Below are 57,671 nucleotides of genomic sequence, written 5' to 3' on the forward strand. Positions count from 1 at the left end.
GCTCGGCGCGGCTGCTGTGTGCGCGCCGAACACACCCTGGTGCAGGGTGGAGAACCAGCAATGTGCGGCTGGTGAGCGCTCCGGGTGTTTCCCGGTCTGTGCAAGCTATTCGGCGCCCTCCGCTGAACGGATGGGGATCCCGTACCCCGTTACCGCATCGTAATATTTGTTGTGGGAAATGTAACCTGTTCGAGGGTCGTGTATTTTGTCGGAGCCCGTCTCGATTGAGGATCGTTCTCCGGACGCGGGCCGCCAACTCGGTGAACCGGGCCAACAGGTTGGTCCCAGAGTTCCCCGATTTGACCCTCACGCCGCGTGAGGGCAGAACGTGGACCCATGAGCAGCTACTACAACGCCTTTGAGATGAGCCCGGTCCCCGCCCCCGGCCCTGACGTGGTCGCGCCTGAGCCGTTCCACGGGATCTACGGGATGCCGTCGTTCGTGACGATCCCGACAACCGACCTGGCCGCTTCCGTCGACTTCTGGACCCGCGGCCTGGGCTTCTTCGACCTGTTCAGCGTGCCGGGCCAGCTCGTGCACCTGCGCCGGTGGGCCTTTCAGGACGTCCTGCTGGTCCCAACCGCGTCCGCTCCGGATCAGGCGCCGGCGGTGAGCTTCAGCTTCGCGTGCGTCCTGAACCAGATCGACACCCTCGTCACCGCGTGCCGAGCCCACGACGCGGGCGTGGTGAGCGAGCCGCGGGACACGCCCTGGGGCACCCGCGATGTCGAGGTGATCACGCCGGAGAAGGTGCGAGTCGTCTTCACTGCCGCGAAACCCTTCGAGCCGACCAGCCAGACCGCCAAGAACCTCGAAGCGATCGGCATCACCGCACCTGACGCCGACGGCGAGAAGAATGGAGCGCATGCCTGATGACAGCGACGCCGTGGACCTGACTGTTGGTCAGGCCGCGGCGCGCCTAGGCGTGACGGTCCGGACGTTGCATCACTGGGACGAGATCGCCCTTGCGAGGCCGTCGTCACGGTCAGCTGCCGGGTACCGGCTCTATGCCGAAGACGACCTCGAGCGGCTGCGGCGCATCGTCGTCTACCGCGAGCTGGGGCTCGACCTGGAAGCCATTCGGAACGTTCTCGACGATCCGAGTGCGGCCGTTGTCATTGCGCTGCGCGCCCAGCAGTCCCAGCTTGCGGCGCGGATCGAGCATCTCAGCGCGCTGGGCGATGACCTGGCCCGGATGGCCGACGCCCACGAGCACGGGCTGCTCATGACCAATGAGGAGCAGACCGCGACGTTCGGGCCTGGATGGAATCCGCAGTGGCCGGCTGAGGCGCGGCAACTCTACGGCGATACGCCGGAGTGGCGGCACTACGCCGAACGCTCGGCGTCACGCACCGTGGACGACTGGCAGGCCGTCGCCGATGCGTCTGCGGCGCTTGATCAGGCCCTTGCCGACGCCATGGATGCTGGTGTCGAACCCGGCAGCCCGGCCGCGGACGCTCTCGTTGAACAGCACCGCGAGGTGTTCTCCGCCTACTTCCCGATCACCCGGCAGATGCAGGTCGTCCTCGGCCGCATGCACGAAGCCGATCCGGGGTACGCCGCACACTACGACGGCATCCGAGCCGGGCTCGCCTCATGGTTGCGTCGCATCATCGACGCCGGCGCACGCGCCCGCGGCATCGACCCCGACACCGCCACCTGGCAGTAGGACTCGCAGCTCACGGTCGCGCGCGGAGCGGCCGACGTCGACGTGGGAGCGAACGCTGCCCTGAGCCAACGTCTCGTGCGGATCGCCGGCCTTCGAGTGGTCACCGCTCGTTGGCGGCTCGGCGGATCCAGGTGCGGAACTCGACGGCGAAGTGCTCGAGGTGCTGCTCGATCACCGCCGGGGCGCAGGTCGCCGGCAAGGTGACGGACAGACGTGCGGTGAAGCCGTCCTGCTCCTCGTCGAAGGAGTTCGCGATCGAGCCGATCACCGTCCCGTCCGCCAACAGCATGTGCGACCGGCGACCGGCAGTCGCTTCTGCGGCGGGCAGCTCCTGCTCGACGACGGCACTGTCGTCCCAGGGGCGCATGAAGAACGAGCAGACGTACTCGTCGAGGGTCTCGACGATGTTCACGTTGCGCCCCGGCTCGGCGTGGATCCCGTAGTGCTCCGGGTGTCCGGCGAGCATGACGTCCTCGCGGGCGAACGCGGCGCCGAGCCACGCACCGAACTGCGCGGCACTGATGCCCCGTGCACGGAGCGTGGTCGTGCCGGTTGCCTGCTCGCCGCCGGAGCGTCCGAGGTGGGCGCGGAGGAACGCGTCACCCGCAGCGATCTCGTCCTCGAGCAGCTCGAGCAGCTGGACCCGGCCGAGCTTCCGTTTCAGGAGCGCGAGCGCCCGGCGGGCGGAGAACAGCTCGAACCCGTCGATGGTCGAGTCGGTGTCCTCGCCGGCCAGGCGGACGGTCGCGCCGGTCACCGTGCGGCCCGGACGGGGAGCTGGAGGTACGAGGCCTGGTCGCCGCCGGTGTGCACGACGTGCCGCCCGGTGTTCGCGCCGACGTACTCGCGGATCGCCGGCATGAGCGTGCCGAGCAGGTTGCGGGAGCTCACGATGAACCGCAGCTGCTCGCCCGCGTGGAAGCGCAGGCCGACCGGGAACAGGTCGATCTCGATCTCGGCGACCTGCCCGGCAGCGAGCTTCTCGACGCGGTCGAACGAGTGCGCGGGGACGTCGTCGGTCGACAGCGCCTCGTCGAGGTGCCGGGCGGACACGCGGAGGCGTCCGTCGGAGCCCTTGTAACGCAGGATCGTCGCGCCGTGGTCGGTGAGGTCGTGCGCCATCGCCGACTGGTTCGGCACGGTGAACGCCTGCAGCGGCGTTCCCCAGCGGTCGAGCTTCTGGACGAGGACGAACAGGTCCATGTCGTCGGCGCCCCGGGCCTCGACGAACAGGTGCGCCTTCGGGTACCCGACCAGGACGGTCTCCTCGTCGAAGCGGGTCAGGAACGAGACGGCGTCCGGGTTCGCGTCGACGGCGTAGGACGCTTCTGCAGGTGCCTCGGGCGCGGCCGTGGTCAGTGTTCGCGTCCGGGCGTCGAGGAAGTACTTCGTCGAAGCGGCGTCCTGCGGCGGGAACGACTCAGCCGGCACGGCGACCTCGTCTCCGCCCTGCAGGTCGAGGACCGAGTACCGGACGGTCGGAGTGGTCTCCCACCCGTTGTCGGCGCCCTTGAGGAAGTGGTCGAAGAACCGGCGGAGGTCCTCGACGTTCGCCGGGTCGTAGTAGTCCGGCCACTCCTGGGTGTTGTGGATCCGGAGCCACTTCTCGTCGCTGGCGATCCGACGCCAGGCGCGGAAGGTCCCGGCGGTGTGCAGGGTGTTCGAGTAGCTCGCGACGACGTACGCCGGCACCTCGATCTGCGAGAAGTCAGGGATCTTCTGCTCCCACAGGTCGGTCATCAGCGGGTGGGCGTCGACCTCGGCGAGGATGTCCTCCTTCTGGCCCTTCCCGAAGAAGCTGCCGTCCTGCAGCTGCTGCGCGAACCCGGTGTCGGGCATGCCGCCGCGCTTCACGAGGTCGCGGTAGACGTCGCTGACGCCCTCCCACGGGTTGATCGCGACGAGGTGCGGGGGCTGCTCGGCGGCGGTGAACCACTGCGACACGGCGAGGTAGCTCGTGCCGCTCATGCCGACCTTGCCGTCGCACCACTCTTGCTCGGCCAGCCACTCGATGACGTCGTACGCGTCGCGGCCCTCCTGCCGGTCCCAGAGCACGCTGTCGCCCTCGGAGTCGACCACGCCGCGGATGTCGACGTTGCAGATCGCGTAGCCGTGCTCGACCCAGTACGCCGGGTCCGGTGCCTCGAACTTCTCGAGTCCGGACACCGTGCTGTTCGGCAGCCCGACGAGCCCGAACACCCCCATCACGCTGAGCGACGTGCCCTGCGCCTTGCCGTACGGGCTCCATGCCACGATCACCGGCACCGGCTCGGTACCGACCGGGCGGAACACGTCGACGTGGATGGTCGTGCCGTCGCGCAGCTGCATCGCGACGTCCTTGTCGAACACCGTGTCGACGGGCAGCGGCTTGAACTGCGGCGCGATCCGGAACCCGGCCTCGAGGGTTCGGGTGCCGGGCTCGAAGGGGGTGAGCACACCCGTGCGCGGCGCGGGCAGCGGGGTGGAGGGGACGGTCATCCTCTGGTCGGTCATCGTGTTCTCCTTCCTGCGGGAGTCCTCCGTGGGCTCGTCGTCGAGGCGAGCGTACGTCCGATCCGGCAAGAACTCAACGTGTGTTGAGAAACCCGTCAGCGGAGTAGATTGCGGGCATGGACGGAACGACGGAAGCAGCGACGACCTCCCGCGTGGGTCGCCGTCCCGGGGCGGCCAGCACCCGCACGACGGTCCTCGCGGCGGCGAGTGCGCGGTTCGCCAGCGACGGATTCGCCGGCACGACGATCCGGGCCGTGGCGGCGGACGCCGGCGTCGACCCTTCGCAGGTGATGCAGTTCTTCGGGTCGAAGGCCGACCTGTTCGCAGCGGTGATGGCCGTTTCCCCGTCCGCGCTCCGGCGCTTCGACACGGCCTTCGAGGGTCCGGACGAGCATCTCGGCGAGCGTGTCGTCCGGGCGTTCCTGCAGGCCTGGGAAGGCGCCCCGGAGGAGTCGGAACCGCTGATGGCGATGCTGCGAGGTGCGATGGTCAACGAGGACGCGACGGCGCAGCTGCGGGACTTCATCCAGGCCCGCCTCGTGCACGGAGCCTCCGGCGCCGATCACGAGGACCGTACGCTCCGGGCCGGGCTCGCCGCGGCCATGCTCGTCGGGATCATCACGAGCCGGCAGGTCTTCGGGGTCCCTGCCGTGCTCGCAGCCGACCACGACACCGTCGTCGCGATCGCCGGACCCGCGATCCAGAGCGTCCTCGCCGGAGTCAGTCGAGCAGACGCCGAGCGTTCCGGGTCGTGAGTTCCCGCCAACTCGTCGCGTCGTGCGGCGGCTCGGCATCGTCGAGCGCGGCGATCTGCGCGTCCACGCCCTGCGTCGGCGTCCAGCACGAGTCGCTGCGTAGAGCAGCCGGTCCGTCCCGGCGACCTCGGCGAGTACTGGCACGTCCAGCGGGAACGGCGTGCCTGCCGTGTCGAACCAGAGCCGCCGCATCGCGTCCTTCCAGGGCATCGTGCCGGCGGTGGCGCCGAACAACTGCTGGAACAGGGCGATCCGGTCAGAGAGGACCGGCAGGGTCGCGCCCGAGTGCGGCACGATGACGCGCACGTCCGGGTACCGGTCGAGGACGCCGGCGAACACCAGGTCGACGATGCTCCTGGTGCTGTCGAACATGAACTCCAGCATCGGGCGAGGACGCCCGAGGGCGGTGTGCTCCCACCCGACGGGCGAGGTCGGGTGAACGAAGACGGCCGCGCCGCGGGCGTCGAGCTCGGCCCAGAGCGGCTCCAACGCGGGATCTCCCAGGTACTGGCCGTGCGCATTGGACTCGAGGACGACGCCGACCGCACCCGGTCCCTGCAACGTGCGCCGGGCCTCCAGGACCGCACTGTCGACATCCGGCACCGGGAGGGACGCGAAGTACGAGAACCGGTCCGGGTGCGCGGCCGCGATCGCGGCGGCTTCGTCGTTGAGCGTCCGCGCGAGCTCCGCGGCTCGGTCGTCGTCCCCGAAGTGCACTCCGGGCGACGAGACGGACAGGACCGCTCGGGCGATCCCGCGGCGGTCCATGTCACCGAGCTGGCCGGCGAGCGACCAGCTCGGCCAGGCGGGCATGCCGTCCGGCTGTTCGTACCCGGCTGCTCGGGCCGCTGCGACGTAGTCCGCGGTGACGAAGTGTGCGTGGACGTCGATCAGTTCGGACATCGATGGCTCCTCGTTGCGTGTAGTGAACGATTCTGTATCGTAGACCGCATGACCACGACCATTCGCAACGTCCGCACCAGCTCCGGCGGGGTGACCACAACCGAGGCTGTCGACGTCGAGTTCGACGAGCACATCAGCACGGTCCGTCCCGCGGGGACCGTCGCTCCAGCCGGCGGTCCGGTCGTCGACGGAACGGGGCAGTTCCTCGTTCCGGGCCTGATCGACACGCACGTCCACCTGGGCTCCCCGGCGGCGCTGTCGTCCGCAGTCCGAGCCGGCGTCACGACGATGGTCGACCTCGGGACACACCCGGACTCCCTCGTCGACGAGCAGCGACGAGCACCAGGGGCCCCGGGGCTCCTCAGCGCGGGCTCGGCCGCCTCGGCACCGGGCAGCACCCAGATCGCTCGGATGGGCTTCCCGGACGCGAGCGGCGTGAGCAGCGCAGCCGATGCCGAGCGGTACCTGGACTGGCGGGCCGCGAACGGGTCGGACCTGGTGAAGATCATCATCGAGGACCCCGACGCCACCGACGTCCCCGCGCTCGTCGTCGCAACGATCACGGCCCTGGTCGACGGTGCTCGCAGCCGGGGGCTCCGGACCGTGGCCCACGTCGTGACCGCCGCGTCGTTCGTCCGCGGGCTCGACGCCGGGGTCGACATCCTCACGCACGCACCGCTCGACCGGCCGCTGCCGGGCGAGACCGTCCGTCGGATGGTCGACCAGGGCACCATCGCGTCACCGACCCTCGTCATGATGCGCGCGATGGCCCGCGCGCGGCTCGGGGACCGTGCCGACGCCGCATTCGAGAACGCCGTCGAGAGTGTGCGCCGGATGCACACCGCCGGTGTGCCAGTCGTCGCCGGCACGGACGCGAACGAGACCCCGTTCGCGCCGGTTCGCCACGGCGAGGCCCTCCACGAGGAGATGCTCCTCTTGCGGGACACCGGGATGACGAACGGCGCGGTACTGACCGCTGCCACGGACGGGGCAGCGGCGGCATTCGGTCTGCACGACCGCGGGCGTGTGGAAGTGGGGCTGCGTGCGGACCTCCTGCTCACGACCGGCGATCCCCTCGTCGACCCAGCCGTCCTCGCTCAGCCGGGCGCTGTGTGGGTCGGTGGGACACTCATCTCGTGAACGCTCCCGTCCGGCGGCGCGGTGCTGACCTCGAGCACGCGATCTTCGCCGCCACACTCGAACAGCTGGCTGACCACGGCATGGCGGGCCTCACCTTCGAGAACGTCGCCGCGGCAGCCGGTGCGGGCAAGGCCTCGCTCTACCGGCGCTGGACCGATCCGGAGCAGCTCGTCCTCGCTGCCCTCGCCTGGACCGAAGACACCGCGGAGCGGAGCGATCACCCCGGGGGGACCCGACTCCAGCCGGTCGGTGACCTCCGCGACGAACTCATCGCGTTCCTGTCCGATCTCGCGGACGGGCTCACCACCCCCGTCGGACGGGTCCTCGCACCACTTCTCCTGGAGCGAGAGCGACGACCCGAGATGTGGCAGCGCATCGTCGCACTGCTCATCGAGCCGCGCCAACGCCTCGTGACCGAAGCATTCGGACGCGCCGCGGCCCGTGGCGAGATCCCCTCGAGCGCTGTCAGCCCATCACGCGTCAGCGCTGGCGCCGCACTCGTGCTCGCCCGTCACCTCACCACTGGCCCGCTGTCCCGCGACGACATCGTCGAGGTCGTCGATGACGTCGTACTTCCCGCCCGGTCGCGGTGACCGTCGCGAGGTCGCGCTGACCGACTCGTAGGGGTGTGGCGGAATCCGGACGGGTGGGATCAGCGCACAGCCGGCGGCGGCCCCGTCGTGTCCCCCACGCGCAACTCCGAGACGAACGACGCCGGCTGCGGCTCCGCCCCCTCGAGCATCGCCAGCGCAGCACGAGCGGCAGCCTGGCCCTTCTGCACGAACGGCTGCACGAGCGTGGTCAGGTGCCGGATCGGGGTCCGGTGCAACAGGCTGTCGTCCACCGTGATGCCGTCGAACCCGACGACACTGACGTCCTCGGGCACCCGCAGCCCGGCGTCGAGGGCAGCCGAGATCACCCCGACGGCGATCAGGTCGCTCTGGGCGATGACGGCGGTGGGGCGAGGGCCATCGGCAGCGAAGAGCTCCACGCCGGCCAGGCGTCCTTCTTCCACCGAGCTCCCCGCCGTCTCGACCGCCACGACGGAGGGGTAGACCTCGCGCACGCCCCGGAGCCGTTCGAGCGTCGTGAACGCGATGCCCGAGGCGAACCGGTCGTCGTCGATCGGCCCCCGCCGACGAGCAGCGTCGAGCGGCAGCGTCACCACCGTGACCGCAGTGTGCCCGAGGTCCTGCAGGTACGCAGCAGCACGGCGCGAGGCATCCCGGTTGTCGAGCTGGACGGGCACGGCACCCTCGATCTCGTCCGCCTCGATCGCGACGACGGGGATCTGCCGGCGCCGCAGCACCGCCACGGCCGGGTCGATCCGGACGTTGCACCCGACGAGCACGACGGCGTCCATCGGGGCATCGACGAGTGGGCCGGCCCCCTGTTCGTCATCGAGCGGACTCCGGACCAGCAAGAGCGAAGCGCCCGCAGCCCCGGCGACCTCGGCGATGCCGTCGAGCGTCAGGACGTTGACGGGGTCCCGGAAGGCATCGCTCAAGCGTTCGTCCATCACGACGCCGATGACGCCGGAACGGCCTCGGCGGAGCGAACGCGCACGGGGGTCGGGGCCGCCGTAGCCGAGCTCGGCAGCGGCGGCGAGGACTCGGGCCTTGGCGTCCTCGGACACCGGGCCGCTGCCGCTGAACGCGAGCGAGGCCGTCGACGGCGCGACACCGGCGGCACGGGCGACCGCGGCCAGCGTCGGGCGCGACGGACGGGTGCCTCCGCCGCGGGAAGGCGACGCGCCGAGTGCTGTTGCCGGTTCGTCCATCGCCGGTTAGCGTAGCGGGAACAAGCGGTCGAATCGATTCGATAACGACCGACACCGAACAAAACGCGCAGCGCGACCCGCACCACGACCACCAGCAACGAAGCACGATGGGACCACCATGACGACGCCGTCCACCCGCACCGTTCCGACCACCAGGGCCTGGATCATCGCGGTGTTCGTGGTGTTCACCCTGTCCGGGCTCGACATCGCGACGTGGCTCGGCCGGATCCCGAGCGTCCGCGACTCATTGGGCGCGAGCACGTTCGAGATGGGGCTGCTCGTGCTCGGCATGGCCGTCGGTTCGATCGGCGGCCTGACCTTCGCCGGCCACATCGTCGCCAAGCTCGGCGCACGCCGCGGGATCCAGATCGCCGCCGCCTGTCTGGCACTCGGCATGGTCTTCGCCGGCATCGCGGTCACGCTCGGGTGGGGCTTCGCCGCCATCTGGATCGCCCTGATCGCCTTCGGGTTCGGCAACGGCCTGTGCGACGTGTCGATGAACGTCTCGGGCGCCGCAGCCGAGAAGGCCGGTGGGCGCACGATCATGCCCCTGTTCCACGCCGCGTTCAGCCTCGGCACGCTGGCGGGCGCCGGGCTCGGTGCCCTGGCCGAGCGGCTCGAGATCCCCGTCTCCGTGCACTTCATCGTGCTGGTCGTCATCACGAGCGCCGCGATGCTCGTCGCCGTCACGAAGTTCCAGGACGAGCACCGCTTCGCCGAGCAGGTCTCCACCGACACCAGCCCGGTCGCGACGCCGCTCACCCGCATGCAGGTCTGGGCACAGCCGTCCACGATCCTGATCGGCGTGATCGTGCTCGGCATGGCCCTGGCCGAGGGATCCGCGAACGACTGGCTGCCGCTCGCGATGATCGACGGCCACGGGCTCGACAACGCCGCCGGTGCCGGCGTGCTCACCGTGTTCCTCGCGGCGATGACCGTCGGTCGCGTCGCCGGCAGCCCCCTCATCGACAAGTTCGGGCGCGTCCCGATCCTGCGCATCAGCGCCGCCGTCGCGGTGGTCGGCCTCGGCATGCTCATCTTCATCGACAACGTGCCGCTCGCGATCGTGGGCGTCGTGCTCTGGGGCCTCGGTGCCAGCCTCGGCTTCCCGATGGGCATGTCGGCCGCTGCCGACGACCCCCGCACGGCCGCCGCCAAGGTCAGCGCCGTCGCGACCATCGGGTACGTGGCGTTCCTGGCCGGTCCTCCGCTCATCGGGTTCCTCGGCGAGCACGTCGGACTGCTCGGTGCGCTCCTGGTCGTCTTCGTGTTCATCATCGCGGCGGGACTCGCGTCGGGTGCCGCCCGTGAGACCGGCGCCGCCGCCAGGCCGACCCGTGGGGGCGGCGACGGACACGGCGGGGGCGAGCCGCGCCTCCCGGCCGACAGTGTCGACAACGCCGACAACGCGACGAGCGCTGCCAACACGACGAACGCTGCCGACGCAACCAGCACTGCTGACGCGACGAGCGCGCCGTCCGGGTCGGGACGCGACGCCCGTTAGGCTTCCCGGGTGCGTCTCGTCATCGCCCGGTGCTCCGTCGACTACGCGGGCCGGCTCTCCGCCCACCTGCCGCTCGCGACCCGTCTGCTCATGCTCAAGGCGGACGGCTCACTGCTCGTGCACTCCGACGGTGGCAGCTACAAGCCGCTGAACTGGATGAGCCCGCCGTGCTCGATCGAGATGAGCGAGCCGGACGAGGAGCAGACCGTCGGTGGCATCACCGAGGTCTGGACGGTGACGCAGAAGAAGACCCAGGACCGCCTGATCGTGTCCATCCACGAGGTCATCGCGGACCAGACCCACGACCTCGGCGTCGACCCGGGCCTGGTGAAGGACGGGGTCGAGGCGCACCTGCAGCAGCTCCTCGCGGAGCAGATCGAACTGCTCGGCGACGGCCACACGCTGGTCCGCCGCGAGTACATGACCGCCATCGGGCCGGTCGACATCCTCGCGCGCGACGACGCCGGAGCGAGCGTCGCGGTCGAGATGAAGCGCAACGCCAACATCGACGCGGTCGAGCAGCTCACGCGATACCTCGAGCTCATGAACCGCGATCCGCACCTGCGGCCGGTGCAGGGCGTGCTGGCGGCGCAGACGGTGGCGCCGCAGGCGCGCACCCTCGCCGAGGACCGCGGCATCCGCGTCCTCGTGCTCGACTACGACGCGATGCGCGGCATCGAGGGCGGGCACACCCGCCTGTTCTGAGCGCGGTCGCGTTGGTGGGTCTCCCGCCGGAACCAGGTTCCGGACACGGAACCGCGGAATCGCGTGGTGCTGTGTCCGGAACCTGGTTCCGCCCGACGGCCGCCGCCCGACCGGGAGGCCCGGTGCACGTCCGCCCCGTCGCGCGCGGCACCAGGGTGGTCCCGTCGACCGCCGCCGGTAGGGTGGGCAGGACATGACCAGCCCGTTCTCCGCCATCCTGTTCGACCTCGACGGCACCATCAGCGACTCCGCGCCGGGCATCCTCGAGAGCCTGACGCACACCTTCCGCACCGTGGGCGTCCCGGTGCCCGACCACGACACCCTGATGTCGTTCGTCGGCCCGCCGATCATGGACACGTTCCGGGTCGCGATGGGCATGGACGAGGCGCAGGCGGAGCACACCCTCGCCGTGTACCGCGAGCACTACTTCTCGCACGGGGCCCTCGACTCGACGATGTTCCCCGGCATCGACGTCGTGCTCCGCACGCTGCACGACGCGGGGCTGCCGATCTCGACCGCGACGAGCAAGCCCGAGACGCCGGCGACGTACATCCTCGAGCACTACGGGCTCACCGGGGACATCGACATCATCACGGGCGCCAGCGACGACGAGGTCCGGTCGAGCAAGGCCGACGTCGTCGAGGAAGCCCTGCGCCGCCTCGACGCCCGCGGGTTCGACATCAGCCGCCCGGTGCTCATCGGTGACCGGGTGCACGACGTCGAGGGCGCCACGGTGCACGGTGTCCCGGTGGTCTTCGCCGAGTGGGGGTACGGCTCCCCCGCCGAGGCCGAGGGCACCATCGCCACGGCCGCCACCCCGCTGGACCTGCTCCCGATCCTGCTGCCGTGACGGGCGGGACCGACGCGACCGGCGCGACCGACGCGACCGACGCGACCGGCGGGACCGACGCGACGAGCGGGCACGGCCGGACCGGCGCGACGCGGCAGGGGCTGCGTGCCGCCGCGTGGGTACTGCCCGCCGCCATCGTCCTCATCGCACTGAACTTCCGCGGGCCGATCGTCGCGACGGCCCCGGTCATCGGCGACGTCCGGCTCGACCTCGGCCTGACGTCCACGATCGCCGGGCTGCTGACGACGATCCCCGTGCTCTGCTTCGCCCTGGCGACGCCGTTCGCCAGCTGGGTCATCGCGAAGGCCGACCCCGAGCGTGCGGTGTCCCTGTCGCTCGTCATCGTGCTCGCCGGCACCGTGGTGCGCTCGATGCCGTCGTCCGCCGCACTGCTCATCGGCACCGCGGTGATCGGCATCGGCATCACGATCGGCAACGTGGTGATTCCCGTCGTCATCCGGCGGGACACCTCGCCGGAGCGTGTCGGCCTGGTCACCGGCGTCTACACGTCGGCGCTCAACGTCGGGTCGATGATCACCTCACTCGCGACCGCTCCCCTGGCGGCGCTGTGGGGTTGGCCCGTCGCGATCGCCGTGTGGGCGGTCTTCGCGGTCATCGCCGGGTTCGCCTGGACGTACGCAGTGGGTGCCCGGGCCGCGTGGCGCCGCCCCGTGCGCTCCGACGACGACGAGCCCCTGCCGATCACCGGTCCGATCGACCAGGTGCTCGACACCGGGGCGATCCGGACGATCCGCGCCGACCGGGCCGCGGCGGCCGCTGCTGCCACCGCCGCCGAGCCGGTCCGTCCCGCACGACGACTCATCACGTGGGGGCTCACGCTGGCCTTCGGTGGCCAGGCGTTCTCGTACTACGCCCTGACCGCCTGGATCCCGACCCTGCTGCACGACGAGATCGGGTTCTCGAAGGCGTCGTCCGGGGCGAGCTCGTCGGTGTTCCAGATCCTGGCCGTGGTCGGTGCGCTCGGGGTCCCGCTGCTCGCGGCGAAGTGGCGGCCGCGGGCGATCATCGCGCTCGTCGCGTTCCTGTGGCTGGCGATGCCCCTCGGGCTGCTGTTCGCCCCGCAGCTCTGGTTGCTGTGGTCGGTGCTCGGCGGCGCGGCCCAGGGCGGCGGCATCACCGTGATCTTCATCGTGATCGTGCGGATCGTGTCGAGCGACGCCGATGCCCGTCGGATGTCCGCGTTCGTGCAGGGCGGCGGGTACCTGATCGGCTCGGCCGGGCCGCTCGTCGCCGGCGCGCTGCACGGTGCGACCGGGGACTGGACGGCACCACTGCTCGTCGTGCTCGTGTCGGTGCTGACGCTCGGGGTCGTCGGCACGCTCGCCGCGCGCCGCGTGTCCTGAGCGGCGCTGCTTGTTCGCCCGCTGCGCTGCGCTGCGCTTCGTGAGCAGAAATGGTCGGGTCGCCGCACCTGACCCGACCATTTCTGCTCACGAAGTCCCGCCCGCGCCCCGCCCGCGCCCACTACCGCGCGGCGAGCACCTCGCGCAGCGACATCGGGCGCCGCCCCGTGATCCGCTCGACGTCGCCGGACACGTGCGCGAGAGCCCCCTCGGCGATGGCCGTGTAGGTGCTCACCCACGCATCGGCCTGCCACGGCTCGGGGTTCCACTGCGCACGAGACGCGTACGCCTCGTCCAACGTTTCCGGGTGGTACGTCACCGTGCGGCCACGCACCTCGGTCACCACCGCGGCGGCTTCGGCGAGCGTGAACGCCGCCGGCCCGGTCAGCTCGTACGTGCGGTCCACGTGCGCACCCGGGTCCCGCAGCACGGCCGTCGCGACCCGTGCGACGTCCGCACGGGCGACCGCCGCCATGGCGCCGTCGCCTGCCGGCCCGCGGATCACGCCGTCCTCGCCGACCAGGTCCTCGACGAAGTCCAGGTAGAAGCTGTCCCGCAGGAACGTGTACGCCGTGTCGGTCGCGCGGATCGCCTGCTCGGTCGCCCAGTGGTCGCGCCCGAGGGTGAAGGTCGCGTCCTCGGCCGCGCCGAGGAACGACGTGTAGACGACGTGCCGCACACCGGCCCCGGCAGCTGCTGCGACGAAGGTGCGGTGCTGGTCGAGCCGGTCCTCGGCCTCGGCCGCCGACACCATCAGGAGCACGTCGACCCCCTCGAGCGCCGCCCGGCTGGCGTCGGCGTCGGCGAACGTCGCGACCGTGACCTCGGCGCCGGGCAGCTCCGGCGCGCGCGCTGCGTCGCGCACGATCATCCGGAACGGCACGCCGTCCGCGGCGAGCGCGCGTGCGACGGCGCCCCCGATGTTGCCGGTCGCTCCGGTGATGGCGATGGTCATGGTCGCTCCTTCGATCGGTGTCGCGTCGTTCTGATGGTCACGTCCGCACCGTCCTGGAGGCACGGATCACCGTGGGCGCGACCCTCGCCGCGTTCACGCCGTCGACCTCCACCGCCCATGCGCGCGCGGCGTCGTGGTCGCGTCCGTGACGCATGTGCCGACCGACCAGGCGGTCGACCCGGACCCCGTCGTCGACGGCGCAGAACCAGGTATCGGTGAACAGGTCGCCGAGCGCTGCCCACGGTTCGGCATCGTCGAGCAGGTAGTTCCCCTCGGAGACCACGAGCCGGGCGGTCGGCGGGACGGCGATGCTGCCGGCGACGGGCTCGTCGATGCGGCGGTCGAAGTCCGGCGCCCACACGGTGGTGTCGGCAGCGACGAGTCGTCGGACCAGGGCGACGTAGCCGTCGGCGTCGAACGTGTCGACGGCGCCCTTGCGGTCGTGCCGGCCGAGGGCGTCGAGCGCCGCGTTCGACAGGTGGAAGCCGTCCATCGGCACCTGCACCGCCGTGCCGGCCCCGAGTCGCTCGTCGACGGCGGCGACCACGCGGCGGGCCAGGGTCGACTTGCCGGCACCGGGAGCACCCGCGATGCCGAGCACTGCCCGGGGACCCGCCGAGGCCAGCTCGACCGCACGCTCGACGGCGTCGTCGACGCTGCTGTCCGGGTGGCTCACGGCCCCATCCTGGCAGAGCGCGCCGACACCGGACCGGGGTGGTTCACTGGCGGCATGGTCGATGCGACGAAGGCGTTCAGCGGGTTCTCGGTACGGGACGTCCCGGAGGCGAAGGAGTTCTACCAGGACGTCCTGGGGGTCGAGGTCTCCGAGGACCACGGCATGCTCTTCCTGCAGCTCGGCGACGGCCACGGTGTCCTCGTCTACCCGAAGGGCCCTGCGCACGAACCCGCGGCCTTCACGGTGCTGAACTTCCCCGTGCCGGACGTCGACGCCGCGGTGGACGAGCTCACCGCGAAGGGCATCACGTTCCTGCAGTACGAGGGGATGACCGACGAGAAGGGCGTGAACCGCAAGGGCGGGCCGCTCATCGCCTGGTTCACCGACCCGTCGGGCAACGTCCTGAGCGTCGTCGCCGAGTGAACATGTTGTATTCAGAAAGCTCGCGCCGGCCCCACTGACCGCCCTACCGTCGTCCCACACCGACGAGAGGACGGCCATGACCGCTGTGGTGGGACGACACTGGACCCGCGAGGAACTCCTCATCGAACGCGCGCGGGTCCGGGCGCAGTGGGACCTCGATGAACGAGAGTTCGAGCCGACCGAGCAGTGGCGCGATCTCTTCATCGACGAGTACCTGGCGCAGGACTGGCTCGACAGCATCTCCTTCCTGCTGGGCGAGCGATGACCGGCAGTGCGGAGTCAGCGGCGCAACAGCAGATGGAACTCGCGCAGGCTCTCCTGGACGCTTGCCTGCCCGGACACGGGGCGCGAGTCGACTACGACCTCGACGTGCCGAGCGGGACGATCGTCATCCAGCCTGCTCCAGAGGCAGGAAGCACCCCGCGAGTCAGTCTGACGGTCGGAGGCGTCCACACCGCCGACGTCACGCTGTCGATGCGGTTTCGCTGGTTCGACCACCTCGACGCGCTCGAGGTGAACGAGAGCCGGTTCACCCTGTTCCTCGCAGACGACCGGCAACCGCTGGTCCGTTTCGAGTTCCAAGAAGCGTTGACCGCCACCCCGCAGTCGCACTGGCACCTGCACGCCGAGCGCGGCTCGTTCAGTGCATTGCTGGCCAGGGCGGGCGACAACGGATCAGGGCGTCGCGACGCCGCTCGGCTGTCCTCGTTGCACTTCCCGCTCGGCGGCCCGCACTTCCGACCGAGTCTCGCCGACGTGGTCGAGTTCGTCATCGTCGAGTGCGGCGTCGATTCGCTCCCGACCTGGCGGTCAGCGGTGCATGAATTCCGGAAGCATTGGCGCCGAGGTGAAGCGGCGGCGACAGCTCGTCAGTTCCCCGCCGAGACCGCCCAGGCACTCCGCGCACTCGGGTGGTCCGTCCAGCCGCCGGCACCCGCTGAGATCCCGACACAGTTCGCGACGCTGGCCGCCGGATGAGGGGTCAGCGGGTGAGCGCACCCGCCCACGCCAGTGCGACGGGTACGAGCAGCCCGTGCCGGTGGTGCGGGAGCTCGGCGATGGGCAGCCAGCGCGACTCGTCGGTCGACCCGTCGATCTCGTCGCGCAGTGTGCCGCCGACGACCGTCGCGCGGAACACGACCTGCACGGCCTTCATCGGGCGACCGTTGGCGTGGATCCGGCGCTCCGCGGGGACGACGTGGTGCCGGACGCCGAGCAGGGCGCCGACCTCGGACTCGTACCCGGTCTCCTCGCGGACCTCCCGCACGACGGCCTGCTCGACGGTCTCGTCGAACTCGACGCCACCGCCCGGCAACGTCCACGTGCCGGCTTCGGGGAAGCGCAGCTTCGCCAGGAGCACCCGGTCACCGTCCGTGATCACGCCGTACGCGGCGAGCCGGGTGTCGTAGTCGGTGTACTCCATGGGCCGACCATGCCAGGTGGGCGAGCCGACGCACGCAAGCCGCGCCGTGCCTCCCGTCCGTGCTCCCGCTCGGAGTCCTCAGGCGTCGACGCGCGCTGCTGCCCAACCGACCCGCATCCGGGCGACGGCGCGGTCGAAGCCGCTCAGTGGCTCGGCGTCGTCGCGGACCATCGCCTGCAGCTGCAGCCCCTCGAACAGTGCCATGAGCTGCTCGGCGGCGTGCCGGGGCGAGGCGCCGCGTGGCTCGCGTGCAGCGACGACGTCACGGACCAGGGCGAGGGTGAGGTCCTCGAACGCCCGGGTGTACTGGGTACGGAACCACCCGGCTGCGGGGTGGCCGGGGTTCGACGCGGCGCTGAGCACGGCGATCCGGAGCCGGACGAGGGCCGGGTCCGTGACGCCGGCCTCGAGCCGGGCACGCAGGTACGCGACGGCACCGTGCCGTTCGGCGACGGGCCACAGCGCGAGTCGGCTGCCGTTGTTCCACCGGTCGATGACCGCGACGACGAGGAGTTCCCACATCGGGAACGCTCGGCTGACCTCGGCGACCGGCACCTCGGCGTGCTCGGCGACCTCGTCCGGTCCGACCCGGTGGAAGTCCGTCGCGCGGTACGCCTCGATCGCACCGGACACGATGCGTGCACGGAGATCGGCGTCGGGCGTGGGCATGCTGACGATTGTCCGGTCCCGGGGGCGACCACGCGACCGCCAGTTCAGGGGGCGCGAAGACGGCCAGTGCCGATCGAAGGTCAGTGCCAGTCGAACGTCAGAGCCGGTCGAAGGTCAGGGCCGGTCGAAGGTCAGGGCCGGTCGAAGGTCAGCGTCTCGTCGTCCGGGGCGGTGACGGCGCCGGTCCGGGCGAACTCGGCCCAGATCGCACGGAAGGCCCGGCCGCGCCGCTCGACCTCGGGCCAGTCGCGGTCGGGGACGAAGCGGGTGCCGGCCCAGGCCTCGCGGCCGCCGAGCAACAGCGGCAGGTCGCTCATGTGGACGGCGCCGGTCGGCGCGGTCGTCACGCCACGGAGGAGCCGGTAGGACGTCGCCCGCCCGCCGGCTCGACGATGCCGCGCGGTGAAGCGTCGGACGTCGCGGCCGTAGATGACGTCGGAGAGCGGACGGACCACCCACCAGCGGAGCGCCGGGCGCAGGATCCGTGACCGAGCGACCCGCGACAGACCGCGGACCAACGGCACGTACATGCCGGTCTCGTCCGTCGCGGAACCGATCAGGACGTCGACGTCGGGAGCGACTCGGCTCCAGGCGTCGTCGAGGTCGCGTTCGGCGGGCAACGGGGCGAACCCGTACTGGGTGCCGAACGGCATCCCGCCCGCGAGTCCGTACGGCGCGGCCGCCCGGGTGCCGAGGGCCTGCCGTTCGAGCAGGTCGTCGAGCGGGGTGTCGGCGTGCACGGCACCGACGGCCCGGATCATCGCGCGGTTCATCCGGGAACGACCGCGCGACAGCCCGAGCGGTGCGCTCTGGATGATCGCCCGGCGGAACAGCCCGGCCGCGCCGTCGCTGATCATCAGGTGGGCTGCTGCGTCGCCGCCGGCGGACTGCCCGAACACCGTGACGAGGTCGGGGTCGCCACCGAACGCGGCGATGTTCGCCTGCACCCAGCGGAGCGACTCGAGCAGGTCGAGCAGTCCGAGGTTCGCCGGGATCGACGCCCCGTCGCCCAGGAACCCGAGGACCCCGAGCCGGAAGGTCACCGACACCACGATCACGCGCTGCTCGGTCACGAGGTCGCGGGCGTCGTAGATCGGCAGGTCGCCGCCGCCGATGACGTACGAGCCGCCGTGGATCCAGACCATCACGGGCAGGCGCTCGTCGGGCGTCACGTCGGCGGGCAGCGTGATCGACAGGCGCTGGCAGTGCTCGTCGACGGTGATCTCCTCGACCTCGCCGAGCAGCTGGTCGACGAACTGCGCGTGCGGCTGCGGCGCCACGGGGGACGGCGTCGACGCATGCAGTTCGCTCGCGAAGGGCGGCATCGGCTCCGGCGGCGCGAACCGGTCGGCCCGCGCGTAGGGGATCCCGAGCACCCGGACGACGTCACCGTCCACCGTCCCGACGATGCGACCGGCCGGGGTGTCGAACGGGGCAGGCGTCGCGTCGAGCATGGGCTCCACGCTACCGAGGGTCGCTGACCCGCTCGTGGGTCGGTTCGGCGACCGGACGCAGCGACCCGGATGCGGCGAAGGCGGCCACGAAGAGCACGGCGATCAACCAGAGCGCGCTGAGCGCGCCGACCTGCTCGGCGATCGCGCCGATGACGGGCGGGCCGGCGAAGTTCGCGAAGTACCCGATCGACGCGACGACGCTGACCCGGGCAGCCGGGTTCGGGCCGCTCTGCGCCGCTGCCGACATGCCGAGCGGGAACCCCATCGAGACGCCGACCGCCCAGAGGACCACGCCGATGAGCGTGAGCCACCAGGTCGTGCCGACGATGAACAGGACGGCGCCGAGGATGCCGAGCGCGGTCGTCCAGCGGACCGTCCGGACCCGTCCGAGTCGATCGACGACGGGGCCGGCGAAGACGCGCGTCGCGGCCTCGGAGACCGCGAACACGGTGAAGAAGAGGGCCCCGACCGTCGCCGTCTGGCCGTGTCCGTCGGTGGCCGCCAGGGCGAGCCAGTTGTTCGCCGACCCCTCGCCGAGTTCGACGCCGAGCATCACGACGCCGATCAGCAGCAGTCGGACGTCCGCCCAGCCTCGCGCCCACTGCCGCAGGCGCTGCCGCGGGGTGAGCGTCGTGTCGTGTTCCTCGGCGCGCGTGCCGTCCGGGATCGCACGCATGGCGATCACGCCGACCACCAGGATCACGACGGCCTCACCGATCAACTGGGCCGAGGGGGTGATGCCCAGCCATGCGCAGAGGGCGGCGATCCCGGCGCCGAGGGCCGCGCCTCCCGACCAGGCGGCGTGCATCAACGGGAGCAACGTGCGACCGGCGAGCGCCTCGATCGCCGTGCCCTCGACGTTCGCCATGACGTCGAGCGCGCCGATCCCGGCACCGGCGACGACGAACCCGACGCTCGCCAGCGGCACGGAGTGCAGCGCAGCGGCGATGCCGATGAGTGCCAGTGCGGCGGGGACCAGGACGGCGACCGCCGTCAGGGCGCGTCGGCCGCCCAGGCGCCGGAGCAGCGGGGCGGCGCTGAGCAGCCCGCCGATCGAGCCGATGGTGACCCCGCCGAGCATGAGGCCGATGGTGCCGATGTCGACACCGAGTTCGACGCGGAGCTCCGGGAGCCGGGGACCCCAGCCGGCCAGGCTGATCCCGCCGATGGCGAACGCGACGATGATCGCGTTCCGCCACCCGGCGAGCTGGCTGCGGTCCACGTCGACCCCGGAGGTGTGCATCCGGCTATCGAACCCGCTTGATGGGGATCACCACAAGGGCACCGATGATGGCGATCGCGCCGGCGGCCCAGCACATGAGCGTGTAGTTGTCGGCGGCGTCGCCCGACCCGATCTTCAGGAAGAACAGTGCGACGGCCGGAGCGAGCGACTGCGGCAGCGCGTTGGCGATGTTGATGACCCCGAGGTCCTTGCCGGGCCGGTCGGCGTTCGGCAGCACGTCGACGACGAGCGCCGTGTCGATGGCCGAGTAGATGCCGTACGCGAAGCCCATGATGACCTCGGCCACGTAGAAGCCGTTCACGGTGTCGGCGTGCGCGAGCACGACCAGGCCGACGGCGAACATCGCCGTCGAACCGCCGACGAAGACCTTGCGCCGGCCGATCTTGTCGGACGCCCAGCCGGACAGCGCCGCGCTGACCAGGAGCGCGATCGTGTAGAGCAGCACACCGAAGGCGACGGCCGCGGTGGCCTCCTTCGCGTCCTCGATGCCGAGGTGCTTCTCCATGTAGAGCAGGCGGTAGGTCGTGAACATGAAGGTGGCGAAGATGATCAGGAAGCGTGACCACCAGGCGAACGCGAAGTCCGGGTTCTTGATCGGGTTCGTCCAGAACGAGGCGATGAGGTTCAGGAACGTGAACTTCTTCAGCTTGTACGTCGGCAGGTCGTCACGGGCGACCACGGCGTACACCGCGACGAGGATGATCGCCAGGATGCCGGGTGCGATGAACAGCACGGGCAGGTTCGCGACGAAGAACACCGACAGGTAGGTGCCGGCGAGCACGGCGATGTTCTGCGCGAGGGCGATGATGCTCGACGAGCGGCCGCGCTGCAGCTGGGGCACGTTGTCGGCGAAGCTCGCGAGCAGGGTGGCCAGCGTCGCGTTGGCGGCGAGCTGGGCGAGGAGCCAGGCCAGCGTCAGGTTCAGGACGTCGGGCGAGTAGGCGATCCAGGCGAGGGCGATCGCGAACACGACGACACCGCTCAGCAGCCAGGGCCGACGACGACCCCAACGGGTGCGGGTGCGGTCGGACAGCGCGCCGGCGAGGGGGTTCATGATGAGCGCACCGAACGCGCCGATCGGCAGCACCGAGCCGATGACGTTCGCCGCGTCGTCGCCGACCAGGGCCTGCGCCTTCAGCTGCATGCTGACGTAGACCGGTGCCATGAGTGCGACGAAGAGGCCGAACTGCCCGAGGAACAGGGCGATCTGGTAGCCGATGCCCACCTTCACGGTGCTGATCGGCTGGGTGATGCCCTCTTCGGGGTGCAACAGTGCCGGGCTGCCGGGTTCGGGTGTGCTCATGACGCCTCCTCGAGTCGATGCTGGTGGCCAAAACCATCCTGTGCACGGTTTTGACTGGCTGAGCATACATCGACAGGTGTCGTTCATGTACTGACGTGCGACACGGGGGGACGCAAAAACTACACACCGGGTGGTTTTTGGGGTAGCGTCGTCATCGATCTCGCCGTGGAGCATCGCTCCTCGACGGACTGCGACACCCGGTGCTTCGACACCTGGGAGTCGCGACCCCCAGACAGGACCGAAGGAGCCTCTGCAATGCCCACCACTTCTGTGCAGCTGTACTCGCTGCGAGACGCCATCGCCGAAGACCTCGACAAGGCCATCGCCCGTGTCGCCGAGATCGGGTACGAGAACGTCGAGCCCTACGCGTTCGTCGAGCGTGCCACGGACCTCGAGCGTGCCTTCGCCGCGACCGGCCTCAAGGCGCCGTCCGGCCACGTCGCCGTGATCGACGCCGAGGACACCGCGCCGATCTGGGACGCCGCCGAGCGCCTCGGAATCCAGACGGTCATCGACCCGTTCATCCCGACCGACCGCTGGCAGACCGCCGACGACGTCGCGAAGATCGCGGAGCGCGTCAACGTCCTGACCGCCGAGGCAGCCTCGCGCGGCCTGCAGTTCGGCTACCACAACCACCAGTGGGAGTTCACGAACAAGGTCGACGGCCGCACGGTCTACGACCACTTCGTGTCGCAGATCAGCCCGGAGACCGTGCTCGAGCTCGACACCTTCTGGGCCACCGTCGGTGGCGCCGACGCCCCCGCCGTCCTGAAGGCACTCGGCGACCGCGTCGTCGCCATCCACGTCAAGGACGGCAAGGTCGACGGTGACATCCTCACCGCACTGCCCTCGTCGGAGAGCGCGCTCGTCGTGCCCGAGGCGCTGCAGCGTGCGTTCGAGAACCAGACCCCCGCGGGCCAGGGCGACGTGAACGTGGCGGGCATCCTCGCCGCGGCGCCGCAGGCCATCCGCGTCGTCGAGTTCGACGCCTACTCGGGCGACGTCTTCCAGGGCATCACCGAGTCCCTCGCATGGCTGAAGGACAACGACAAGTGAGCCGCATCGGAGTCGGCATCATCGGTGCGGGGAACATCTCGGACCAGTACCTGACGAACCTGACCCAGTTCGCCGACGTCGAGGTCCTGATGGTCGCCGACCTCATCCTCGAGCGCGCCGCGTCCCAGGCCGAGAAGTACGGCGTGCCCGCGTCCGGCACGGTCGAGGAGCTCCTCGCCCGCGACGACATCCAGATCGTGGTGAACATCACGATCCCCGCCGAGCACGCCAAGGTCGGGCAGCAGATCATCGCTGCCGGCAAGCACACCTGGAGCGAGAAGCCGGTCGCGACGAACGCCTCGGACGCGCAGGAGCTGCTCGCAGCCGCTGCCGCCGCCGGTGTCCGCTACGCCTGCGCCCCCGACACCGTCCTCGGTGCCGGCATCCAGACCGCCATCCGCGCCATCGCCCGTGGCGACATCGGCACGCCGCTCACCGCGACGACGATGTTCCACGTGCCCGGACCGGACCAGTGGCACCCGGACCCCGAGTTCCTGTACGCCCAGGGCGCCGGTCCGCTGTTCGACATCGGCCCGTACTACGTCACGACGCTCCTGCACGCCTTCGGCGCCGCCTCGCGCGTGCAGGCCGTGTCGTCGAAGTCCCGCGAGACGCGCGTGATCGGTTCCGGCCCCCGCGCCGGCACCGAGTTCGCCGTCGAGGTGCCCACGCACCACGCAGCGCTCATCTCGTTCGAGGGCGGCCAGTCGGCCCAGACGACCCTGTCGTTCCAGCACGCGCTGCCCCGCAACGGCTTCGTCGAGATCAACGGCTCCGAGGGCACCATCGTGCTGCCGGACCCGAACGTCTTCGACGGCGACAGCACGCTGTGGACGCTCGGCAAGGACGAGCCGACCACGCTGACGCACAAGGGTTCCACCTGGGGCCGTGGCACGGGTGTCGTCGAGCTGGCCCGCGCGATCGCCGAGGGCCGCCCGGAGCGCGCCTCCGGTGCCGTCGCGTCGCACGCGCTGGACGTCATGCTCGGCATCCGCGACGCCGCCGAGTCGGGTCAATCCGTCGAGATCACCTCGTCGATCGACCCGATCCAGCCGCTCCCCGAGGACTTCGACCCCGCCGCCGCGGTCCTCGCCGAGGCCGCGAACGCGTAGTCACGTCGTGCGTCGCGCACCGCGCCGCACTTGGTGAGCAGAAATGGTCGGGTCCCGAACGGGGACCCGACCATTTCTGCTCACGAAACGCACGCGCCACGCGCCACGCTCGCGCCGCGCGCACGCCACGCGCACGCGCACGCACGCGCTCACTCCGGCGGCGCCGGCACGATCTGCTCGAGCAACCGCAGCACCTTCTCGCCGTCGACGGCCTCGGGGTCGAGCAACCACTGCACCTGCAGCCCGTCGGACGCCGCGATGCTCAGCGAAGCGAGGTCGACCGGGTCCAGGTCGCCGCGGATCCGTCCCGCCGCCTGGTCCGCCGCGATCAACGCGGCCAGGTCGGCCCGGAGCCGCGTGAACCGCTCCCGCATGAAGTCACGGGTCGCCGGGTGCCCCTCCTGCACGGCGTCGGCCGCGAGCGTCGTGTAGAGCTGCACCAGGCCCGGCACCGCACGGTTGCGCGAGGCACTGTCGCGCATGTCCCCGATCGCCGACTTCAACCGGTCGGGCGCCCCCTGCTCGCGCACCTCGTGCTCGCGGTAGACGGCGAGCAGCAGTTCGTCACGGCTGGGGAAGTAGTGGCGGAGCGCCGCGTGGGTGATCCCGAGGGCTTCGGCCACAGAACGCAACGACGATGCGTCGACGCCCTGTTCCGCGACCATGCGGATCATCTCGTCGAGGATCTGGGTCCGGCGCTCGGCTCCCTTGCGGTACCCGCCGCGTCGCGGCGGGGCCGCGTCGTCGTCGGCGGGGTGCGTCATGCACCCAACTTACCGCTGGAAGGTTTTTCCGCCACCGTCTGGAGGCCCGCAGCGATCCGGTACCGCGCCTCCCGTCGACGGGTGGTCGCGTCGACCGCCTCGGGTCGCGTCAGTCCTGGTCGTCGACGGTGTACTCGTCGACCGGTGCCGGCTCACCGTCGGCGAGCGCGTCGACGATCCTGGTCAGCGACTCCGCGAGGACGGCGTTGTCGGCATCGGACAGGTGGTCGAGGACCCCGACCACGGCCTCGTGGAAGCGGGCGTACGAGGCATCGATCTTCTCGGCGGCGAGGTCCGTGGGTTCGAGGACCTGCGCGCGACGGTCGGTGGGGTGCGCGGTGCGGACGAGGAGTTCCTTGTCGACGAGCGCGTCCACGAGCTTCGTGACCGAGGCGTTCGACACGGTGAGCATGACGGCGAGGTCCTTCGGGCCCATGGTGCGGCCGTCGCGGTGGGCCTGGAGCATGTACCGGATCGCCAGGGACTCGTTCTTGCTCAGCCCACTCTCGATGCGTGCGGACTCGATCTGCTGCTCTTCGGCGTGCTGGAGGCGCAGCAGGGCGTCGACGGCGGTCTTCGCAGCCCGGGAACGGGGCTCGCGGCTGTAGAGGTGGTTGTGCTCTCGACGGACGACGGTCAACGGCATGTGATCATGCGCTCCTTGCTACGCGGCGGGGACGGTGAAGAAGTCGGCGTACGCCGGCTCGGCGCGACCGGCGAGGAGCGACGGGTCCTCGATGCGGCGCTCGACGTAGGCGTCGATGACGGCCGGGTCGGTCAGACCGATGCGGGTGTGGCTGCCACCGATCCGTGCCGCCCGAGGCATCCCGGAGTACGTGCTGTGCATGTCTGATCCCGCCCTTCTGCGGCCGTTCGTCCCCTGCGGACGCTCGAACTCTTTCACGACGTGAACGTTTTCCGCAACGAACGGTTCGCAAACTGTACGTTTCGCGCGCCGAACCGTTCGCTTCGCACATCAGCGCGCGGCGGGGGCCTGCGGTCGAAGACCCTCCGATACGCTGCACATCAGATGCCACTCTCGCCGGGGAGTGCATCCGGGCAAAGTTGAAGCCCACCACCGCAGCAACGGTGGTGGGCTTCGATCAGCTCTCCGAGTGGAAAGCCAGGGAAACAAGTCTTCCCGAGCTGAGCGCTCGGGAGCAAGTGTACGCGGGCACGCTCGCGTACGCATCCCTGGCTCTCCGCTCTTTCGTGTCGGCCGGCTGACACCGAGAGGAGGACTCGATGTCGAAGGACAACGAGTCCGACCGCAGGCGTCAGGTTCCGTGGTTGGGGATCGCGAGCTTGCTCGTGACCGTGGCGCGGTTCTTGTACGACCTGGGGCGGAAGGGCTAGGTGCTCGAGGCATCCCGCGGCGGTTCCATCGTCGCGGGATGCCTTCCGGAGCCGTCAGACCATCGCTGCGGCCATCACCGCCACCGCGATCCCCATGGCAAGCGTCTCGACGACGGGGAGCGCGCGGGTCCGACGCCGGATGCCGTCCCGCACCATGTGGGCGGTGAGCAGCAGGTAGCCGGTGGTCAGGCCGCCGAGGACGACCTGCCACGTCACGGCGACTGCGCCGCCGTGTCCGTGCACGCCGACACCCGCCGTGCCGGTCATGCCGGGGTCGTGCGCCATGCCGACGCCCAGCGCGCCCATCACCAGCAGACCGAGCGCCGCGTGCAGTCGCCCGAACCGACCGTGCGCCGACGCGACCCGGACCGCCGGAGCCGACCCGGGCCTCCCGACCGAACCGGACGCACCAGACGCGCCGGACGCACTCTGCACCCGGTGCACCGCGGCGACCACGACGGCCAGCAGCGCGAGCACCACGAACCAGAGCACCCCGGGCAGCACGCGCGGCCCGAAGGCCCCGTCCACCATCGCGGCCACCATCACCACTGCCGCCACCACGTCGACCGCACGGCCGGGGCGCCACGCCCCGACCGTGCAGCAGGCCCCGGCGGACGCCGGCACGATCGCGGCGAGCCCGAGCAGGTCGGTCACGTCAGTGTCCGTGCCCGTGGTCGTGGGCGACGGCGTCGTGCGCCGCCTCGACGCCACCGGACGCGTGGTGCGAGCAGTGCGACGCCGCCGTCGCGCCGATCGCGGCCGGCACGTTCAGCGCCGGGTTCCGCGGGAAGAACCCGTACGGCTTGAGCGTGAACTTGGCGTAGTCGACCGGCATGACGGGCCAGTCCTCGGGCCGCGGGAAGTGCGTCGGGCCGAAGGTGTACCAGAGCACGATGTCCTCGCCGTCGAGCGGTCGGTCCCCTTCGACGTAGCGGGCGACCCCGTCGCCGCCGGGGTTCTGGTGCACGAAGTCGCCGGCGGCGAAGCGCTCCGCCGGGTCGTACTGCGTGACGTACAGGTGCTTGCGGGCGAACTCGGCACGGGCGGCGACGGAGGACGAGTCGTCGGCGAGCAGCACGGGGGCGTCCTGCGGGTACAGCACGTAGCCGGTGGGGCGGTCGAGGTGGTTGCGCTCCTCGGTGTTCGAGACGAACCACGTGCGTGCCTTGGACGCGTCGGCGAGACGGCCGGACGACGACTCCGACGCGATCCGGGTCACCGACTTCGTGAACGCGTTGCCGTGCTCGTTGCCCGGCCCGACCGGCACCCGCACGGCGTCGACCTCGTCCACGGCGTTCGACAGCCCGTCGACCATCATGTCGAGCCGCGCCGAGAACAGGTGCTGGTGGTACGGGGCACCGAGGCCGGGGGCGACTTCGGAGGCATAGGGGTAGTCATCGCCGGACTCCGAGAGCCCCGGGTACGAGGACGTGAAGAGCACGCCGGTGAGCTTCGCCTCGCACTCGATCGTGCCGTCCAGGTAGAGGTACCAGTAGAAGCCGTAGTCGTAGTTGCCGACGGTGGTGAAGAACGAGATCACCAGGCGGCGGGACCGACGGACCTCCTGCGAGCCGGTGTAGATGTCGCCGTGCTTCCAGAGCGTGCCGAAGTCCTCCTCGTGCATGCAGATGCCGTTGCGGATGGTCTGCGGGTTGCCGAGCTCGTCGGCCAGCACGGCGTCGAAGTACTGGATCTCGCCGACGCAGTCGCAGCCGAGTTCGAGCGAGTTCGTGAAGCGACCGAACAGGTACTCGCCGGTGTCGAAGTAGTTCTGCCAGAACCGCACCGGAGACGGGTCGCCGTACGGCACGAGCATCTCGTCGATCGACGCCCGGTACACGATCGGGCGCAGCCGCTCGCCGTCCTGCCACGAGAGCTGGCGGAGCACGAGTCCCTCGCGGGCGTCGAAGCCGACCTGGAACCGCCAGTTCGCCCACTCGACGAACTCGCCGTCGACGCGGAACGACGGCCCCTCGGGCTGGGTGATGACGATCGGCTTGAGGTCGAGCGGTTCGCCCTGCATCGCCGGGTCGTCGAAGTTCCCCGAAGTGGTCGGCACGGGCATGTCCGCCACGTCCACGATCCGCGTGACGGCCCGGTTCGCCGCGTCGACGTACGCCGACAGGCCGTCGACGGGGTGCGCCCACACGTGGTCGGCCGGGTGGTCCTGCTTGAAGGCGAGCACGCGCAGGATGCGCCGACCGACCTCTTCCGGGTAGTCGTAGTACCCGGCCGAGAGCGGCACGCACTTGACCTCGTCGGCGGACAGTCCGCGCTTCGCCAGGGCGGCGACCCAGCGCTCGTCCGCGTTCGCGATCTCGCCGACGGCGTCGAACTCCTCGATCAGGACGGGCAGCTGGCCACGGGACCCGTCGAGCACGTCGGTCCGCAGCACCGTGCCGGTGGTGATCGACACGACGCGGTCGGTGGAGCGACCGGTCGCCATGTCGAGCAGCATCACCCGGGCCGTGCGGTCCGGCAGGGGGCCGTCGCCGGCCTGCCACGCCAGGACCTCCTGCTTGTGCGGCTCCTCGAGGCCGACGTAGGCGAAGCGGGTGGTGTCGGTCCAGTCCGGCTGCGCCGTGACGAGGTCGCGGACGGCGGTGAACTCGTCGGGCGTCAGGCTGCCGAGCGGGTGCGCGGTGGTGTCTGCGTCGGTGGTCACGGTGGTCGGGTCGGTGATCGTCATGTGCGTGGTGCTCCTTGCGCGTTGCGTCGTGCGTGGGGTCGGGTCGGTTCGGCCGGGAGGCGCGTGGTGCGCCCGGCGGGTCAGCTCTCGGTGGCGAGACGGTCGAGCATCAGCTCGTAGCGGCTCCGACTGCGGCGTCGCAGCACCACGGCCTGCACCACGCCGATGACGGGGACGACCACGACCAGGCCGGTGAGCACGATGCTCACGACGCCGAAGACGCTCGCGCCCGAGGCGTCGACGTCGCCGACGAGCGTCGGGAAGTTCACCCAGATCAGGACGGCAGCGGCGACGAGCCCGAGGAACCCGAGGACGGGGGCCACGATGGTGTTCCAGACCCGCCGGTCACCGGGGTTGCGGCGGAAGTACACGATGACGGCGAGGCTCGTCGCGGCCATCAGGATCGCGACGCCCAGGGTGGCGACGCCGGCGAACCAGCTGAACACCTGCAGCACCGGGTCCAGGCCGAGCACCGCGAACAGCACCATCAGCACTGCGGCGGTGACGGTCTGCACCAGGCTCGAGGTGTGCGGCGACGCGTGCTTCCGGTGCACGTCGCCGAGCCGGCCGGGCAGCAGCGACGCGTTCGCCATCGAGTGCTGGTACCGGGTGATCACGTTGTGGAACGACAGGACGCAGCCGAACATGCTCGTCAGCAGCAGCACGTTGAGGACGGCTTCCCCGGCGCTGCCGATGTACTGCGCGGCGGTGGTGAGGATGAGCGACCCCGGGTCCTTCGCGACCTCGGCGAGGATGCCGTCGGGGCCCCACGCCATCACGAGCCCCCACGACGCGAGCGTGTAGAAGACGCCGATGCCGATCACGGCCGTGTAGGTCGCACGCGGGATGGTCCGCTCCGGGTCCTTCGCCTCGTCGCGGAAGATCGCGGTGGCCTCGAACCCGATGAACGCGGCGATGGCGAACATCAGCCCGACGCCGGGCGACCCGGACATGATCTGCGTCGGCTCGAACGGGGCGAGGGACAGGCCGTCCGCCCCGCCGCGGAACACGATCGCGGCGACCAGGACGAGCACGATGCCGACCTCGCCGACGAGCATCACGCCGAGCACCTTGCTCGACAGGTCGATGTGCCGGTAGCCGAGCATCCCGACCAGGGCCACGACGACCAGCGACCAGACGTACCAGGGGATGTCCGGTCCGCCGAGGCCCGTGACGGTGACGCCGAGCAGGTACCCGATGTACCCGTGCACGCTGACCTGGATGGTCGTGTACGTCAGGAGCGCCAGCGTGGCGGCTCCCGCGCCGGCCGGACGACCGAGCCCGTGCCCGACGAACGTGAAGAACGCGCCGGGCCGCGGCACGTGCCGGGTCATCGCCGCCAGGCCCGCCGAGAACAGCAGCAGCACGACGGCCGACGCGGCGTACAGCGACGGGAACCCGACCCCGTTGCCGAGCAGCATGCCGAGCGGGGCGGCTCCGCCGACGACGGTGAGCGGGGCGGCGGCCGCGACGACCATGAACACGATCGCGGTGACGCCGAGCGAGCCGCGCATGGTCCGCTGCGGCGCGGGGGCGGCTCCGAGTGACGCGGGGTCCTTCGTGATGCTGGACATCGTGGCCTTCCGGGTGGGTGGAACGGAGTGGGTGGGGATCGCAGGTGGTGGTGCTGGGTGTGACCACGGTCCCGTGCCGCCGTTGCGGTGCCGTTCCACCGGCGTGAAGCCCTGTCGCCGCCGAATGGGACGTGCTCGTCGGAGGCGTCTCATTTGCGTGAGACGCGGCCGAAACACCACCGAGACACGGGCGCAACGGCGCAGCCCTACGGTTGCCGCATGACCGCGCTCGACCGAGCCATCGCCGACCCGCCACGGGTGCCCGGCGTCGGCACGCGCTCCCCCGTCGACGGGTTGTCGCGGCGGAGCATCGGCCCGGTCGACGTCCTCGCCCAGTCGGTGTCGGCCGTGGCACCGTCCGCCGCAGCGACGACGATCCCGGTCCTCGTCGCGACGGTCGCCGGCCAGGGGGCCACGTGGTCGCTGCTGGCCGCGATGGCGCTGTCGTTCCTGGTCGGGCGGACGGTGAACCAGTTCGTCCGCCGCGTCGCCGGCACCGGGTCGCTCTACACCTACGTCTCGCTCGGGCTCGGCCCGGTCGCCGGGGTCGTCGCGGGCGCAGCCCTGCTGCTCGGGTACGGCTTCATCGCGATGTTCTCGCTCACCGGCAGCGGCTACTACCTCGACTACCTGCTGTCCCGCTTCGTGCCGGCCGCCGGCGACGACGCCCTGGTCACGATCGTCGTCGTGCTGGTGATGGGCGCGGCCGTCTTCGCGGTGATCGCGCTCGGGGTCCGGTTGTCGACCCGGCTGACCTTGCTCGTCGAGTCGTTGTCGGTGGCGGTCATCGTGGTCCTGATCGTCGCGCTGGTCGCGCGCCTGCACCCGGCCGAAGCCTCCGCCGTCGCCCTCGGGCCGACGCAGCCGGCGTCGTTCGCGGTCGGCACCGCACTCGCCGTGACCGCGTTCGTCGGGTTCGAGAGCGCGTCGGTGCTCGGTGTGGAGGCCCGGCGCCCGTTCCAGGCGATCCCCCGCGCGATCTCGTGGACCGTCCTGGTCGCCGGCGTCCTCTACGTGGTCAGCGCTGCGGCCCAGCAGATGGGGTTCGCCGCCGTGGGCGCCGACCTCGCGTCGAGCGCCTCGCCCGTGAACGAGCTGGCGAACGCCTTCGGCATGCAGTGGATCGGGTGGGCGCTCGACCTCGGGATCGCGGCGTCGTTCGCGGCGTGCGCGATCGCCTCGACCACGGCGCTCGTGCGGGTCCTGTTCGCGATGGGCCGCGAAGGGGTCCTGCCCCGGGTGTTCGGTCGGGCGTCGCCGCGCTTCCGGACCCCGTTCGTGGCCGGCGCGGTCGCGTGCGGCGTGCTCACGGTGCTGCCGGTCCTGGGCCTGGCGAGCGGGATCCCGACGTGGACACTGATGGAGGCGGAGCTCGTCGTCGCCGCCCTCGGGTACATCGCCGCGTACGCCCTGACGTGCTTCGCGGCCCCGGTGTTCCTGCGGCGCATCGGCGAGCTGACGACGGGGGTCGCTGTTGTCGCCGTCACGACCGGGGTCCTGCTGACCGCCGTCCTGCTCACCTACCTCGGGGTCGAGGCCGCGTCGTCCCGCTGGCCGGCCGTCGCCCTCGCCGTCGGGACGGTCGCCGCGGTGGTGGTCGCGTTCCTGGTGGCCACGCGTCGGCGACCCTGGCGGCGGGGTCGGAGCCACGCCGTGTACGACGTGCCGGTCGAGGCGGACCTGCTGGGGGCCTCCCGTCCGTCCGCCGGAACCGGCCACCAGGCGGAGGTGCGGTGAGCGAACCCGGACTCCGCGCGCGGCAGCCGAAGGCGATCCAGAACGCCCTCGCGGTGCTGGAGGCCGCCGCGCACGCGGGACCGGGCGTCACCGCCCAGCAGATCTCGGAGGCCCTCGGGATGCCGCGGGCCACCACCTACCGGCTCATCACGCTGCTCGTCGAGGACGAGTACCTCGTCCGGTTGCCGGACCTGCGCGGCTTCGCCCTCGGCCACAAGGTCGCCGACCTGGCCGGCGTGTCGCCGGCTCCGGTACTCGCACCGCTGCCCCGGGCCGTGCGATCGGTGCTCGCCGACGTCCGCTCCGCCGTCCGGGCGGGCGTGCACCTGGCGCGCTACGACGCCGCCGGTGTGCGCGACATCGATGTCGACCCGGACTTCCCGCTGCTCGACGAGGCCGCGCTGCGGGCGACACCCGGGTCGAGTGCGATGGGGCGGTTGCACGCCGAAGGGGGCCTCGGACCGGTGCACCAGGTCGGCGCGTTCACGGCGGGGTTCGGGTGCCTGGCGCTCCCGGTCCGCGGCGAGCGCGGCGAACTCGTGGCGGGGCTGACCCTGTCGGCGCCGGCTGCTCGGGTGTCGTCGCCCGGTGACGCGCTCGTGCACCTGCGCCGGGCAGTGACGCGGCTCGAGCCGCTGCTCGGGTGAGGCGTGGTCAGACGTCTGATGCCGCTGCGGCCCGGCACGGACCGCAGCGCACGGTACTCAGCGCCCGGATCCGCGTCGACGCAAGGCGACGACACCGGCCCAGACCGTGCAGCCGGCGAACCCGAGAACGAGCACGGACACGACCGGGATCGCGAACGCGTCTCCGATCGACTGCTGTCCGCGGAGCCACACGACGACGAGGAGCAGTACCAAACACCCTGCGGCGATGATCGTCGCGACATTGCCAGCTGATCGTGAGCCCATGTCCACCTCGTTCCGTTGCGATACCCACCGCATGCACACCTGGCGGGCTTGCGTGATGATTCTTCAAGAGTAAGTTCGTTGTCGTTCCGAATTCCACGAACGGAATTCGGGGCACGATGCACAATTCGTTGCGCGGACAGCCTACCGCAGTCCCGCAGAGGGGAGAAAGAATGCATCTGCATCAGAAAATCCGGAAGGCAGCACTGGGGAGCGCGGCCGCCGCACTCGCACTCGGCGGAGTCGTCGGTGTGAGTACCGTCACCGCAGCGCCGGCGAGCGCGATGGTCTGCGGGTACAGCGAAGAGATCGAAGACTACGACTCGACCTTCGCGATCAACGTGCCGGTGGTGGGGTCGATATCGCCGTTCAGTGGACAGCGCCAGGTCGCGCATTACGGGAATTGCGGCAACGGCAATGTGAAGATCAAGGTGACGATGAAGGGCGGGAGCAAGAACTACTGCGTCCAGCCCGGCGATGTCCGACTCGGATTCACCGAGAACGACAAGCAGATCTCAGGGGCCAGCAAGGTCGGAAGCTGTTAGGGGGAGAGCGATGAAGCTCTGGACGAAGATCGGTGGCACGGCACTCGCGGCCACCATGATGCTCGGCGGGTCGCTGGCAGTGGCCGGTCCCGCGAACGCCGCGTCGCCGTGCGGGTTCTACCCGATCACGACGGGGAACATCGGCGGCGGGGACGACGGACACTACGAGAAGGGCACCTACAACAACTGCAAGTCGGACCCGGTCCAGATCACCGTCAAGTACACGTACACATCGAAGAGCATGTGCTTGTCGGCCGGCGAGACGACGTTGTACGCCAATCCGGACTACGGAGCCCTGACCGGTGCCTCGTGGACCGGCAAGTACTGCTGATCGTGAGCTGAGCACCACCGGAGCCCCTGCCCGCCATCGGGTGGGGGCTCCGGTGCGCGACGGGCGGGCAGACTGCACCGTCCCGACATAGCGTGGGCGCGTGGACCTCGAACTCAAGAACCGTGTCGCACTCGTCGTCGGAGGCAAGGGGTACATCGGTACCGTTGTCGCCGACCGCCTCCGCACCGAGGGGGCGACCGTCATCGTCGCGTCCCGCAGCGCCGACGACTCCGACGACAGCGTGTCGATCGACACCGCCTCGCAGGACTCCGTGGACGCGGGCATCGCCACCGTCCTCGAGCGGCACGGGCGCATCGACGTGCTCGTCGTGACCGCTGCCCCGAGCGCGAGCACCCTCGACCCGGCCCGGAAGTCCGACCCCGAGCAGGTCCTCGACGCGATCGACGGCAAGGCGCTCGGGTTCCTCCGCGTCGCGAACGCCGTGCTCCCCGCCCAGCGCGAGGCCGGGTTCGGCCGCGTGGTCGTCGTGAGCGGGCAGAACGCCTACTTCTCCGGCAACATCACGGCGTCGCTCCGGAACACGGCGGTGAGCGTCATCGCGAAGAACCTGGCCGACGACGTGGCAGGCACCGGGGTCACGGTGAACGTCGTCAACCCCGGGACCGTGACGGACAACCCGTCCGCCGAGGTCCGTCCAGGGGGTCCCGGCAACTCGACGCCCCAGCAGATCGCCGACCTCATCGCGTTCCTGTCGTCGCCGCGCAACGTGGTGTCCGGGGAGTCGATCTCGATCGCGCACCGCCAGCGGGGGTCCGTCGTCGTCTGATCCCCGAGTACCGGGTGCTCGCCCCCTGGCTTCACCCGCAGGGACGAAGCGCTTCGCCCCTGCGCCCGATGCCCCGGCGGCTCCGGGCCGCGAGTCTGGTGACATGGAGTCCTCGACGAAACACACGATCGCCACGCTGCTGCTCTGCGCCGCGATCGTCGCCACCACCGTCATCGCCCTCGCCGCCATGACCCCGGGCGCGTGACGTCGGTCCGCGCTGCCCGGCGTGGCCGGCATGCGATGATCGAGCCGTGACGGACCGGCGCACGTTCATCCGGCCGCTCGCCACCCGTTCGATCGTCGTCGACGTGGCGTGGGCGGTCCTCGCGGCGTTCGTCTTCCTGCTGCCGCTCGAGGTCGAGCTCGAGCACGCGAGCTTCTTCGCGGTGCTCGCCGCCGCCGGCGCGATCGCCCTGCGTCGGGTCTCCCCGTCGGCGGCGATGCTCATGGTGGTCGTCCTCGGGATCATCCAGGTGGGCGGCGGCGAGCGCCCGTCGCTCGTCGACCTCGCCATCTTCGTCGTCATCGGCACCGCGGCCGTGGTCGGCACCCGGACCGAGGTCATCCTCTCCGGGGTGCTCGCGCTCGTCGCGGGCGTCGGCGCGACGTTCTACCTCGCCGTCACCGGCTTCCGGTACCTGGTGCTGCTCAACGGCCCCCGCGACCAGGCGTTCCTCGCGATGGCCGCACCGGTCGCCGCGCTCCTCGGGGTGTGGGCGGGCGGGGTCGCCGTCCGGGCCTTCCGGTCGCGCGACCGCGAATCCGTCCGTCGAGCCGACGCCGAAGCTGCCGCGTCGCGCGCCGAGGCCGTCGCCACCGAGGCCGAGGCCACCGCCACCCGCGCCATCGACGTCGCGGAGTCCGAGCGCATCCGCGCGGACATCGCCCGCGACGTGCACGACGTCGTCGGCCACTCGCTCGCGGTGATCATCGCCCAGGCCGACTCGGTGCCGTTCCTGGCCGACGAGGCCCGCATCCGCGAGGTCAGTGCCACCATCGCCAGCACCGCCCGCAGCTCGCTGGTCGAGGTCCGGCAGGTCCTCGGGCACATCGACGGCTCCGGGGAGACGACCGACCCCGGCTCGCTCGAGGAGATCGTGCAGGGCATCCGCGAGGCCGGTGTCGACGTCGACCGTACGGTGCGTGGCGTCCCGGTCCCGCTCCGGCCGGACACCGGTACGGCGGCCCGACGCGTGCTGCAGGAGATGCTGACCAACGCACTCCGGCACGGCGCACCGGGTCTGCCCGTCGTGGTCCGTGAGACCTGGCGGAGCGCCGACGTCGTGCTCGAGGTCGAGAACGTCGTCGGCGACGGCACGACCGGGGGCTCCGGCCGGGGGATCGACGGCATGCACACCCGCCTCACCGCACTCGGCGGGTCGTTCGACGCCGCCGCGCTGGACGACGTGTTCGCCGCACGCGCCCGCATCCCGTTCGACGTCCAAGGGGGACCCGTCCGATGACCGAACCGATCAAGATCCTGCTCACCGACGACCAGGCACTGTTCCGCGCGGGTCTGCGCGTGGTGCTCGACGCCCAGGACGACATGCAGGTGGTGGGCGAAGCCGCGGACGGCGCCGAGGCCCTCGCCCGCATCCAGGAACTCCGACCCGACGTGATGCTGCTCGACATGCGGATGGCCGGCATGGACGGCGTCGAGACCGTCCGGCAGCTGTTCTCCGGCGCCGTCGAGGGTCCGCTCCCCCGCGTCGTCGTGCTCACCACGTTCGGCCTCGACCCCGCCGCCGCGACCGCGATCCGGCTCGGTGCGAGCGGGTTCCTGCTCAAGGACGCCACCCCGACGTTCCTGTTCGCGGCGGTCCGGGCGGTCCACGAGGGCAGCTCCGTCATCGCTCCGAACGACCTCGCGCAACTGTTCGGGGCCGACGTCGCGAGGGCGCCCGCACCGCAGCCACCCGAGTTCCAGGCGCTGACCGAGCGGGAGCGGGTGGTGTTCGGCTGGGCCTCGCGCGGGCTCTCGAACGCCGAGATCGCGACGAAGGAGTACGTCACCGAGTCGACCGTGAAGACGCAGATCTCGAGCATCCTCGGCAAGCTCTCGCTGCGGGACCGCGTGCAGCTCGTGGTCTACGCGCACGACCACGGACTGGCGGGCACCCGCGACGGGTCCTAGCCCGCTGCGACCTCGTCGAGGATCGCCTCGACCGCAGCCGGGTCGTGCGCGAACCGACCGAGGAACAACCCGCCGATCCGCCCCCGCCCACGGGTGAGCAGACCGGGCCCGGCGCTGCCCCCGTACAGCACGGTGCTCCCGCGCAGCTCGGGTCGCGTGGCGAGGTGCTGCTCGATCCCCGCGAGTACCGCCACGATGTGGTCGTCCGGCGCCGGCGCGGGCGCACCGATCGCCCACACCGGCTCGTAGGCGACGGTCAGCGCCCCGGCCAGACCGTCCGCGATGGCCGTCGAGACACCACGGTCGAGCTGCGCGGTCACCTCCGCCACGGCTTCCGCCAACCGGGAGGCCCGGGTCGTCTCCCCGACACAGAGGAGCGGACGCAGGTGGTTGCGGAAGGCCGCGTGCACCTTCGCGGTGACGGTCGCGTCGTCCTCGTGGAACAGGGAACGTCGTTCGGCGTGCCCGATCTCGACCAGGTCGACCCCGATCTCCCGCAGTTCGGCGCCGGAGACCTCGCCGGTGAACGCTCCTTCGTCGGCCCACGACAGGTCCTGCGCGGCGAGGAGCACCCCCGACCCGGCCAGCACGTCACGCACGGGCACGAGCGCCGGGAACGTCGGCGCCACGAACAGCGTGGCCGCTCCCGACAAGGTCGCGGGGTGCCGCCGGGCGATCTCCGCGACGGCCGCGGCCCACTCCAGGGTCCGGGCGTGCGAGAAGTACGTCTTCAACGACACCCCGATGGTGATCACGGTGCGAGGGTCTCCACGATGAGCGCGAACGACACCGCTCCGGGGTCCGGTGTGCCGACGGCCTGCTCGGCGTGGGTGCGTGCGCGGCCCATCTTCGGCACGAGCGACGCGGTGGCGTCGGCGGCGTCGCGGGCGGCGCTGACGGCGTCGGCCCAGGCGTCCGCGAGCGACGCTCCCGCGTCGATCCGGGCGCGGAGCACCTCGTCGAACGGCACGAGCGCGTCGACCATGGTCTTGTCGCCGACGGTCGCACCGAACGCGAGGACGGCCTCAGTGGCGGCGTGCACCGCGCTCTGGACCGTGGCGGCCGACGGACGCTCGTCGTCCCCGAGGACGCGACCCAGTGCCTCCAGGGCGGCTCCCCAGATCGCACCGGACGTGCCGCCGGCCTTGTCGGACCAGGCGTCTGCGGCGATCCGCAGGACGGAACCGACACCTGCGCCGGCGGTTACGGCTCCCGTGGCTGCGGCGTCTGCGGCGTGCGCGCCGCGCTGCATGCCGATGCCGTGGTCGCCGTCACCCGCGACGGCGTCGATGCGTCCGAGCTCGTCGGCGTGCTCGTCGAGGAGCGCGCGAACGGCGGCGAAGCCGGCCGCGGCCTGCTCGCCGACTGCGCGCGAGTCGTCGCTCGCCGCGCCGATGGCGACGCCCTCGGCGTCCGCCTCCACGGTGGAGGGGTCGACACGCTCCTGCGCGACGGCACCGCCCTTGCGGTACGCGGGGGTGTCCGCGGGCGCTGCCCAGAGTTCCTCGAGTTCGGCGTCGAGCCAGAACAGGGTGAGCGAGACGCCGGCCATGTCGAAGCTCGTGACGAGTTCGCCGACCTCGGGCTCGACGATGACGACCCCTGCGTCGGCGAGCCGCTGCTGCACCGAGCGGTAGACGACGAAGAGCTCCTCGTACTTGACGCTGCCCAGCCCGTTGAGGATCGGGACGACGCGCGCGCCGTCGGGTGCCACGCTCGCCGGCAGCTCGTCGAGCAGTCGGGTCACCAGCAGCGACGCCAGCTCGGACGCCGTCGGCACGTCGGTCTCGTCGATGCCCCGCTCTCCGTGGATGCCCATGCCGATGGCCATCCGCCCCTCGGGCACCGTGAACAGGGGTTCGTCGGCACCGGGCAGGGAGCAGCCGGAGAACGCGACGCCGAACGACCGCGTGCGGTCGTTGGCGCGCTCGGCGACGGCCGTGACCTCGTCGAGGCTGCGGCCCTGCTCGGCGGCGGCGCCGGCGACCTTGAAGACGCAGAGGTCGCCCGCGATGCCACGCCGCTCCTGCGGGCGGTCCGCGGGCGCACTCACCACGTCGTCGGTGACCCGGACCGTCCGGACCGGGATGCCGTCGGCCTCGAGCGTGCGGGCCGCGGCGTCGAAGTTCAGGACGTCACCGGCGTAGTTGCCGTAGCTCAGCAGCACCCCGCCGCCGTGCTCGGACGCCCGCGCGACACCGGCGACCTGCTGGGCGCTGGGACTGGCGAACAGGTTGCCCATCGCGGCACCGGCTGCCAGGCCCGGCCCGACGAGGCCACCGAACGCCGGGTAGTGGCCGGAGCCGCCACCGATCACGACGGCGACCGTGCCGTCGGGGCTGGTGGTGGCGCGGGCGACGCCGCCGTGCACCTTCCGCACCCATCGCTCGTTCGCGGCGACGAAGCCGTCGGTCGCTTCGTCGGCGAAGTCCGCCGGGTCGTTGAACAGTCTGGTCACGCGTTCGTCTCCTTCGACGTCGTGGTGCGGACATGCGAGGTGTCGAGGAGATCATCCGCCTTCGACCCCCGGAAGAACTTCGTGCAGAAGATCATCACGGCCGCGACGAACGCCAGGACCCCGAGCGAGACGATCCCGAACGCACCGCTGTCGGTCGGCACCACCTCGTTGATCGCCGTGCGCATGATCGGGGCGACGAACCCGCCGAGGTTGCCGAGCGAGTTGATCAGGCCGATGCCCGCCGCAGCGGCTGCCCCGGTGAGGAACGCCGTCGGGTACGCCCAGGTGATCGGGCCGACGGCCAGGAAGCTCGCGACCGCCAGCGTGATGAACACGATGCCCAGGATCGGTTGCCCGTTCGCACCGGCCCACGCCGACCCGAGGATCGACAGTCCGGTCGTGATGTAGAACATGGTGCCCCAGCGACGACGGCGACCGACGGAGTCCGCCTTCGACCCGACCAGGTAGCAAGCGACGAGTCCGACGAGCCACGGGATCGCGGTCACGAGCCCGACCTGCCACCCGACGTCCTGCCCGAGCAGCGAGGAGACCTGCTGCGGCAGGTAGAACGTCGTGCCGTACACGGCGACCTGCAGGCAGAAGTAGATGATCGTGAAGTACCAGACCCGGCCGCTCGCCATGGCCTTCCAGATGCCGGTCGGGCCGTCCGCGCTGCGGGCGGTGTCCTCGCGCGCCATCGCCGCGGTGAGCGACTGCTTCTCGCCCGGCTCGAGCCACTTCGCCTGCTGCGGACTGTTCGTCAGGAACACCAGGGCCGCGATGCCGGCGAGCACCGCGAGGATCCCCTCGCCGAAGAACATGACCTGCCAGCCGTGGAACGGGGTCGCCTGGTCACCGAAGCTCAGCAGCCCGCCGGACAACGGGGCGCCGATCATCTGCGAGAACGGCTGCGCCAGGTAGAAGATCGCGAACATCCGCACGCGCACCTTGTTCGGGAACCACTCCGACAGGTACATGATCACGCCCGGGAACAGCCCCGCCTCGGTCACACCGAGGATGAAGCGCAGGACGATGAACATCGTGTCGTTCGTCGTGAAGGCGAACAGCGCGGCGACGATGCCCCACGTGACCGCGATGCGGGCGAGCCAGAACCGGGCACCGAAGCGCTTGAGCAGCAGGTTCGACGGGATCTCGAAGATCGCGTAGCCGATGAAGAAGATGCCGGCGCCGAGCGCGAAGGCCGCGTCGGAGATGCCGCGGTCGACGCTCAGGGCCTCTTCGGCGAACCCGACGTTGGTGCGGTCGAGGAACGCGACGAAGTACAGGATGACGAGCATCGGCATGAGGTGCTTCGTCGCCTTGCCGATGGCGGACTTGAGGCCGGGGTCGTTCGTCGACCCGAGCGCGGGGGCAGGGGGAAGTGACACGGGTTCGCTCCTTTGCGAGCACGGTGCGGTCGTTCTGGCGTCCGGCGGTCGGTTCGGTCGTCCGGACGGGAGGCACGGATCGCGTCGCATGGTCGGCGCGCGTTCCGTGGGCGGCTGGCCCTAGTGCATGTACAGGCCGCCGTCGACGTTCAGCGTCTGGCCGGTGACGAACCCGGCGTCCTCGCTGATCAGGTACGCGATCGCCGCGGCGATGTCCCGCGGCGTACCGATGCGCGGCAGCACGCCGTCCGCGGCCATCTCGGTCTTGCGCTCCTCGGTCAGGGTGCCGCCCATGATGTCGGTGTCGATCGGGCCGGGAGCGATCGCGTTGACGGTGACGCCGCGCGGGCCGAGCTCGCGCGCAAGGCCACGGGTCAGGCCGATCACGCCGGCCTTCGCCACCGTGTACGGGGTCTTGCTGAAGGTGCCGCCACCGCGCTGGGCGGAGACCGACGACAGGTTCACGATGCGGCCGTAGCCGTGCTGCACCATCGACTCGGCTGCCCGCAGGCTGGCGAAGTGCACGCCGTCGAGGTTGATCGACAGCACGCGGTGCCACTCCCCCTCGGGCAGGTCGAGGTAGGCGTGCGCGGACGAGACGCCGGCCAGGTTCACGAGGGCGACGACGGGGTCGAGTTCGGCCTCGATCGTGTCGAACGCTGCCCGGACCGCGGTCTCGTCGGCGACGTTCGCGCCGACGCCGACCGCGCGGACGCCGTGCTGCTCGCGGATCTCGGTGGCGACCTGTTCGCTGGCGGTCTGGTCGAGGTCGATGATGCCGATGTCCCAGCCGGCCTCGGCCAGGTGGTGGGCGGTGGCGCGACCGATGCCGCGCGGCGAGGCGGCTCCGGTCAGGACGGCGGTGCGGGGCTGGTTCTGCGTGTTCGTGTTCGTGTTCATGCTCGTCCCCCTCAGTGGATCGGGGCCGGGCCGAGGTCGTCGAGCAGCTTCTGCATCGCGACGTAGGCCTTGTTGCGGTAGGCGACGAGTTCCGGCGTCCGGTCGGCCGGCACCTCGAGGTACCCGGCGCCGGACTTCGTGCCGAGCTCGCCCGCGTCGACGTGCTGCTGCAGCGACGGCGGGGTGGCGAAGCGCTCGGGCCAGCGGGTCTGCAGCGACTCGAAGCAGAACGCGTAGACGTCGAGACCGGCCATGTCGGCGATCGCGAACGGGCCGAAGAACGGCAGGCGGAACCCGAACGTGGTCCGCACGATGGTGTCGATGTCGTCGGGGGTGGCGATGCCCTCGTCGGCGATCTTCGTGGCCTCCTCGAACAGCGCGTACTGCAGGCGGTTCAGCACGAACCCGGTCGAATCCTTCACCCGCGCCGACTGCTTGCCGGTCGCGGCGACGACGGTCTCGCCGACCGCGATCGCGTGCTCGTCCGTGGTCGGGTGCGGGATGAGCTCGACGCCGGGGATGAACGGCGCCGGGTTCGAGAAGTGCACGCCGAGGAACCGTTCCGGGCCGACGACCGCCTCGGCCAGCGACTCGATCAGGATCGTCGAGGTGTTCGAGCCGATGATCGCGTCGGGGCGGGCGGCTTCGCTGATGCGGCGGAGGGTCGCGTGCTTGATCTCGATCTTCTCGGGGACGGCCTCCTCGATGAAGTCGGCCTCGGCGACCGCTTCCTCGATGGAGGCGGCTGCGATGAGGTGCGCGTCGACGCGCGCCACGGCGTCCGCGGGGAACAGGCCGTCCGTGACGAACTGCTCGGTCTCTGCGATGAGGCGGGCGCGGTTGGACGCGGCGATCTCGGCCGAGACGTCGGCGATCCGGACGGTGTGGCCGGCGAGGGCGAGGACCTGGGCGATCCCGCCGCCCATGTAGCCGGATCCGACGACGGCGATGTCGAGGGTGCTCATCGGGTTGCTCCTTCGGTGCTGGTTGCTGCAGTCGGGGTCGCCGTCGCGTCGAGCTTCGTCGTCGCGAGGACGGATCGGATGTACTGCTGGTTCGTTGCGCAGACGCCGAGGCTGTCCCCGCCGTACTGCTCGGTCATGACGATCCCGCGGAACCCGTCGGCGACGGCGTCGCGCAGGACCTGGCGGTAGTTGATGAGGCCCGTCTCCATCGTGCTCGGCGCGCTCGTCGCCCAGCTGCCGTCGCCGGCCTCGTCACGCGTGTAGTTCTTCACGTGCAGGTAGTTCGTGTGCGGCATGGTCTTCGCGAAGAGCTCCCGCCAGTCCTCGATCGGCCGGTGGAGGCGGATGAGGTTGGCGACGTCCGCGTTCAGGCCGACGTTGTCGAGCCCGATGTCCTCGACCAGTCGCACGGCGCTGTCGGCGGTGCCGAGGTAGGTGTCCTCGTACAGCTCGAGGGCCATCGGCAGTCCGACGGAGGCAGCGTGCTCACCGAGCTCCCGCAGGCGCTTGACCGCCGCGTTCCAGACCTCGGGGTCGTCCGGGTCCTTCGGGCCCTGCGCGGTCCAGAACCACAGCGCGCGCTTCTGGGCCTCGGTGAACGGCTGGTGCAGGCCCGTCGAGAACACCTGCATGCCCCACTCGGCCGCCGCGTCGATGGTGCGGTGGGCGTAGGCGAGGTTGTCCTCCTCGTGCCCGGGCTGGATGACGCTCTTGCGCTGCAGGTGCACCGAGGGGATCCCGATGCCGTGGGACTTCGCGACGGCGAACAGCTCGTCGCGGCGGGAGCGCTCGAGGTCCGCGGGGCGGATGTGGCTGTCGGCGAGTTCGGCGAGCGAGAACCCTGCGGCTGCGATCTGTGCGAACACGTCGTCCCAGACCTCGGCCGGGGCATCGTGGAACGCGGTGCCGTCGCGAGTGACCTGGGCGAAACCGTGCAGACAGGCGGCGATCGGCCAGGTGTCCGACGTCCAGGTGGTGGGGTCCCAATCCTGGTCGACCCAATCCTGCGGTGTGCTCACGGAATGCTCCTTCGCATGTCGGGGTTCGGCAGTGAACCTCTTTCCTATAGGAAAGATACTCGCACCTCGACAGAGCGCAACCCCTGCGGGATCAGCTCGTGTGCGAAGCGTCCTCGCGCGACCGGAGCCGGACGGCGTCGATGTGGTGCCGCATCGCCGCGACCGCTTCGGTCGGCCCGACCGCGAGGGCATCGACCACCGCTCGGTGCTCGTGCACGGCGCGGTCGGTGTCGTCCCCGCCACCCTCGACGATCTGCCGCATACGGTGCACGCGCGTCGTGATGATCTCGGACATCTCCTCGAGGAACGGGTTCCGCGTGGCATCGAAGATCAGCTGGTGGAACTGCCAGTCGCTGCGGAAGAAGCGGGCCATGAGTTCCTCCGACGCCTCAGCCGCACCGACCGCCGCGACCTCGTCGGCCACCGCAGCCTGCTCGTCGAGCGCCGTGCTGAGCCGCGCCCGCAGGGCGTCGACGTCACCGCGCGCAGCGAGCTCGACGGCGCCGCTCTCCACGATGAGTCGGGCGTCGAACAGCGCCTCGAGTTGGTCGCCGGCCAGGGGCGGGGAGACCCGGTAGCCCTTGTTCGCTTCACGGGTGACGAGGCCGGTGCGTTCGAGCTGCACGAGGGCTTCGCGCACCGGGGTCGGGGAGACGCCGAGGGTGCGGGCGAGCCCGTCGATCGACAGTCGCATGCCGGGTTCGACGTCGTGGCCCATCAGGACCTCGAGCACCCGGTCGTAGACGCGGTCACGCAGGCCGAGCTGCGCGATGCGTTCGGTCCCGAAGCCGGGCATGGTCGTGGACATGGGTCGATCCTAGAGAATCCACGACTCGGGCTCGGTGTGGGGCCCCGAGTTAGGATGCGCCACCAGGTGCCATACCTTCCTCGATGTCGCCTCGACGTCGCACTCACGTCGCCAATGGGCTTGCTTGGTTGCCCCTCCCCGCGCGCCGATATGACGCTCTTATGTCAGCTACACGCGAGAACACCATCCGGGACGGGACTATGCCCCTCGGGAACCCGCAGCGTGTCCCAAATTTCCCCTATGCTGAGCTTGAGCACATATGGGTCCATCAAGACCAGGGGGCAGAGTGGCCAAGCTAGAGTCTCAGGACGACGAGCAACTTTTCGAAGCCGAAGTGCTGCGCGTCGCGCGCGCCCTCTGGGTACCCAACAGGCCGTTCCAGGGGTCTGTCATATTGGACGGCGCTGAGCGAGACGGCATTTTTGTTGGCGATGACATTGTCGCCGTGGTCGAAGCCACAGTCTCGAAGCGACTTGATAAGGCAAAAAAAGATGGTGACAAACTCAAGCAAGCATCAGAGCGCCTATCCAAATCACACCCTTTGAAAGCAATCAAGGGATATTTTGTTACACGCGATGAACCCACCGCTGAGCAGCGTCAGTATATCAACAGCCTTCGCTCGGGTGTTGTAGCGTGCAGCTTTGCGCAACTCCGATCACTTCTGATCAATTCTCGCGAATACCTGAACGTCCGCCAGGCCTATGCCTTCGGGAGCGCCCGCAACTTAGACACGGGAGCACCGAAGGATCTGGATGTTTATGTACCGATTGGCCTGCTTGAAGAATCGACCTCCGGTCGCGCTCGTGTTCACTCGGTAGCAGACATCGCAAACCGCATGTCGTCCGGTGGCACTACTGTTCTTCTCGGTGATTTTGGTGCAGGAAAGAGCATGACGATTCGCGAAGTGCACTCGCGGCTCGCTTCCAGCCATCTGAAGAATCCCGAAAAGCGATTCCCGGTCACATTGAACCTGCGTGATCATCAGGGACAGAAAGCCCCGGATGAAGCGCTGAGACGGCATTGCCAAGCGATTGGGTTCGAAGAAGGTACGAAGCTCGTTCGAGCATGGCGCGCCGGCCAGGTCGACATTTTACTTGACGGATTTGACGAAATTGCAACTACCGGTTGGCTCAGTCAAGCGGTCAGTCTGCGCCAGATACGGCGGAACTCCGTCGAGCTGATCCGGAACTTCACAGATCAGACACCGGACGGAGCAGGAATTTTCCTGACGGGCCGCCGGCACCTATTTGACTCGAACACCGAGCTGTCAGGCGCTCTGGGGATCAGTTCTCGTAATCCTCTGGTTCTCTCCACGGACGACTTCTCGGAAGCACAAGTTACCGAGTATTTGACGGCACGTGGCTGGGATGGCTCCTTGCCAGGCTGGCTACCTCCACGCCCCCCTACTACTCGGCTACCTGTCAACTTCAGGAGCCATCGAGCAAATCATTAACAATGGCACGCAGGGAGGTCAGGCTGAAGGCTGGAACTTACTGCTTGATCGCATTTGCGAACGAGAGTCAAAGATCGAGTTGGGGTTGGACGGAGAGAGCGTCCGCCACATCCTGGAGCGCCTTGCGACGCTCGCGCGTTATCGCGGAGATGGGGTCGGGCCTGTCTTGCCAGCCGATCTGTCCGACGCCTTCGAGCAGGTCTGCGGCTACAAGCCCGACGAAGGGTCATATGTGATCATTCAGCGCCTGCCCGGGCTCGGGGTACTTGACCCCGTCGACGGATCCCGTCACTTCGTCGATCCATCACTTGTCGACGTTGCACGTGCCGGCGACATTGTTCGTTACGTCAGAAGCTCCGGATCGGAGGCTCCATTCGATTCAGGCCGAGGCTCCGCGGTCCCCATGGGGGACTTGGGACTAAACGTCGCCGAGTACGCTGCAGGAGAACTTGGCATATCTAGCTCTCTCGCCTCCAGCATGGCCTCCCGGCTGGAGAAGGACGGGGGGCGTTCCGCCTTTGTCTTTGATGTTGCTCGGTTAGCACTGCTCCTCGGCCCTAATCAGGCTGCCCCTCCCCTGTCATTCAGTGGTCTACAAATTGAATCGCTCATATTCGCCGATGTAGACACGGATCTGAGCGGATTATTCTTTGATAATTGCATCATCTCAACTCTAAATCTCACTGAGTATGATGGCGATCAATCGTTGCCCGTCTTCTCAAGGTGTCTATTCGGTACAGTCCTTGGCTCCGCGAGCGCCGAATCACTCCCCTCGGGGCACTTCTCAGATTGTTCCTACGAAGCCTTCGATCCATCATCGAAGACCACCCGCGGGATCCTAGCCATGCCCGGTCTGAGCAGCAGGCAAAAAGTAATGCTCAGCATCCTGAAGAAAATTTACCTGCAGCCCGGTGGTGGACGTCGAGAAGGAGCCCTAGCTCGCGGGCTCGATGCTCAACAGAAGCTGCTTGTGTCGGCCATCATAGGATCACTCATCAAGGACGGCTTGGTGCTCAAAAGTAGGTCGGGTACGAACGTAATTTATGTAGGGGTTCGAGGCCAGGCTCCGCGGGTACGCGCGATGGTCGAAGCAGGAGCGTCGGGGAGTGACCCGGTTTTTATCTCGTTGAAGTAATCGTGTAATCGGCCAGCAGACTGCAAGTTCTCGACGAGGCGTCAAGTCAGCGGCGAAGCATCTGCGCTGTTGTTCTTGGGTATACCCCAGCGCAACACCGGAGTGGATGGTCGATTCGCGTGGTTCTAGGGTGCCGTTTCGTGCTTTTGCTACAGGAGTGTGCGAGGGTCTAGGGGTGCTGCAACACAAAACGCAGATTGTCGCGTACGTTCGGGTGAGCTCGATCGATCAGAACCTCGACAGGCAACTCGAGACGATCGGCGACGTCGACCGAGTGTTCGAAGAGAAGGTCTCCGGCGGCTCCCGCACCGATCGAACGACGCTCCTCGACTGCATCGGATACGTCCGTGACGGCGACGTCGTCCGCGTCGCGTCGATGGACCGGCTGGCACGGTCCCTCGGCGACCTCCGCGACATCGTCGACGAGATCACCGCGAAGGGCGCCTCGGTGGAGTTCGTGAAGGAGCAGCAGACCTACAGCCGCGACACGGATGATGCGATTGGCCGGCTCATGCTGAACCTCCTTGGTGCGTTCGCTGAGTTCGAACGCACCCTCATCCGCGAACGCCAACGCGAGGGCATCCGCATCGCCAAAGCCGCCGGTAAGTACAAGGGCCGCAACCGTAAGCTCACCGACGACCAGATCGTCGAAGCACGCCGACTCATCAGCACCGGCGTCCCCAAGACCACCGTCGCCCGCGGGCTCGGCATCGACCGCACCACCCTCTACCGAATGCTCGCCACACCCCTCTCCCCCGCCACCCCAGATGTGGCTGCCAGCGACGTAGCCGCCGTGTAGCGTCTATCGCCCCTTCACCGGGCATTTTCGCGGGACAGGCATACGGCAATACCCCAGATCAGCCTGCAGCAGGCAACGGGGGTCCTCCAAGGCGACGGTTCGAGGGATCACCGAGCCGCCGGCTATGGGCAGGCGGTCTCGGTAGCCCTTCAGTGATGCTGCGCTAGCGAGCCCCGTTGCGGTGCTACCCGCGTTCGACGGAGGTTGCGTTGAGGTGTCGGAATGCGCGGCCGGTGGCGTTGTCGCTCCACCGCGTACTGCTGTCGTGGGCGGCTGCGGTGTGGCAGCCGGTGTGGGGAGACGGGGCGATCATCGTTCTGGAAGTCAGGCGGGGAACGCCGGTGATGGCGGTGGTCACCGTTGATTATCCTCCGACTCCTCTTTTTCAACCGCTCTACCACCCTTTGAAAAGAACGTCCAACCAAAGTACGCCACGCCGAGCACGATGAAGGCAAGGCCTACCCATCGTTCGGATGAAAGCAGAATCCATGCGATCCCAATGACTACATACCCCAAAGGGAAGAGGGTAGACCTCCATCGTCTCGACATCTCAAATACACCCCAGCCCAACTAGCCCCAAGCCGACTCCCTGGTAGCCGACTTCTCCCGCAATCTCCTTGGCGGCTGCCCCAGCCAAGGTGCCTGCGGCCCGCAGGGCGCCGACCTCCACATAGGCAAGGCTGAGGAAGCAAAGGTCAGCCTTGAGGATCTGCTCCTGTGTCTCTGGAGGCCCGTACGGGGAGTATGCGTTCCCCCCGGGAGTCGAGTAGCAAGAAACCGAAGAGGAGCAATAACCGGAACCCGTTCCAGGGCCCGTCTCGTACGCGCGACCGGAAGGGTCCTGAGCATTGATCGGATCGTCGCCAGCGTATGCGTAGCGGTTGGCGTTACTCGGACTGAGGGGTACGTCGAGGGTGTCGCGTTCAACCCACGCGCCGGTGACGCTGGACTGCCACCGGTACCCGAACTTCGTCAGCCCGTCATCGGTGCTGGACGAGCGGAGCCCGCTCTTGAACCCGTAGGGGTTCTGCTGCCACTGCGCGCTGTCGCCGCCGACCTTCACGGTTTCGACGCCGTAGGGGTCGTAGGAGACGGTGTACGCGGTCTTGCCGGTGTCGGCGATCGCGGCGGCCGGGTTCCCGGTGCCGTCGATGACCCACATGCTGGTAGTGCCGTCCGTGGTCTGCAGGTCCAGCGGCTGACCCGTCGACGGGTCGCTGATAACCGATGCTGTGCCGGTACCCGCGATGGTGCGGCTGGTAACGGAGATGCCATACGTGTAACCGTATTCCGCTCCCCCGTCCGTGGACTGCCAGAGCAGCTTGTTCATGTCCCCACCGGCGTACTCGTAGCTGGTCTTCACACCGTCCTTGGTGGACGCAGTCATCTGCTGCGCACCGTTGTAGGTGAACGTCTGACCCGGCGCCGTGGTGAGGTTGCCGACCTTGTCGTACGCGTACCCGTCAGACGTGATCTGCCCGACCGTGTTGTACGTCAGCGTCTGCGAGCTCGTGACATCCCCGCTCCGCTTGGCGGTGAGCCGGTTCCCTGCCACGTCGTACGTGTATGCCCACGTGACGTTCGTCGCACCGCCGGCTTGTGCGGCCTTGGTGAGGCGGCTGTTGGAGTCGTACGTGTACGTGGTGGTCTGCTGGGTGATGTTGTCCTTGACCCACTGGATCTTGTCGGTCGCGTTGGCGCTCTTCACCGCCGAGCAGTCACCACCGGCGGCGATCCCGGTGATGTAGCAGTACGTCAAGCTCACCACGGGCTTCGTCGGGTCGTCAGCGTTCACAGCCCTGACGCCGGTGACGTGGTCGGACGCACCGTAGGTGATCGTCTGGTGCGCCTGCCACGACGTCGGGTCCTTGGTCGGGTCCGTGTTCTCCACAGCACCGAGCCAGGTGTCGGTGCGGCGGCCGTGGTCGTCGTTCTTGTAGACCTGCTTTGCCGTGCCGCCGTTGGCGGTCGGGTACGTGGTGCGAGTCAGGACGTTGGCGACGTCGTAGTCGTGGGTGACGGTGCCGTGGGCGTCGGTGACCTTGGCTGTATTGCCGGCGAGGTCGTAGCCGTAGGACACGGTGCCGCCGCCGGCGGTGTTGACCGTGGAGGTGAGTCGGTTCCGCTGGTCGTACGTGTTGGTGATGGTGCCGGTCGCGGACTGCTCCGTGAGCTGGTTGCCGTTGCCGTCGTACGTGTTCGTCACTGTCGCGGTGCCGTCATCGAACGCGGTCGTCAGGAGCCGGTCGTCGTTGTCGTACGTGTACGTCGTGACACCGCCACCACCATCAGTGTGGTTCTTCACGCGGCCGAAGTCGTCGTAGGAGTACTTCTGCACACCCACCGTGTTCGCCGGCGCCGTGATCGACCCGAGCTGGTTGTTCGTGTCGTACGCGTACACCGTCCCGGCGGTGTTCCCCGGGGCGACCGCGGTCTTCACCGCACCCCAGGCGTACTTGTCACCCTTGTCCTTGTCGTTGTAGGTCAGGGTCGCGGTTGCTGCTTCCGGGCCGGTGCCGGTGCCGGTGGAGGACTGGTTGCCGGGCCCGTCGTAGCCGTACTTCGAGTCATTTCCGGAGCTGTCCTTCGTTGCTGATGGCAGGTACGCCGTCGGCGCCGCGTTGCCGTACGTCGCAGTGCTCGTGCTGCCAGAGGCGGACTGCGACTGGGTCAGGGACTGCCCGCTGTTCCCGTCGAACTTGTTGTTCGTCGTCGACGCGGTCGTACCCGCGCCGACCGTCGAGCTCTCGACACCATTGTTGGTCGACTTGTACGTCCGAGACTGCTCCCGCTTCGCCGCGTCCACGGCCTTCGTGACGAGGTCGTTGCCGTCGAGGGTGTACGTCGTGTGTGCTGCGTCCGCGATTGCCTGCGACTGGTTCGACCGCGGGTCCGCCACCAGCGTCGACGTGTCCGAGGCGTACGAGAACCGCGTCACAGCGGTCCCCGGGGAGCCCGCGGTGGTGTTGCGCTGTTCGACCTTGGTGATCCGGTCGGACGAGTCGTACGTGAACGCCGTCACGCCACCCTCGGGCGCCGTGATCGAGGTGAGATCCCCGCTGGTGTACCCGAACGTCGTCTTCTTGCCGAGCGCGTCCGTGTACGTGGTGATGTCACCGGTGCTGTTCTTCGCCCACGACACACTCCGCTTGCTCGAGCCGCTGGTCTGCGAGAACGTCTGCACACCGTTCGCGTACGACGAGTTCGCCGCCCGCGCCCCGGACACACCAGCAGTCGACACGAGGGACTTCAGGGTGAAGCCGGGCTCGTCGGAGTTGAAGCTGATCTGGTTCTTGTTCCGGTCCACGATCGACGTCGGCTGGCCGGCGAGGTTGAAGTGCGTCGTCGAGTTCGACGTCCACCCCTTCAGCGTGTACTCGTGCGTCGTACTGTTGTCGACACGGGTCAGGGTCTGCTGCAAACCAGCCGGGCTGATGAACGCACCCTGCGCCCCCGACGGACGGAACTGCCACGCCGTACCGGCAGCGTCCGTGTAGATGACACCGGCAGCGTTCGCGGTGAGATCCCCGGCGCCAGCGAGGGCGTACTGCCACCGGTTCGCGTCCATCGTGTTCGCGTCGCCGACGGTGGTGCTCCGCGAGTTGTAGGCGGCGCCGATCGTGGTGTTCCGCGTCACACCCGGCAGGCTCATCGCCGTCGTGGTCACCTGAGGCCGGCGACGGTGGCGTCCGTACACGTGTAGGCGAGCTGTCCGGGTGTTCGTCGGGGTGATGGGAGCGGCCGCGGGGACCGGCGTGGTCGGGGTGACGACCGGGGCGATCGCGGTCGGCTGGACGTCCACCGCGAACGAGGTGGTGAAGTCACCGGCCGAGACGGACAGGTTGTGAATCGACGCGTGTGGAAACGTGACGTTTACATGACGACGGCCAGGTGCCGACTGTGCGGATTTCCTGGCCTTCGTGTGTTGCGTGCGGTCAAAGGTGAGGGTCGAGGTCCTCGGGCTCAGACGACGGCGCTGGGGGCCGCCGTGCGTTGTAGATCATTTGGAGCCCGATCGACACTCCTAGACCTAGAAGCACGTCGAGCCATACCGGCCATTGTAAAACACCGGCGACGAAGATCACCACGATGCCGATGGCCGCGAACAGAAACGGTACCCATCTGGGCCGGTTGGATGTTGACTCTTGTGGCACGAAGGCTCCTACTTTCGCCGCTGTTGCGCGGACGTTACAACACCGATGAGGATCCAGACGCCGAATAGGAGCGCTACCGCCCCAACGATCCAGATCGGAGCAAATCCGGTGCTACCGATGTTTTGCCGGTTGGGAGACAAGATGGCCCAGGCGCCCAGCCCTATGGCTACGATGCCAAGGACAGTCGGAGGCACAAGGCTTCCCTTGAACTTGAACATCACAGCTCCCCGGTAGTGGCGTCGGAGACCACTCCGGCCACCGCGATGCATCCGACAGTGCCAACTACCCCGACGCCGCCCGTTGCACCTGCAACGATACCTTCACACGTCGCTCCGGCGATTCCACGGGACTGCTGCAGGTTGGGTTGACTCCTGACCTCTGAGGACTTGGTCCTCGGTGGAAGGATGTCGATCATGGCCAAGCCTTATCCGGAGGAGTTCCGACGCGATGTGGTCGCGGTTGCCCGCCGGGGCGAGATCCCGCTGCATCAAGTGGCGAAGGACTTCGGGATATCTGAGGGAACGGTGACGAACTGGCTCCGCCGCGCCGACGTCGACGATGGCGTCAAGCCGGGCGTCACGACTGTGGAGAACGTGGAGCTGCGAGAACTGCGGAAACGGAACCGGCTACTCGAGCAGGAGAACGAGATCCTCCGCCGTGCTGCCGCGTATCTCTCCCAAGCCCATCTCCCAAAATGATGTACCCGCTGGTCCTTGAACTCGCCGCCGACCGGATCCCGGTCGCGGTGACCTGCCGGGTGTTGGGCTTCACGAAGCAGGCGTTCTATGCATGGCGGAGGAACCCGGTGAGCCGCCGCGATTGGGAGAACGCGCACCTGACCAATGCCGCCGTCGACGCGCACCGCGACGACCCGACGTTCGGGTACCGGTTCATCGCCGACGACCTCCACGCAGCCGGCCTGCTCGTCTCGGAGCGGCGTGTCTGGCGATTGTGCTCGCAGCAGCGGCTCTGGTCACTGCACGCGAAGAAACGGGGCCTGACCCGGAAGGCCGGACCACCAGTGCATGACGATCGGGTGCGGAGGGCGTTCACCGCTCCGGACCTGGACAAGCTGTGGTTGACCGACATCACCGAGCACAACACGGGCGAGGGCAAGCTCTACCTCTGCGCCGTGAAGGACGCGTGCTCCCGCCGGATCGTGGGCTACTCCATCGACTCTCGGATGCGATCCTCGCTCGCCGTCGCGGCACTGCAGATGGCAATCTCTCGCCGCGACCCGCTCCACACCGTGGTTCATTCGGATCGCGGCAGCCAGTTCCGGTCCAAGAAGTTCGTTCGAGCGCTGTCGGATGCCGGGCTGCTGGGGTCGATGGGCAGGGTCGGGGCGTGCGCGGACAACGCGGCAATGGAGTCGTTCTTCGCGCTGCTGCAGAAGAACGTCCTCAACCGGCACCGATGGACTTCTCGTGAGCAACTGCGGCTCGCGATCGTGCACTGGATCGAGGGCACCTACCACCGAAAGCGCCGACAGCGCGGTCTCGGGAAGTTGACGCCCATCGAGTACGAAGCAATCATCAACCCACAGGCAGCACTCGCGGCCTAAACCAACGAGTCAACCCAACCTGCAGCAGTCCCGCTCTCTGACATGCCACGTCTTCCGCGCCGTCAGCGACGGCACCAACTCAAGCTGCAACCGATGACCGTGCACCGACACCGTGGACGGAAGCTGCGGAATGCGAGGCGGCATGCGCACAGTCCACGCCTCCCCCTGCTAGATCCCCGCAGACACGCTGACGTACCCGAGCAACGAACCGTCCACTGCGCCTTCGTTAACCAGGTGGGGCGATGGGGTCAGTTCCGATAATGCTGCTTACCGGCGCGTGCCGGGGGTGGTCTGCTCGCGAGTGGCAATTGCAGTGAGCCCGAGTATGCCAACCGCTTGCGAAGCCATCGGCATGGGTATCAGGCCGGAGGTCCTCCGCCGCCGCGTCGACGCAATAGGGACACTCCTATCACCAGGAACACGAATCCGAAGACCGCACAGGCGGCTCCCGCGGGCGTGAACCCATTTGACGCTCCGACTATGAGGCCGAGGAGAACTAACACTCCCCCAACCACGATAAAGACGACCGACCAGACCCCGCTCAATTGAATGGTCCCTCGAAGTCCTGCGTGAGATACGTTGCTGCAGCCGCTCCGGCGAACCCGCAGAGCGCTGCCCCGAGGGTGCCGATACCCGCTGTGAGCCCAACCACGGCGGCGACACAGGTGCCGCCAATCGCGCCGCCCACGACAGCTCCGATCGCGTAACCGAGGTACGCATTTGCGGTCTTTCCCGCGCGACTTGTGCGCCCTGTGGGATCGGAGTTGTTGACAGGATCACCACCTGCGTACGCATAGCGGTTCGCATTTTGCGCGTCGAGGGGTGCGTCGAGCGTGTCTCGCTCGACCCATCCGCCGGTCCCAGCGGACTGCCACCGGTACCCGAACTTCGTCAACCCGTTGTCGGTACTACTCGAGCGCAGGCCGGTTTTAAACCCGTAGGGGTTCTGCTGCCACTGGGTGCTGGTCTTACCCGCGGTAACGGTCTCGGCGCCGTAGGCGTCGTAGGAGACCTGGTAGGCGATCTTGCCGGTGTCGGCGATCGACGTGGTCGGGTTCCCAATACCATCAAGCACGTAGAGGCTGGTCGTCCCGTCACTGGTGCGTAGGTCCAGCGGCTGCCCGGTGACCGGGTCGGCCAGCACGGAAGCGGTCCCGGTGCCGATCTGCTCGCGGGTGGCGATCACGGGAACGCCGTTCTGGTCGGTGGTGCCATACGTGTAACCGTATTCCACTCCTCCGTCAGTGGACTGCCAGAGCAGCTTGTTCATGTCCGCGCCGGCGTACCCGTAGCTGGTCGTCACACCGTCCTTCGTGGACGAGGTCAGCTGCTGCGCCCCGTTGTACGTGTATGTCTCGCCCGGCGCCGCGGTGAGGTTGCCGGTCCCGTCGTACGTGTACCCGTCCGTGGTGATCTGCGAGACCGCGTTGTAGGTCAGCTTCTGGTCACTGATCACGGCGCTGGTGGTCACATTGGTGGCCTTGGCTTCGGTGCGGTTGCCGGCGTCGTCGTACGTGAACGCCCAGTTCGTCGGGTTGCTGCCGCCGGACTGCGTGATCCCGGTGAGGTGCTTGGTCTGGGTCGTCCCGTCCGTGTCCGTGTACCCGTACGTGGTGGCCTGCTTGCTGATGTTGTCGTACGACCACTGCAGCTTGCTGCGGTCGTTCGCCGTAGACGCCGTGCACGTCGGGGCGGTGGTGGTGGCCATGTAGCAGTAGTCGGTGTCGACGACGAGCTGCGGGTCCTCGTTCGCAGCCCACGCCTGCACCGTGGTGACCTTGCCGGACTTGTCGTATGTCAGCTTCTGGTGCGCACTCCACGTCGAAGGTGCAACACCGGGAGTGGCGGACGCGTCGGCGCCGAGCCAGGTGTCGGTGCGGCGGCCCTGCTTGTCGGTGAGGTAGATCTGCTTCGCTGTGCCCGAGCTCGTCGGGTACGTCGTCGCGGTGAGCACCTCTGACGCGTCGTACGTGTGGGTGACGGTGCCGGTGGAGTCGGTCACCTGCGCCGTGTTCCCAGCGAGGTCGTACCCGTAGGACACGGTCCCACCGCCTGCGGTGTTCACCGTGGACACCAGCCGGTTGCGCTGGTCGTAGCTGTTGGTGATGGTGCCCGTCGCGGAGGTCTGGCTGGTCTGGTTGCCGTTGCCGTCGTAGACGTTGGTGACCGTCGCCGTGCCATCGCTGAACGCGGTGGTGGTGTTGCGGTCGTCGGCGTCGTACCCGTACGTGGTGGTGTTCCCACGCCCGTCGGTTTCGGTCTTGACGCGGCCGAAGTCGTCGTAGGTGTAGGTCTTCACGCCGAGGGTGGTGCCGGTGGGCGGGGTGATCTTCGACAGCTGCTTGTTGCCGTCGTAGGTGTACGTGGTCGAGTTCGACCCGTTGCCCGGCGCCGTCGCGCTCTTCACCGTGCCGTCAGAGTTGTACGCCACCTTTGCCTGGATCGTCGAGTCGGACCCGGACTGTGACGACGTCTGGTTGCCGACACCGTCATAGCCGATGGTGGTGCTGTTACCCGAGCTGTCGGACATCTTCGAGGGCAGGTACGCCGTCGCGGAACCTGACCCGTACTCCGCGGTGCTCGAGGAGCCGGAACCAGTCGTGGACTTCGTCAGCGACTGGCTGCTGTTCTTGCCGTACTCGTTCGACGACGTCCCCGTACCCGCGTCACCGGATGCGCCGACGGTCGACTTCGCGACACCGTTGTTGGCGGGGTTGTACGTCTTGGAACGCTCCCGATCAGCCGGGTCGACGGTCTTCGTGACGAGGTCGTTGCCGTCGAGCGTGTAGGTCGTGTGCGCCGCGGCGGCGACCGTAGCCGACTGGTCCGACCGCGGATCCGCGACCTGCGTCGACGTGTCACTGGCGTAGGAGAACCGCGTCACCGCGGTGCCGGCGGACCCAGCCGTGGTGTTGCGCTGTTCCACCTTCATGACTCGGTCGGACGAGTCGTAGGTGAAGGCCGTCACGCCGCCGGTGGGGGCGGTGATCGTGGTGAGATCGCCGTTCGTGTACGCGAAGGTGGTCTTTTTGCCGATCGCGTCCGTGTAGGTGGTGATGTCACCCGCGGAGCTCTTCGAGAAGGACACGCTCCGCGAGCTCGAACCGGACGTCTGGGAGAACGTCTGCGTGCTGTTCGCGTACGACGACTTCACCGTCTTCGCACCCGTCGCCCCGGCGGTCGAGACGATCGTCGTCAGCGCGTACCCGTCCGAGGTGTTGAAACTGGTCTGGTTGCTGTTCCGGTCCACGATCGACGTGGGCTGGCCGGCGAGGTTGAAGTGCGTCGTCGAGTTCGACGTCCACCCCTTCAGCGTGTACTCGTGCGTCGTGCTGTTGTCGACGCGCGTCAGGGTTTGCTGCAGACCAGCGGGGCTGATGAACGCACCCTGCGTGCCCGAGGGCTTGAACTGCCATGCCGTCCCGGCGGCGTCGGTGTAGATGACGCCGGCGGCGTTCGCAGTGAGATCCCCTGCGCCGGCGAGGGCGTACTGCCACCGGTTCGCGTCCATCGTGTTTGCATCCCCGATCGTGGTGCTGCGCGAGTTGTACGCGGCGCCGATCGTGGTGTTCTGCGTCACACCCGGCAGGCTCATCGCCGTCGTGGTGACCAGCAGGTTGCCGGTGCCGACGTCGACGGAGGCGTTGGTCTGGTCCGTGATCGGGAACGGCAGCGTCGTCGCCGACGTCCGCTGACCGGTCCGGTTCGTCTCCCCAGGACCGCCGGGGAGGGAGTTGTACGCACCCTGCAGGTCGACGAGGTAGTTCATCGCCGCCGTGCCCATGTTCTTGATGCGGATCTTGCCGTTCGCACCGACCGGCGCGACCACGGTGTTCGTCATCTTCGACGTCCGGTCGGAGCTGATCGCGGACGACTCCGGCTCCGCCGCACCATCGGCCCACATCTTCGCGTACGAGTCAGCACCACTGTCGTTCACCGCGGTGAACGTCACCGCGGCAGCCGACAAGCCGCCCTCGACCGTCGGAGCTCCCTGGACACCGCCGACCTGCACCGTGAACGATGCACCCGAAGCGATGCTCCCACCGTTGCGGGTGTCGATGAGTCGACCGTTCAGCGGGGTGAAGCCGCCACCCGGGTTCGACTTCAGGAAGTAGCCCTGGATGTCGACGACGAGGTCGATCTTCCCGCCGCCCTCGGCGGTGTCGATGCTGAACTTCCCGTCGGTGTTCAACGCGACCTGCGCGTTCATCGCGGTCGACTGGCCCTCGACGGAGTTGTAGTTCAGGACACCCGTGCTGCGGGTCTCACCGGTCGGGGTGGGACGGACGTAGCCGGCCTTGGCTTCGCGGTTGATCACGATGATGTTCACCGCGACCGCCGCAGCGCCAGCCGGGATCCCGTTCGAGCCGGTGGCCTGGATGGTGCGCTGCGAACCTGCTGGGATCTGCCCCTGCGCGGCACCGATGCCGCCACGGGAGTCGAGCACTCGGGACGGCGACATCGCCACGAACCCACCGGCGGACACACCGTTCTTCGTCGACGTGTAGTAACCGGTGATGTCGATGACGACCTTCGACTGCGCCGTCTCGGTCCGCACCTGGATCGTGCCGTCATCCGCGACCGCGAGCAGTCCCGTGTTCGACGTGTTCCCGCCGACACCAGAGTTGTAGATCATCATCAGCGTCGTCGTGTCGTCATCGTCGGCGCGCATCTGCAACTGACCCGACCCCGACGGGTCAGCGATGGTGACCATCATCGTCACCGC

General features: G+C 69.1%; 51 protein-coding genes (1 of these 51 running past the window's edge). 25 read left to right on the plus strand and 26 right to left on the minus strand.

What is annotated here, in order from left to right; genetic code table 11:
* Positions 1-336: 336 nt before the first annotated feature.
* Complete coding sequence (locus tag EDF23_RS04035; RefSeq protein WP_123294480.1) at positions 337-873, plus strand: VOC family protein; 537 nt, start codon at positions 337-339, stop codon at positions 871-873.
* Positions 866-1,669, plus strand: coding sequence for a MerR family transcriptional regulator (locus EDF23_RS04040; RefSeq protein WP_207895437.1), 804 nt, complete (start codon positions 866-868; stop codon positions 1,667-1,669). Before EDF23_RS04035 ends, EDF23_RS04040 begins: the two co-directional genes overlap by 8 nt.
* Positions 1,670-1,769: 100 nt before the next feature.
* Here EDF23_RS04040 and EDF23_RS04045 read toward each other — a convergent pair whose 3' ends face one another.
* Both EDF23_RS04045 and EDF23_RS04050 read right to left on the minus strand, forming a co-directional pair.
* Entirely contained in the window at positions 1,770-2,426 is a 657-nt protein-coding gene (locus EDF23_RS04045) for a hypothetical protein (RefSeq protein WP_123294478.1), read from the minus strand.
* Positions 2,423-4,162, minus strand: a complete 1,740-nt coding sequence (locus EDF23_RS04050; protein WP_123294625.1) for a CocE/NonD family hydrolase — start codon at positions 4,160-4,162, stop codon at positions 2,423-2,425. Before EDF23_RS04050 ends, EDF23_RS04045 begins: the two co-directional genes overlap by 4 nt.
* Positions 4,163-4,278: 116 nt before the next feature.
* On the opposite strand from EDF23_RS04050, the gene EDF23_RS04055 reads away from it, so the two are divergent.
* From EDF23_RS04055 to EDF23_RS04070, 3 genes are all read left to right on the plus strand, one after another.
* Positions 4,279-4,917 carry a TetR family transcriptional regulator gene (locus EDF23_RS04055; RefSeq protein WP_123671260.1) on the plus strand — a complete coding sequence of 213 codons (639 nt, stop codon included), beginning with the start codon at positions 4,279-4,281 and terminating at the stop codon, positions 4,915-4,917.
* Between the two features lie 951 nt (positions 4,918-5,868).
* Complete coding sequence (locus EDF23_RS04065) at positions 5,869-6,960, plus strand: amidohydrolase family protein (protein WP_131920695.1); 1,092 nt, start codon at positions 5,869-5,871, stop codon at positions 6,958-6,960.
* Complete coding sequence (locus EDF23_RS04070) at positions 6,957-7,553, plus strand: TetR-like C-terminal domain-containing protein (RefSeq protein WP_131920697.1); 597 nt, start codon at positions 6,957-6,959, stop codon at positions 7,551-7,553. Before EDF23_RS04065 ends, EDF23_RS04070 begins: the two co-directional genes overlap by 4 nt.
* 59 nt (positions 7,554-7,612) lie before the next feature.
* Here the strand turns inward: EDF23_RS04070 and EDF23_RS04075 are convergent, their stop codons facing one another.
* Complete coding sequence (locus EDF23_RS04075; protein ID WP_207895438.1) at positions 7,613-8,740, minus strand: LacI family DNA-binding transcriptional regulator; 1,128 nt, start codon at positions 8,738-8,740, stop codon at positions 7,613-7,615.
* Positions 8,741-8,858: 118 nt separating this feature from the next.
* On the opposite strand from EDF23_RS04075, the gene EDF23_RS04080 reads away from it, so the two are divergent.
* The 4 genes from EDF23_RS04080 to EDF23_RS04095 all read left to right on the plus strand — a co-directional run bounded on the left by EDF23_RS04080 (position 8,859) and on the right by EDF23_RS04095 (position 13,163).
* Entirely contained in the window at positions 8,859-10,244 is a 1,386-nt protein-coding gene (locus EDF23_RS04080) for an MFS transporter (protein ID WP_243648805.1), read from the plus strand.
* 9 nt (positions 10,245-10,253) lie between these two features.
* Positions 10,254-10,949, plus strand: coding sequence for an endonuclease NucS (gene nucS, locus EDF23_RS04085; RefSeq protein WP_111083752.1), 696 nt, complete (start codon positions 10,254-10,256; stop codon positions 10,947-10,949).
* 193 nt (positions 10,950-11,142) lie between these two features.
* The gene (locus tag EDF23_RS04090) at positions 11,143-11,799 is read left to right on the plus strand and encodes an HAD hydrolase-like protein (protein ID WP_123294473.1); all 657 of its coding nucleotides are present in this window, start codon (positions 11,143-11,145) and stop codon (positions 11,797-11,799) included.
* A complete protein-coding gene (locus EDF23_RS04095; RefSeq protein ID WP_347812704.1) occupies positions 11,796-13,163 on the plus strand; it encodes an MFS transporter in 1,368 nt (455 codons plus the stop codon). The genes EDF23_RS04090 and EDF23_RS04095 overlap by 4 nt, the downstream gene beginning before the upstream one ends.
* A gap of 121 nt (positions 13,164-13,284) precedes the next feature.
* On the opposite strand, the gene EDF23_RS04100 is transcribed toward EDF23_RS04095, so the two are convergent.
* Together EDF23_RS04100 and EDF23_RS04105 are read right to left on the minus strand one after the other, a co-directional pair.
* Positions 13,285-14,118 (minus strand): NAD(P)H-binding protein, encoded by an 834-nt coding sequence (locus tag EDF23_RS04100; RefSeq protein WP_131920699.1) that lies wholly within the window; start codon positions 14,116-14,118, stop codon positions 13,285-13,287.
* A 37-nt stretch (positions 14,119-14,155) separates the two neighbouring features.
* Complete coding sequence (locus EDF23_RS04105) at positions 14,156-14,794, minus strand: nucleoside/nucleotide kinase family protein (RefSeq protein ID WP_131920701.1); 639 nt, start codon at positions 14,792-14,794, stop codon at positions 14,156-14,158.
* 54 nt (positions 14,795-14,848) lie between these two features.
* Here EDF23_RS04105 and EDF23_RS04110 point away from each other — a divergent pair, with 54 nt between their 5' ends.
* The 3 genes from EDF23_RS04110 to EDF23_RS04120 all read left to right on the plus strand — a co-directional run bounded on the left by EDF23_RS04110 (position 14,849) and on the right by EDF23_RS04120 (position 16,195).
* Positions 14,849-15,217, plus strand: coding sequence for a VOC family protein (locus EDF23_RS04110; protein ID WP_131920703.1), 369 nt, complete (start codon positions 14,849-14,851; stop codon positions 15,215-15,217).
* A gap of 76 nt (positions 15,218-15,293) precedes the next feature.
* On the plus strand, positions 15,294-15,482 hold the full coding sequence (locus tag EDF23_RS04115) for a hypothetical protein (RefSeq protein WP_131920705.1): 189 nt from the start codon (positions 15,294-15,296) through the stop codon (positions 15,480-15,482).
* Positions 15,483-15,514: 32 nt separating this feature from the next.
* Entirely contained in the window at positions 15,515-16,195 is a 681-nt protein-coding gene (locus tag EDF23_RS04120) for a hypothetical protein (protein ID WP_165901005.1), read from the plus strand.
* Positions 16,196-16,199: 4 nt separating this feature from the next.
* Here the strand turns inward: EDF23_RS04120 and EDF23_RS04125 are convergent, their stop codons facing one another.
* The 5 genes from EDF23_RS04125 to EDF23_RS04145 all read right to left on the minus strand — a co-directional run bounded on the left by EDF23_RS04125 (position 16,200) and on the right by EDF23_RS04145 (position 21,309).
* Positions 16,200-16,640 carry an NUDIX domain-containing protein gene (locus EDF23_RS04125; protein WP_123294468.1) on the minus strand — a complete coding sequence of 147 codons (441 nt, stop codon included), beginning with the start codon at positions 16,638-16,640 and terminating at the stop codon, positions 16,200-16,202.
* Between the two features lie 78 nt (positions 16,641-16,718).
* Positions 16,719-17,309 (minus strand): TetR family transcriptional regulator C-terminal domain-containing protein, encoded by a 591-nt coding sequence (locus tag EDF23_RS04130; RefSeq protein WP_131920709.1) that lies wholly within the window; start codon positions 17,307-17,309, stop codon positions 16,719-16,721.
* Between the two features lie 131 nt (positions 17,310-17,440).
* On the minus strand, positions 17,441-18,763 hold the full coding sequence (locus tag EDF23_RS04135; protein ID WP_131920711.1) for a carboxylesterase family protein: 1,323 nt from the start codon (positions 18,761-18,763) through the stop codon (positions 17,441-17,443).
* Positions 18,764-18,773: 10 nt separating this feature from the next.
* Positions 18,774-20,006: an MFS transporter gene (locus EDF23_RS04140; protein ID WP_131920713.1), complete on the minus strand. Its 1,233-nt coding sequence runs from the start codon at positions 20,004-20,006 to the stop codon at positions 18,774-18,776.
* A 4-nt stretch (positions 20,007-20,010) separates the two neighbouring features.
* A complete protein-coding gene (locus EDF23_RS04145; RefSeq protein ID WP_123294465.1) occupies positions 20,011-21,309 on the minus strand; it encodes an MFS transporter in 1,299 nt (432 codons plus the stop codon).
* A 255-nt stretch (positions 21,310-21,564) separates the two neighbouring features.
* On the opposite strand from EDF23_RS04145, the gene EDF23_RS04150 reads away from it, so the two are divergent.
* Both EDF23_RS04150 and EDF23_RS04155 read left to right on the plus strand, forming a co-directional pair.
* A complete protein-coding gene (locus tag EDF23_RS04150) occupies positions 21,565-22,365 on the plus strand; it encodes a sugar phosphate isomerase/epimerase (protein WP_207895440.1) in 801 nt (266 codons plus the stop codon).
* On the plus strand, positions 22,341-23,477 hold the full coding sequence (locus tag EDF23_RS04155) for a Gfo/Idh/MocA family oxidoreductase (protein ID WP_123294463.1): 1,137 nt from the start codon (positions 22,341-22,343) through the stop codon (positions 23,475-23,477). The genes EDF23_RS04150 and EDF23_RS04155 overlap by 25 nt, the downstream gene beginning before the upstream one ends.
* 149 nt (positions 23,478-23,626) lie before the next feature.
* On the opposite strand, the gene EDF23_RS04160 is transcribed toward EDF23_RS04155, so the two are convergent.
* The 6 genes from EDF23_RS04160 to EDF23_RS04185 all read right to left on the minus strand — a co-directional run bounded on the left by EDF23_RS04160 (position 23,627) and on the right by EDF23_RS04185 (position 29,860).
* Positions 23,627-24,241 carry a TetR/AcrR family transcriptional regulator gene (locus EDF23_RS04160; RefSeq protein ID WP_131844991.1) on the minus strand — a complete coding sequence of 205 codons (615 nt, stop codon included), beginning with the start codon at positions 24,239-24,241 and terminating at the stop codon, positions 23,627-23,629.
* A gap of 109 nt (positions 24,242-24,350) precedes the next feature.
* Entirely contained in the window at positions 24,351-24,887 is a 537-nt protein-coding gene (locus EDF23_RS04165; RefSeq protein ID WP_131920714.1) for a MarR family transcriptional regulator, read from the minus strand.
* Between the two features lie 18 nt (positions 24,888-24,905).
* Positions 24,906-25,088: a hypothetical protein gene (locus EDF23_RS04170; RefSeq protein WP_123292879.1), complete on the minus strand. Its 183-nt coding sequence runs from the start codon at positions 25,086-25,088 to the stop codon at positions 24,906-24,908.
* A gap of 563 nt (positions 25,089-25,651) precedes the next feature.
* Positions 25,652-26,251 carry a hypothetical protein gene (locus EDF23_RS04175; RefSeq protein WP_131920716.1) on the minus strand — a complete coding sequence of 200 codons (600 nt, stop codon included), beginning with the start codon at positions 26,249-26,251 and terminating at the stop codon, positions 25,652-25,654.
* 1 nt (position 26,252) lies between these two features.
* A complete protein-coding gene (locus EDF23_RS04180; protein ID WP_131920718.1) occupies positions 26,253-28,286 on the minus strand; it encodes a primary-amine oxidase in 2,034 nt (677 codons plus the stop codon).
* Between the two features lie 80 nt (positions 28,287-28,366).
* On the minus strand, positions 28,367-29,860 hold the full coding sequence (locus EDF23_RS04185; RefSeq protein ID WP_131920720.1) for an APC family permease: 1,494 nt from the start codon (positions 29,858-29,860) through the stop codon (positions 28,367-28,369).
* A 219-nt stretch (positions 29,861-30,079) separates the two neighbouring features.
* Between EDF23_RS04185 and EDF23_RS04190 the strand changes: the two genes are divergently transcribed.
* Both EDF23_RS04190 and EDF23_RS04195 read left to right on the plus strand, forming a co-directional pair.
* Positions 30,080-31,597: an APC family permease gene (locus tag EDF23_RS04190; protein ID WP_131920722.1), complete on the plus strand. Its 1,518-nt coding sequence runs from the start codon at positions 30,080-30,082 to the stop codon at positions 31,595-31,597.
* Positions 31,594-32,244, plus strand: coding sequence for a helix-turn-helix domain-containing protein (locus tag EDF23_RS04195; RefSeq protein ID WP_243648806.1), 651 nt, complete (start codon positions 31,594-31,596; stop codon positions 32,242-32,244). The genes EDF23_RS04190 and EDF23_RS04195 overlap by 4 nt, the downstream gene beginning before the upstream one ends.
* A gap of 57 nt (positions 32,245-32,301) precedes the next feature.
* Here the strand turns inward: EDF23_RS04195 and EDF23_RS04200 are convergent, their stop codons facing one another.
* A complete protein-coding gene (locus EDF23_RS04200) occupies positions 32,302-32,508 on the minus strand; it encodes a hypothetical protein (RefSeq protein WP_123937172.1) in 207 nt (68 codons plus the stop codon).
* Positions 32,509-32,678: 170 nt separating this feature from the next.
* On the opposite strand from EDF23_RS04200, the gene EDF23_RS04205 reads away from it, so the two are divergent.
* The 5 genes from EDF23_RS04205 (at position 32,679) to EDF23_RS04225 (ending at position 36,302) form a co-directional block, all read left to right on the plus strand.
* Positions 32,679-33,050, plus strand: a complete 372-nt coding sequence (locus EDF23_RS04205) for a DUF6355 family natural product biosynthesis protein (protein WP_131920724.1) — start codon at positions 32,679-32,681, stop codon at positions 33,048-33,050.
* A gap of 10 nt (positions 33,051-33,060) precedes the next feature.
* Positions 33,061-33,381 carry a DUF6355 family natural product biosynthesis protein gene (locus EDF23_RS04210; protein WP_131920726.1) on the plus strand — a complete coding sequence of 107 codons (321 nt, stop codon included), beginning with the start codon at positions 33,061-33,063 and terminating at the stop codon, positions 33,379-33,381.
* 100 nt (positions 33,382-33,481) lie between these two features.
* The gene (locus tag EDF23_RS04215; RefSeq protein WP_131920728.1) at positions 33,482-34,168 is read left to right on the plus strand and encodes an SDR family NAD(P)-dependent oxidoreductase; all 687 of its coding nucleotides are present in this window, start codon (positions 33,482-33,484) and stop codon (positions 34,166-34,168) included.
* Between the two features lie 251 nt (positions 34,169-34,419).
* Complete coding sequence (locus EDF23_RS04220; RefSeq protein ID WP_131920730.1) at positions 34,420-35,631, plus strand: histidine kinase; 1,212 nt, start codon at positions 34,420-34,422, stop codon at positions 35,629-35,631.
* Positions 35,628-36,302, plus strand: a complete 675-nt coding sequence (locus EDF23_RS04225) for a response regulator transcription factor (protein WP_131878010.1) — start codon at positions 35,628-35,630, stop codon at positions 36,300-36,302. The genes EDF23_RS04220 and EDF23_RS04225 overlap by 4 nt, the downstream gene beginning before the upstream one ends.
* Here EDF23_RS04225 and EDF23_RS04230 read toward each other — a convergent pair.
* From EDF23_RS04230 to EDF23_RS04260, 7 genes are all read right to left on the minus strand, one after another.
* A complete protein-coding gene (locus EDF23_RS04230; RefSeq protein ID WP_131920732.1) occupies positions 36,299-37,057 on the minus strand; it encodes a triose-phosphate isomerase family protein in 759 nt (252 codons plus the stop codon). The two genes, EDF23_RS04225 and EDF23_RS04230, sit on opposite strands and share 4 nt — an antisense overlap.
* Positions 37,054-38,760 (minus strand): dihydroxyacetone kinase family protein, encoded by a 1,707-nt coding sequence (locus EDF23_RS04235; protein ID WP_131920734.1) that lies wholly within the window; start codon positions 38,758-38,760, stop codon positions 37,054-37,056. Before EDF23_RS04235 ends, EDF23_RS04230 begins: the two co-directional genes overlap by 4 nt.
* A complete protein-coding gene (locus tag EDF23_RS04240) occupies positions 38,757-40,148 on the minus strand; it encodes an MFS transporter (RefSeq protein ID WP_123339283.1) in 1,392 nt (463 codons plus the stop codon). The genes EDF23_RS04235 and EDF23_RS04240 overlap by 4 nt, the downstream gene beginning before the upstream one ends.
* 120 nt (positions 40,149-40,268) lie before the next feature.
* Positions 40,269-41,048 carry an SDR family oxidoreductase gene (locus EDF23_RS04245; protein WP_131920735.1) on the minus strand — a complete coding sequence of 260 codons (780 nt, stop codon included), beginning with the start codon at positions 41,046-41,048 and terminating at the stop codon, positions 40,269-40,271.
* An 11-nt stretch (positions 41,049-41,059) separates the two neighbouring features.
* On the minus strand, positions 41,060-42,013 hold the full coding sequence (locus tag EDF23_RS04250; RefSeq protein WP_131845007.1) for a 3-hydroxyacyl-CoA dehydrogenase family protein: 954 nt from the start codon (positions 42,011-42,013) through the stop codon (positions 41,060-41,062).
* The gene (locus EDF23_RS04255; RefSeq protein ID WP_131920737.1) at positions 42,010-43,032 is read right to left on the minus strand and encodes a TIM barrel protein; all 1,023 of its coding nucleotides are present in this window, start codon (positions 43,030-43,032) and stop codon (positions 42,010-42,012) included. Before EDF23_RS04255 ends, EDF23_RS04250 begins: the two co-directional genes overlap by 4 nt.
* A 91-nt stretch (positions 43,033-43,123) precedes the next feature.
* Complete coding sequence (locus tag EDF23_RS04260; protein ID WP_131920739.1) at positions 43,124-43,840, minus strand: GntR family transcriptional regulator; 717 nt, start codon at positions 43,838-43,840, stop codon at positions 43,124-43,126.
* 286 nt (positions 43,841-44,126) lie between these two features.
* Here EDF23_RS04260 and EDF23_RS04265 point away from each other — a divergent pair, with 286 nt between their 5' ends.
* The 3 genes from EDF23_RS04265 to EDF23_RS04275 all read left to right on the plus strand — a co-directional run bounded on the left by EDF23_RS04265 (position 44,127) and on the right by EDF23_RS04275 (position 47,227).
* On the plus strand, positions 44,127-45,293 hold the full coding sequence (locus tag EDF23_RS04265; RefSeq protein WP_165901006.1) for an NACHT domain-containing protein: 1,167 nt from the start codon (positions 44,127-44,129) through the stop codon (positions 45,291-45,293).
* A 166-nt stretch (positions 45,294-45,459) separates the two neighbouring features.
* Positions 45,460-46,428, plus strand: coding sequence for a hypothetical protein (locus EDF23_RS04270; protein ID WP_131920742.1), 969 nt, complete (start codon positions 45,460-45,462; stop codon positions 46,426-46,428).
* 175 nt (positions 46,429-46,603) lie between these two features.
* A complete protein-coding gene (locus EDF23_RS04275; RefSeq protein ID WP_243648807.1) occupies positions 46,604-47,227 on the plus strand; it encodes a recombinase family protein in 624 nt (207 codons plus the stop codon).
* Between the two features lie 550 nt (positions 47,228-47,777).
* Here EDF23_RS04275 and EDF23_RS04280 read toward each other — a convergent pair.
* Positions 47,778-50,894 carry an RHS repeat-associated core domain-containing protein gene (locus EDF23_RS04280; protein ID WP_131920746.1) on the minus strand — a complete coding sequence of 1,039 codons (3,117 nt, stop codon included), beginning with the start codon at positions 50,892-50,894 and terminating at the stop codon, positions 47,778-47,780.
* 900 nt (positions 50,895-51,794) lie between these two features.
* Here EDF23_RS04280 and EDF23_RS04285 point away from each other — a divergent pair.
* A protein-coding gene (locus EDF23_RS04285) for an IS3 family transposase (protein ID WP_235036088.1) occupies positions 51,795-52,945 on the plus strand; the annotation gives its coding sequence in 2 pieces (ribosomal slippage) (positions 51,795-52,062 and positions 52,062-52,945; 1,152 coding nt in all).
* Positions 52,946-53,486: 541 nt separating this feature from the next.
* On the opposite strand, the gene EDF23_RS04290 is transcribed toward EDF23_RS04285, so the two are convergent.
* Positions 53,487-57,671, minus strand: the 3' portion of a protein-coding gene (locus EDF23_RS04290; RefSeq protein ID WP_165901007.1) for an RHS repeat-associated core domain-containing protein. Its footprint extends 201 nt past the window's final position; 4,185 of the gene's 4,386 nt are visible here — the last part of the coding sequence; its start codon lies beyond the right edge, outside the window; the stop codon is at positions 53,487-53,489.

Origin of the sequence: Curtobacterium sp. PhB128 (assembly GCF_004340725.1) — a bacterium.
In the GTDB taxonomy this organism is placed as follows: Bacteria; Actinomycetota; Actinomycetes; order Actinomycetales; family Microbacteriaceae; genus Curtobacterium.

What these genes read in the sequence shown, in the direction of transcription:
- EDF23_RS04035 (WP_123294480.1), top strand. Translation starts at nt 337, where the DNA reads ATGAGCAGCTACTACAACGCCTTTGAGATGAGCCCGGTCCCCGCCCCC.
- EDF23_RS04040 (WP_207895437.1), top strand. Translation starts at nt 866, where the DNA reads ATGCCTGATGACAGCGACGCCGTGGACCTGACTGTTGGTCAGGCCGCG.
- EDF23_RS04050 (WP_123294625.1), bottom strand. Translation starts at nt 4,162, where the DNA reads ATGACCGACCAGAGGATGACCGTCCCCTCCACCCCGCTGCCCGCGCCG.
- EDF23_RS04055 (WP_123671260.1), top strand. Translation starts at nt 4,279, where the DNA reads ATGGACGGAACGACGGAAGCAGCGACGACCTCCCGCGTGGGTCGCCGT.
- EDF23_RS04065 (WP_131920695.1), top strand. Translation starts at nt 5,869, where the DNA reads ATGACCACGACCATTCGCAACGTCCGCACCAGCTCCGGCGGGGTGACC.
- EDF23_RS04075 (WP_207895438.1), bottom strand. Translation starts at nt 8,740, where the DNA reads ATGGACGAACCGGCAACAGCACTCGGCGCGTCGCCTTCCCGCGGCGGA.
- EDF23_RS04080 (WP_243648805.1), top strand. Translation starts at nt 8,859, where the DNA reads ATGACGACGCCGTCCACCCGCACCGTTCCGACCACCAGGGCCTGGATC.
- EDF23_RS04090 (WP_123294473.1), top strand. Translation starts at nt 11,143, where the DNA reads ATGACCAGCCCGTTCTCCGCCATCCTGTTCGACCTCGACGGCACCATC.
- EDF23_RS04100 (WP_131920699.1), bottom strand. Translation starts at nt 14,118, where the DNA reads ATGACCATCGCCATCACCGGAGCGACCGGCAACATCGGGGGCGCCGTC.
- EDF23_RS04110 (WP_131920703.1), top strand. Translation starts at nt 14,849, where the DNA reads ATGGTCGATGCGACGAAGGCGTTCAGCGGGTTCTCGGTACGGGACGTC.
- EDF23_RS04115 (WP_131920705.1), top strand. Translation starts at nt 15,294, where the DNA reads ATGACCGCTGTGGTGGGACGACACTGGACCCGCGAGGAACTCCTCATC.
- EDF23_RS04120 (WP_165901005.1), top strand. Translation starts at nt 15,515, where the DNA reads ATGGAACTCGCGCAGGCTCTCCTGGACGCTTGCCTGCCCGGACACGGG.
- EDF23_RS04125 (WP_123294468.1), bottom strand. Translation starts at nt 16,640, where the DNA reads ATGGAGTACACCGACTACGACACCCGGCTCGCCGCGTACGGCGTGATC.
- EDF23_RS04130 (WP_131920709.1), bottom strand. Translation starts at nt 17,309, where the DNA reads ATGCCCACGCCCGACGCCGATCTCCGTGCACGCATCGTGTCCGGTGCG.
- EDF23_RS04135 (WP_131920711.1), bottom strand. Translation starts at nt 18,763, where the DNA reads ATGCTCGACGCGACGCCTGCCCCGTTCGACACCCCGGCCGGTCGCATC.
- EDF23_RS04140 (WP_131920713.1), bottom strand. Translation starts at nt 20,006, where the DNA reads ATGCACACCTCCGGGGTCGACGTGGACCGCAGCCAGCTCGCCGGGTGG.
- EDF23_RS04145 (WP_123294465.1), bottom strand. Translation starts at nt 21,309, where the DNA reads ATGAGCACACCCGAACCCGGCAGCCCGGCACTGTTGCACCCCGAAGAG.
- EDF23_RS04150 (WP_207895440.1), top strand. Translation starts at nt 21,565, where the DNA reads ATGCCCACCACTTCTGTGCAGCTGTACTCGCTGCGAGACGCCATCGCC.
- EDF23_RS04155 (WP_123294463.1), top strand. Translation starts at nt 22,341, where the DNA reads ATGGCTGAAGGACAACGACAAGTGAGCCGCATCGGAGTCGGCATCATC.
- EDF23_RS04160 (WP_131844991.1), bottom strand. Translation starts at nt 24,241, where the DNA reads ATGACGCACCCCGCCGACGACGACGCGGCCCCGCCGCGACGCGGCGGG.
- EDF23_RS04165 (WP_131920714.1), bottom strand. Translation starts at nt 24,887, where the DNA reads ATGCCGTTGACCGTCGTCCGTCGAGAGCACAACCACCTCTACAGCCGC.
- EDF23_RS04170 (WP_123292879.1), bottom strand. Translation starts at nt 25,088, where the DNA reads ATGCACAGCACGTACTCCGGGATGCCTCGGGCGGCACGGATCGGTGGC.
- EDF23_RS04180 (WP_131920718.1), bottom strand. Translation starts at nt 28,286, where the DNA reads ATGACGATCACCGACCCGACCACCGTGACCACCGACGCAGACACCACC.
- EDF23_RS04185 (WP_131920720.1), bottom strand. Translation starts at nt 29,860, where the DNA reads ATGTCCAGCATCACGAAGGACCCCGCGTCACTCGGAGCCGCCCCCGCG.
- EDF23_RS04190 (WP_131920722.1), top strand. Translation starts at nt 30,080, where the DNA reads ATGACCGCGCTCGACCGAGCCATCGCCGACCCGCCACGGGTGCCCGGC.
- EDF23_RS04200 (WP_123937172.1), bottom strand. Translation starts at nt 32,508, where the DNA reads ATGGGCTCACGATCAGCTGGCAATGTCGCGACGATCATCGCCGCAGGG.
- EDF23_RS04205 (WP_131920724.1), top strand. Translation starts at nt 32,679, where the DNA reads ATGCATCTGCATCAGAAAATCCGGAAGGCAGCACTGGGGAGCGCGGCC.
- EDF23_RS04210 (WP_131920726.1), top strand. Translation starts at nt 33,061, where the DNA reads ATGAAGCTCTGGACGAAGATCGGTGGCACGGCACTCGCGGCCACCATG.
- EDF23_RS04225 (WP_131878010.1), top strand. Translation starts at nt 35,628, where the DNA reads ATGACCGAACCGATCAAGATCCTGCTCACCGACGACCAGGCACTGTTC.
- EDF23_RS04245 (WP_131920735.1), bottom strand. Translation starts at nt 41,048, where the DNA reads ATGAACACGAACACGAACACGCAGAACCAGCCCCGCACCGCCGTCCTG.
- EDF23_RS04250 (WP_131845007.1), bottom strand. Translation starts at nt 42,013, where the DNA reads ATGAGCACCCTCGACATCGCCGTCGTCGGATCCGGCTACATGGGCGGC.
- EDF23_RS04260 (WP_131920739.1), bottom strand. Translation starts at nt 43,840, where the DNA reads ATGTCCACGACCATGCCCGGCTTCGGGACCGAACGCATCGCGCAGCTC.